Here is a 56,587-nt window from a genome sequence, read left to right as displayed (position 1 = left end):
GGCTCGCTGTACCTCTTCGGGCTGCTGAGCGTGCTCGCGTGCGCGGGGGTGCTCGGCGTGGGCATGCGGGCGACCCGGCGCCGGGCCCGCCCGCAGTGGCAGCTCAACCGCAGCGCGGCGGAGTTCATCAAGTCCCTGGCCTGGCGTTACGCCGTGCACGGGGCGCCGTTCGGCAGCGAGGTCGCCGCTCCCGAGGCGACGTACCGGACCCGGCTGGAGGCGGGTCTGGCCGAGCTGCGGAAGATGGGCTGGGACGATCCGCGGACCGCCGGGACGGTACCGGAGGGCGGGGAGATCACCGGCGCGATGCAGCGGCTGCGCGGCATGGACTACCAGGTGCGGCGGGAGACGTACGTCCGGGACCGGCTGATCGAGCAGCGCAACTGGTACCGGCGGCGGACGGAGGTGTCCCGGCGGGCGACGAACCTGTGGTCGTGGACGATCGTGCTGCTGACCTGCCTGGCCCTGCTGTTCGCGCTGCTGGGGTCGTTCGGGTCGGGGCCGGGGCCGAAGCTGACCGCCCTGCTGAGCGCGGCGGCGGCGGCCGGCATCGCCTGGAACGAGGTGCGCCGCCATCATCCGCTGATCGAGGCGCACACCCTGATCGAGCAGGACCTGGCGGCGATGATGGTCGTGATGCAGACGACCATCACCGAGTCGCAGTGGCCTTCGTCGGTGTACGAGACCGAGCGGTACGTCTCCCCGCAGCACACCGACTGGCTCGCCCGACACAGCAGTTGAGACCCGGCGGGGGCGTGGCTCAGTCCCTGGACACGCCCTCGCGCCAGATGACGGTGACCGGCTTGCCGAGCGCCCGCGCGTAGGCGACGATCTCGCCGGTGCCGCCGTGCCCGCGGGCGGGCTGCCCGTCCCAGACGGCGACGAGGCGGTCGCATGAGTCGGCGATGTAGGTGCCGGCGGCGTAGTAGGCCTCGTCCGTGGAACGGGCGAAGTCCATCCGGACCTCCTGCGTGGCACGGCGCTTGAGCCACCGGTAGCGGGCCAGGGCCTCGGCGCCCTCGAAGCCGTCCTCGTAGTCCCCGCTGGGGATCACCACGGTCAGTCCCGCGCCGCATTCGAGCGCGATGGCGGCGAACATCTGGTCCGCCCCCTCGGCGAGACTGGAGAACGCCTCCAACGGCCCGTCGTGGCCGCCCAGTACGGCACGCAGGCCGTTCTCCACATGGCCGAGCAGCGCATCCGGAATGGACCGGTGCCCGGTCACGCCGATACGTTTCATGCAGAAACCTGCCTCCCCCGCGGACACGCACGCCTGGACATCCTCCCAGAAGGCGGGAGGACGTCCAGGGGTGCGACGGGGGCGCGTGAGGCACCGTCAGTAGACGCTGACTCCATAGGCGTTGAGGGCCTCGACCACGGGCTGGAAGAAGGTCGTACCGCCCGAGGAGCAGTTGCCGCTGCCTCCGGAGGTGAGGCCGACGGCGCGGGTGCCCGAGTAGAGCGGGCCGCCGCTGTCACCGGGTTCGGCGCAGACGTTGGTGCGGATCATGCCGTAGACGACGTCACCGCCGCCGTAGTTCACGGTGGCGTTGAGGCCGGTGACCCGGCCGCTGTGGATGCCGGTGGTGGAGCCGCGCCGGGTCACGGACATGTTGACCGTGGCGTTCACGGCGCTGGTGATGTCCTGGCTGCCGACGGTCCCCGGGGGCACCGGCGTATTGCTCGCGTACTTGATGAGGCCGTAGTCGTTGGTGGGGAAGCTGGAGCCGGTGGTGGTGCCGAGCACGGTGGTGCGGGCGGAGTTGGTCCACCACGTGCCCGCGCCGTCGGTGCAGTGCCCGGCGGTCAGGGCGTAGTAGTTGCTGCCGCTGCGCACGTTGAAGCCGAGGGAGCAGCGCCAGCTGTTGGCGTAGATCGCGTCGCCGCCGGAGACCAGCTTGGTGAGCTTGCCGGGGGTGCGCTCGATGCGCAGCGCCCCCGCGTCCGCTCCGGCCTCGCGCTTGATTCTGTCGATGGCGGCGGCCGAGACGGTGGAGTCGGCGGTGACCACGAGGGTTCCGGTGGCGGGGTCGGTGTGCCAGGCGGTGCCTCCGACGTTGGCGCGCAGCACGGATGCGCTGGCCGACGCGAGCCGGTCGGCGCTGAAGCCGCCGCCGTCCTGGGGGTCCGCGGTCGCCGCCGTGGGGACGGCGAACGCTGCGGCGGCGGCCAGGCCGGTGGCCGCCGCGAGCAGCCTGGTACGGGTCATGCGCTTGATCCTCACTTCTCGTCCTCCTGGAGAGGGTCGGGGGCCCGGCGGATGTGGGGGTGCCTGAGCCCGTGAGGCGCAGCCGGGGGCACGGCGGGCGCATGAACTTTGGCCGTGCCCCTGACAAGCGCTGTCGGGAGTGTCCTGTCGTCAGATACCGGTCGCAAGAGCGGCTTTCAGCCTCCGCTCGCCCGCCGCCACCTCGAAGGGCAGCGTGTTCCCGGGCGGCGGAAACGGACAGATGAAGTGGTCCGCGAAGGCGCAGGGGGGCAGCAGGGACCGGTTGAAATCCACGGTGATCGCCCCGCCCGCGTCCGGTATGCCGGGCCGGAGGAAGCGGAACCGGTAGCTGGAGTGCCCGCCGGTGGTGTCGCCGAAGACGGCCCAGAGGCTGCCGTCTTCGTCGACGGCGACCTGGAGGGTGTGCTCGACGCCCTGGAAGGGGAAGGTCAGTTCCCCGCCGAGGCCGAGTCCGCGGGCCCGCCCGTCGGCGTTCTCCACCTGGACGCTCCGGTCCTCGGTGTACGGCCGGAACCGCCCGCGCGGCGCGAAAGCGGGGTCGTACGGGGTGGTCACGACGCCGGCGAAGGCCCGGCGGGCCTCGGAGGCGGGGTCGAAGACGCGTACCGCCCACTCCCCTTCGCGGCGGATCACCACGATCCGCACCTCCCCGGCGGAGAGCCGGGATCCCGCGGGCGGGGCCTTGTCGGCGGCCAGTACGGCGTCACCCGTGAAGGGCTCGCCGTCGAGGCGGAGGCCGTCCTCGGCGGTGGCGGTGAGTGCCACACCGCCGTCGGTCGTGCGCCAGCGCCCCGGAACGGCCGGAATTCGACCTTCCGGGTAATCGGCGATCCAGTGCGTGGCCGTCAGCGCGAGGGGGCCGTAGGGGGCGGACACGGCCGCGGCCCTGCGCTCGTGCCATGTTCGCCAGGCGGCCTGCGGATCGTCTGCGTCGTCGCTCATCCCGCTCACCCCTTCCACGCGGGTCCGGACGGGAATCCCCTGGTACGCCGTCCGGACCTGTGAAACCTGAAAGAGCCTCAGCAGTCGCAGCCGCAGCAGTCACAGCTGCAGCAACCGTCGCCACCGCCACCGGAGCCGTTCGTACCGTTGCAGCAGTCGCAGCAGTCACAGGCGTCGCACCACGGGTCCCGCTTCTCCCGGGACCACGGGCCTTCGTGCTCGGTGCAGCACATCTGGCAGGTGCAGAACAGCCCGAGGGCGACCGCGCAGCCGGCGAGCAGTCCGCGGCGCGGCCGCTGCGGCGGCGGCGCACCGCCGAATCCGCCCGGGCCCGTGGGCGGCATCCCGGGGCCGCCCGCGCCACCGCCGTACGGAGCCCCGCCGTACGGAGACCCGCCGTACGGAGTCCCGCCGTACGGGTTCTGGCCGTGCGGGTTCCCGCCCTGGCCGCCGTACGGCCCGCCCGCGTACGGGTTGCCGCCCTGCCCGGCGGAGGCGGTCGCCGTGTGGGCGCAACCGCCGGTCCCGAAGGCCCGGTCCACCGAGGTGCGCAGCTCGTGCACGAGCAGCCGGTGGGCGAGCCCCGCGTCCGCGAACTCCACCTCGCCGAGCGCGAGCCGGATCCCGTGCAGGGCGTCGTCGCAGAGCCGGCGGGCTTCGGCGAGCGGGGTCCCGGTGGCGGTGAGCGGGTTCCAGGCGCCCGCCGCGGCGTCGGCGCCCCGGTCCTCCACGGCGTCCAGCAGGTGCGCGAGCCGGCCGAAGTACCGGCCCGCCTCGGCCAGCGCGGGGGCGTTGCCTGGCCGTCCGGCGAGCTGCGCGGTATGGGCGAAGGCGGCGGCCGTCGCGGTCTCCGTCGGCTCGGTCACCACGAGCACGGGCGTGCCGGGGCCCGCCAGCGTCTCGATGCCCGTCTGCCGGTCCACGGCGTCGACGAGCACCGCCGTGTCGAAGCCGAGCGAGGCGCCGGTGCGGGCGCCGGCCCGGTCCCAGCCGCGGGCCACCATGCGCGCGGCCGCGGCTATGGGTGCGCGGGCCAACAGCCCGTCCCGGTCCGCCACGTGGTCGCGCACCTTCGCGGAGGCGAGGACGAGCGAGACGGCGGCGGCGAGCCGCGCGCCCTCGCCCTTGGCGACCGAGGCGGTGCGCATCCCGCGCAGGGGGCAGGGCCCCGCGGTGCGCCGGGCGCCGGGCGCGGGGCCCGACTGAGCCTCCGTCAGAACGGAGACGAGCAAACCGTCGTAGTTGGTGACGATCCGGGCGAACTGCCCGTGGTCTCCCCGAAGTGCCAGACACAGCCCGCACAGATGGGCCGTCCACTCCGCTTTGAACCGCTCCCCCAGCCGGTGCGTGCAAGGTCTGACGATGCCGAACAAGCTGCTTCCCCCGTGTGTCGTACGCGTTCCTGCCGGGCATCGTAGCGAGCCGATTCGTTCACTCGAACGTCCCCATCGCTCACCCGCACGGCGGCAGTGGTCGTATTTTCACTCAGTCAGCAGTGGTAGCCACCAGGATCCTTGACCGTGCAACGGATGTTCTGCACCAGTACCGTCACGAAACCTCTGCGCGGCGGCTATCCACTTGGCGCGTTGTCAGCATCATGGACGAGCATAGGGGCAGCGGAGAGAAGACAGACTGACCGCGGTGAAAGGAGGCAGTCCATGGGTTCGGTGCGCAAGGCGAGTGCCTGGCTGGGTCTCGTGGAGGACAGCGACGACGAGCGCTACTACGACGACGACTACGCGGAGGCCCCCCAGGGTTCGGTGGCCGGCCCCGGCGAGCAGTGGGTCACCGACCCGCGGGTGAGGGTCGCCTCCGAGTCGGCCGTGGAGCACGGGCGTCGGATCGCGACGGTCACCCCGGACGGCTTCCGTGACGCGCGCGGCATCGGAGAGCTGTTCCGCGACGGGGTCCCGGTGATCGTGAACCTGTCGTCGATGGACCCGGGCGACGCGAAGCGCGTGGTCGACTTCGCGGCCGGCCTGACGTTCGGGCTGCGCGGTTCGATCGAGCGGGTGGCGACCAGGGTCTTCCTGCTGACCCCGGCCGACACCCAGATCGTGAGCGGCGAGCCCGGCGGCCGCTCGCGCGACTTCTTCAACCAGAGCTGAGCAGGGCCCTCACCGGAAGGCGTCGAGACCGGTGAGCGCCTTGCCCAGCACCAGCTGGTGCATCTCGACGGTGCCCTCGTAGGTGAGGACCGACTCGAGGTTCGTGGCGTGCCGCATGACGGGGTATTCGAGCGAGATCCCGTTGGCGCCGAGGATGGTCCGCGCGGTACGGCAGATGTCGATGGCCTCGCGGACGTTGTTGAGCTTGCCGAAGCTGATCTGCTCCGGCCGAAGGGTGCCCGCGTCCATCCGCCGGCCCAGGTGGTGGGCGAGCAGGATGCCCTTGTGGAGTTCGAGGGCCATGTCGGCCAGTTTGGCCTGGGTGAGCTGGAAGCCGCCGATCGGCTTGCCGAACTGCTCCCGCGTCCGCGCGTAGTCGAGCGCCGACTCGAAACTGGCGCGCGCCGCGCCCATGGACCCCCAGATGATCCCGTACCGCGCGTGGCTGAGACAGCCGAGCGGTCCCTTGAGCCCGGTGACGAGCGGCAGCACCGCGTCGGCGGGCAGCCTCACGTCGTCCATGACGAGCTCGCTGGTCACGCTGGCCCGCAGGGACCACTTGTGCTTGATCTCCGGCGCGGAGAACCCAGCGGTGTCCGTCGGGACGGCGAACCCTCGGATCCCCTCGTCGGTCTGCGCCCACACCACGGCCACGGCGGCCACCGCCCCGTTGGTGATCCACATCTTGCGGCCGTTCAGCACCCAGTCCGTGCCGTCGCGCTTGGCGTACGTCCGCATCGCGGCCGGGTCCGAACCCACATCGGGCTCGGTCAGCCCGAAGCAGCCGATCAGCTCGCCGGCGGCCATCCCGGGCAGCCAGCGCTGCTTCTGCTCCTCGGAGCCGTACTTCCAGATCGCGTACATGGCGAGTGACCCCTGCACCGACACGAGCGAGCGGATCCCGGAGTCGGCGGCCTCCAGCTCCAGGCAGGCGAGGCCGTACTGCACGGCGCTGGCCCCGGCGCACCCGTAGCCCTGGAGGGACATCCCGAGCGCCCCGATGGCGCCGAGCTCCCGTGCCAGCTCCCGGATCCCGGGCAGCTCGCCGTCCTCGTACCACTGGGCGATGTGCGGCAGCACCCGGTCGGCGGCCCAACTGCGAACGGTGTCCCGGACGGCGAGGTCCTCGGGCCCGAGGAGCTCGTCGAGCCCGAGCGGATCATGGGGCAGGAACGCGGACACTGGGCCTCCCGGCGGCCTGAATACAGAACCTAGCAACGCAAGTTTTTGCGCCCGCCCGACGCTAGCCACCGAAATCCCCACCCGTCCAGCCCCGCAATCCCAGCCTCGCCGGCGTTTGAGCGCTGGGGGTCCCCCCGGACGGACTCTGGGGGAGGGGTCGGGGGCAGCGCCCCCGCAACGGCGATCAGCCCGCGTGCTCCACCGACGCCGGCGCCCCGCACGGCTCACCACTCGCCTGCGCGGGCACCCGCGCGGCGCCGGCCCCGCCCTCGACGGCCCCGCACTCCATGGCCCGCGGCAGCCTCAACGCCATCACGGCCCCCGCGAGCAACAGCCCCGCACTCACCACGAGAGTGACGTGCAGCCCGTGCACGAACGACTGCCGCGCCGCCGCGTACAGCGAGGCCCCCGCCGGCCCGCCGAGGTGCGCGGCGATCTGGTACGCCTGGCCGAGAGAGTTCGCCGCGCCCGCCGAATCCACCGCGGAGACCCCCGGCACCCCCACCAGCCCGGGCCGGTACGCCGCGTTCATCACGCTGCCCAGCAGCGCGATGCCGATGCCCGCGCCCAGCTGGTACGAGGTCTCGCCGATCGAGGCCGCGCCGCCCGCGGTGGCCGCCGGGGCCTCGCTCAGCATCGACTCGTACGCGGCGAACAGCGTGGTCTGCAGCCCGAAGCCCAGCAGGATGAAGCCGACGGTCAGCAGCAGCGGCCGGTCCTGCTGGCCCATCAGCGTCAGCAGCAGCACGGCGAAGGCCGTCAGCAGGAAGCCGAGCGAGACCATCGTGCGCGGCCCGACCCGGCCCAGCGTGTACGAGCCCGTGGCGCCCGCGGCCATGGCGGCGAAGGTCAGCGGCAGCAGCCGCAGTCCCGTCTCCAGCGGGCTGAGCTCCAGCACCAGCTGGAGGTACTGGACGGCGATCAGCTCCAGGCCGACCAGGGCCAGCATGGCGAGCACGATGCAGGCCACCGAGGTGGAGAAGGCGGCGCGGGAGAACATCCGCATGTCGATCAGGGGGTGCGTGCGCCGCTTCTGGCGCCGTACGAACAGCACGAGCAGCACCGCGCCGAGCAGCAGCGGGACCACGGCCTGCGCGTCGAGGAGGTGGCGTTCGGCGCCGAGCCGCTTGATGCCGAGCACCGAGCCGAGTACGCCGGCGGCGGCCATCAGCGCGCCGAGCACGTCCCACGGCCCGTCCGCGGCGCCGCGCGACTCGGGCAGCAGCCAGCGTCCGAGCGGCAGGATCAGTGCCATCAGCGGGATGTTGATGAGGAAGACCGAGCCCCACCAGAAGTGCTGGACGAGGAAGCCGCCGAGCACCGGCCCGCTCGCGGCGCCGACGGCGGCGACGGCGGTCCAGATGCCGATGGCCAGGGCCCGCTCGCGCCGGTCGGGGAAGACCTGGCGCAGGATCGACAGGGTGGCGGGCATGATCATCGCGCCGCCGATGCCGAGCAGGGCGCGCGCGGCGATGAGGACCTGGGCGTTGTCGGCGAGGGCCGCTATCGCGGAGGCGACGCCGAAGAGCCCGTAGCCGAGGAGCAGGATGCGGCGGCGGCCGACCCGGTCACCGAGTGTGCCGAAGAGGATGAGCAGCGAGGCGCAGACCAGCGGGTAGGCGTCGACGATCCAGAGGAGTTCGATCGGGCCGGGGCGCAGGTCCTCGGTGACGGAGGGGACGGCGACGTGCAGGATGGTCGCGTCGAGTGCGACGAGGACCAGGCTGACGCAGAGAACGGCCAGGACGACCCAGCGGTTGGCTCCGCCGGAGGCCGCGCTGAGCCGCTGCCAGGGGGAAGGGGTCCTGGCCCCGGCCGCGTTCGTCCCCGACATGCATGTACCTCCCAGGTGATCCCTCGCGCTCGGCGGACCAGCGTCTTGTGGAGCCACGGGGGGTGGTGCGCTGTGCGGCGTCCAACGGGGTCCGGCATCGACACGCGAGTGAACGGTCAGCGTACGCGAGTTCGTCCGTCCGACACGTGGCCAAGCTCTCATCGCGGCGACGGCCCAGGTGTGGCGTGTGCCACTCGCCCATCCCCCGGCCCTCCCCCGCGTACACGCCCGCTCACGGCCCGTGGTCCTCGGACCCGGGCAGGTCCGGCGCCACCGATAATCATGCCCGTGAAAGATCTTGGATTGCGCCGGGCCGCGCCCGCCCTGGCCGTCTTCGCGGCGGTCCGGCTGCTGGGGCTGACCGTGCTCGCGGTGTGGGGCGCGGCGGCCGGCAGCAGCCCGCACACGCTGCTGTCGGCCCGCTGGGACTCGCTCTGGTACGCCCGCATCGCCGCGGAGGGGTACGGGTACGAGGTGGTCCTCCCGAACGGGGACGTCCACTCGAACCTGGCGTTCTTCCCGCTGCTGCCGTGGCTGGAGCGGCTGGTGTCGGCGGCGACCGGACTGTCGTACGGTTCCGCCGGCCTGGTCGTGTCGGCGCTCGCGGGGTTCGCCGCGGCCTGGGGGATCTTCGCGGTGGCCGATCTGCTGTACGGCCGCCGGGCCGGGGTGTTCGCGGTCGGGGTCTGGGCCGCGCTGCCCGTCGGGATCGTGCAGTCGATGGCGTACAGCGAGTCGCTGTTCACGGCGCTGGCCGCCTGGGCGCTGTACGGGGCCCTGCGCGGCCGGTGGCTGACGGCGGGGCTGCTCGCGGCGGGTGCGGGGCTGACCCGCCCGGTCGGCGCGGCGGTGGTCGCGGCGGTGTGGGTGGCGGCCGTCCTGGCATGGCGGCGCGGGGAGCGGTCGTGGCGGATGGCCGCGGGGGCGGTGCTCGCTCCGGCGGGCGCGGCGGCGTACGTGCTGTGGGTCGGCGCGCGCACCGGGACCGGTCTGCTCGGGTACCTGGACGTGCAGGGCGGCTGGGGCAACGGCTTCGACGGCGGCTGGGCCTTCGCCCGGTTCGTCGGCGCGAAGCTGGCCTCGTCCGCGTTCCCCGCCGGTGTGGGGCTGATCGCGGGGGTGGTGCTGGTGCTGTGGCTGTACGCGACGTGCGTGCGGCAGCGACAGCCGGCGCCGCTGCTCGTGTACTGCGGGATCGTCGTGGCGCTGGCCCTGTGCGCGTCCGGCTACTTCGGTTCCAAGCCCCGCCTGTTGCTGCCCGCCTTCCCGCTGCTGCTGCCGCCGGCGCTGGCCCTGGCGGGGTGGCGGACCCGGCGGGCGGCCCTGGTGCTGGGCGCGGGGGCCCTGGCCTCGGCGCTCTACGGGGCGTTCTGGCTGAACGGCTCGGGACCTCCGTAGAGCCTCCACATAACGGAATGAATCATTCCCATCCATCTTTCAGCAAAAGAAATGACCTGCGGCAATAAAGTTCAGGTAAGCGGCTGAAACAATTGCGGGGGCAGTGGATCACCCGGCTTCCAACCACTGCCGAAATACCGCGAATTAAGCTCCGCGTGAGACCAACTCCACATCACATGGTCATCACAAAGCCCGCGATTCGCCCGGGCCGAGCAGCGGCGCGCGGTAACGTCGATTGAGTGCGTACCGACCAAATCCTGACCCGTCTGGAGCGGGTGTTCGCCCGGCTGGACCGGGAACCAGAGCGACCGGCTCATCTGCAAACCCCGCAGATGAGCCGGCACCGCGTCGTACTCCTGGGATCGACCCTCGTCTTCTATCTCGCAATCGTGGTGGCCGTACTGACCACTTCGTGGCTGGTCCGCCTGGACTGGCAGATCATGTTCTTCCGGCCCTACGAACAGTGGCCGCAGGTACACGCCTTCCTCGACTACCTCGTCGTGCTCGGCCAGCGCGGACCCACCGCCGTCATGGTCGCCGCCTGGCTCGGCTGGCGCTGCTGGCGCCAGCACACGCTCCGGCCGCTGATCACCCTCGGCGTGGCGCTGCTCCTGCTCAACGTCACCGTCGGGTCGGTCAAGCTCGGCCTCGGCCGGCTCGGCCCGCACTACGCCACGGAGATCGGATCCGCCGAACTCTTCGCGGGCGGCGATATATTTCCTTCGGGCCACACCGCCAACGCCGTCGTGACCTGGGGGATCCTGGCCTACCTGGCCTCCACCGTGGTCACCCGGCGGGTGCTGTCCGTGGTGTCCGCGGTCGTCTCGCTGAGCGTCGGCGCCACCACCGTGTACCTCGGCACCCACTGGGTCAGTGACGTCCTGCTCGGCTGGTCCGCGGGGCTGCTGATCCTGCTGGCCCTGCCGTGGTTCGAGCCGCTCATCGCCCGCACCGAGGCCTACGTCTTCGACCTGCGCGAGCTGCTGCGCCGCCGCGCCGAGACCGGACGGATGCCCGCGCCCGTCGTCTCCGCGCTCATTCCGCTGCTCTCCGCGGGCGGCAAGTGGCAGCTGCGGCCCGTCGACGAGACCGTCGAGGAGCCGGTCCCGGTCCCCGCCGCGGCCGCGGCCGGCACGGCGCACTCCCCGGCTCCCCGGCCCGCCGCGCACCCGGCCGCCGGCCGGCCGCACCTGATCCGCTCCGAGCGGACCCCGGTCACCCCGGTCGGCAGCCGCCGCCCGGCGCACACCGAACGGGCCGCCGCCCGGGGGGCCGCGGCCCGTCCGATCGCCGGCGGCTGACGGACCCACCGCGGGGCGGTACGCACCACCTCACCCCGCGACACGGAGGCGGGCCCGGTCTCACCGACCAGGCCCGCCTTCGTCGTTCGTCAGCGTCGCGCCCGGACGTTCGTCCGTCCCGGGTCACGCTTGTGTCACAGAATATCTACAACCGCAAATTCTTATCCGAAGCGCGACACGCCCGGCGTGCAAGGACTTTGGAATTCACGCCGAGCTGCCCGGAATTCCCGTCGGGGATTGCCACGGTCTCATGGACCAGACCAGCTGAATCCCCCTCAGGTCCGCTACATTTCCTTCACTTCTCCGGCCTCCAGGGCCCTCCCCAGGAGATCCCGTGCGGCCCTGATCCGATCCGTCAGCTCCGGCGGCTCGACCACTTCGAACTCACAGCCGAGCAGCATGATGTGAATCACCAGAACGTCGAGGTTCGCCGCCCCGGTGCGCAGCAGACAGCTCTGCCCGTCCACCGGTTCCAGGACCCCGTCGCTCGGCCCGATGATCCGTCCCGCCTCCTGCGCCGAAACCTTCAGCCGCACCACCGCCCGGGCCGCGTACACCCGCTGCGACACGCCCTGGGAGACGTACGCGGCGAGGTCCTCGGCGGGCGGCGGGCGCGGGGTGAACCGCGGTCCGTGCGGCGGTCTGGGCTCGATCCGGTCGGCGCGGAAGGTCCGCCACGCCTCCCGGCCCACGTCCCAGGCGACCAGGTACCAGCGCCGCTCGGTGCACACCAGCCGGTGCGGCTCGACGGTGCGGCGGCTGACGTTGCCCTCGTGATCGCGGTAGTCGAAGCGCAGCCGCTCGCCGTCCCGGCAGACGGAGGCCAGTTCGGTCAGCACCGAGGCGTCCACCGTGGACCGCTCGGCCCCGCGCAGCATCGGCACGGTGAACTCGTTGAGCGCGGACACCCGGCGCCGCAGCCGCGAGGGCAGCACCTGCTCCAGTTTCGCGAGGGCGCGCACGGAGGCCTCGCCGATGCCCTCGACCCCGTTCCCGGCGGCGGTCCGCAGCCCGACGGCCACGGCCACGGCCTCGTCGTCGTCCAGCAGCAGCGGCGGCAGCTCGGCCCCCGCGCCCAGTTGGTAGCCGCCGCCGGTCCCGGGGCTGGCGTTCACCGGGTACCCGAGCTCCCGCAACCGGTCCACGTCGCGGCGGACCGTGCGTGCGGTGACCCCGAGGCGCTCCGCGAGATCGGCCCCGGTCCATTCGCGGTGGGCCTGCAACAGGGACAGCAGGCGCAGCAGTCGTGCGGAGGTGTCGAGCATCCCCCGAGTCTGCCAGCGGAGTCCGGCGGCGCGGAGCCGGGCGGGAGCGGGCCGGGGTGGCCGGGTGGGAGGGGGCCGGGCGGCCGGGTGTCAGCGGGCCGGGCGGCCGGGTGTCAGCAGGGCGGCGCCGGGGCGTCGTGGTCGCTGAGGTCGATCAGCCCGCACAGGCTCTTCAATGACACCTTCCAGACCCCGTCGTCGAGCACCGCGACCCCCTTGCTTTCCTCCAGCGCCGGGACGCCGCTGACCAGCAGGTCGTACGTCACCTTGGCCTCGGTGGGCGAGGTGAAGGTGATGTCCGAGATCTCCACCGCGGTATCGGGGCTGTCGGGATCGGTCCCGAAGAGGCCCAGCAGCATGGCGATCATCTCACCGTGTTGCAGCAGGTCGGCCTTCTCCTTGACCGGGGTCTCCGGGTCGAAGAAGGCGGCCCAGTTCTTCTCGATCTGCTCCTTGGCGGCCGCGGGGTCCGCCGGGCCGTCCGCGGCGGGAACGCCGGGATTGCCGGGAACGGCCGGGGCCACGGCCGCGGGCGGGGCCGGGGCGCCCTGCCCGCCCGGGCCGGCGGCCGCGGACCGTCCCGCCGCGGCCGGTACGGCCAGCAGGACTGCGGCCACCGCGCAGGCCGCCGCACGTGGATGTCTGCTCTGGACCATCTGGCTCACCACCGGAGTCCGAGCGAGCCGTTCGGCTCGTTGCTTCCAGCGTCAGCGCCCGCACGGCATCCCGCAACGCGCGCACGTGCCCGTGGCCGTCAGCGGCGGGGGGACGGAGCGGCAGGAGCCTCGGCGGGCGGCGGCGCCGGCACGGCGGGGGACGAGGGCCCCGGCCCGGCGGGCACCGCCGGAACCACCGGCTCAGGCCTCGGCTCCGGCTCCGGCCTCGGGTGCTGGTCCGGCTTCGGGTGCTGGTCCGGCTGCGGCCGCGGCTCGGGGACCCTCAGCAGCATGCCCACCGCGATCGCCTCCGGCCGCGCCCCGATCAGCTCCCGGTTCGCCTCGTACAGCGCCCGCCATCCGCCCCGCACCCGGTGCTTGCGCGCGATCGACACCAGCGTGTCCCCGGGCCGTACCGCGTGCATCCGCCCCGCCAGCCCGTACCGCTTCGAGCACACCGGCCAGGCGTTCCACCCCTGCGAGCCGAGGAGGTCCTCCGCGACCCGGATCTGCTGTCCGCGGGTCGCGAGGTCGGCCCGCCGGGCGAACGCCAGCCCCCCGTACTCCTCCCAGGTCGGCTGCCAGAACTGCAGCCCCCCGTAGAACCCGTTGCCGGTGTTGACCGCCCACCGGCCGCCGCTCTCGCAGTCGGCCACGCAGTCCCAGGGCCATTCCCCGCCCGGTCCGCAGTCCCCCGGCCCGCTGCCGATCACCCCGGGCGAGCCGGGGTGCGCCGCGCCCGCCGGTCCGGGCGCGGGCGGTGGCGGAGCCGCGGCCGCGGGGCCGCAGGGAAGTACGAGCACCAGCACGGCGGCAGCGGCGACGCCTACGGCGGCGGCCCGGCGGATCCGGAGGTTGGGCATCGGGTCACGCTACGCAGCCCCCCGCGGCCCCCTCCGGCCCGCCACGCGGCGGGTCACCGCACCCCACCCGGTCGGCCGACCCGCCCCCCTGCCCCAAACGGCCATACCCGGCCGCCAACTGAGCACAATCAGAAAACAGTTGGCACGAAAACAACACCCCGGTCAGACGGTTCACTCTTCCGGGGGCCCGGTTCGATTCCGTTCCCTCCAATGGCGTGACCCCGGCCGCCGCTCCCCCGTTGAGCCCGGCGAGCCGGGAGTCCCCCGGCCCCGCACCTATGCCGAGGAGCCACCCCGTGCCGCGCATGCTCGACGTCAGTGATGAGGTACGTGCCGAGATCGGTGACGAAGAAGCCGACAGGCTGCTCGTCGGCGAGGACGCGCCGCGCAGTTACGACTGCACTTCCTGCCGCACCCCCGGCGACCCCGAGAACGACCGCACCAGCACGGTGCTGTTCGTCGGCGAGGAGACCGCCGTCCTCGCCTTCGCCCACGCCACCTGCATCCCCTCGCAGGTCGTCTCCGTCTCCGAGGAGCAGCTCCAGGGCGCCGTCCGCAGCATCACCGGCGACAGCCCGGCGCCCGGCGCCGACGGCAACGCCCCGCAGAACGTGCCCGGCGGCCAGGCCGTCCTCGGCATCACCAGCGGCCTGATCCTCATCGGCGGCGAGCTGCACCCCGCCCTGGTCGTCGAGCCGACCGCGCCGATCGCCCGCCCCGGCAGCGACGGCCCCGGCGACGACTTCCTGCCGCTCCTCATCGAGCAGGGCTTCGTCCCGGTCATCGAGACCTCCGAGCTCCCCACCGACCTGGTCGGCTGGTCGGTCCTGCTCGCCGGCGGCCAGCTGCACGCCGTGCTGCAGCCGGGCACCGAGGGCGGCGGCCAGGTCGCCTGGTGGCAGGCGCACCAGGCGCTGTCGGTCACCGACGGCTGGCGCAACGCCGTCCAGAAGACCCAGCGCGTGCTCATCTACGCCGCCCCGGTGGGCTCCATCGGCCAGCAGCCCCGCGAGGACCTGCTGCGCGACGCGCTCGACAAGGCCGCCGCCTCGGGCAAGCTCGTGGCCGCCCGTATGCCCCTGGCGGGTACGGGCGGGGCCTGATCCAGCGGGTTACCGGAACGGCCGCCAGCCCCCGGCGAGGGGGCCCGGCGGCGTGCGCCGGGGGTGTGCGGTCCGTCCCGCACACCCCCGGCGATCTGCGTTTCCTCCCCCGTCACCCCGCATCCGCAAGCCGTCGGTTTCGTTGGCTGATACGTGCATTCATACGACTCCTCCCGCGCCCCGTCCTATCCGAGCACCGTCCCCGCGATGCGCCCCGCACGCGACCGGGACAGCGCTCCGGCCGTCTCGCACACCCCGATCTACGACACGCTGTACTCCGAGTACCTGCGTGCCTTCCGGGCACTGCCGGGCGACCGTACGGGCGAGGAGGACCTCGGGTTCACGGCCTTCTCGTACGGGGGCGGGTACACCGGCGGCGGCAGCCCGTACGGCAGCGGCTGGAACGGTTCGGCATGGCAGCGGACCGACGACTGGCAGCCCTCGTACGCCCCGCAGCCGCAGCCCCAACCGGCCTACTCGTACGCGGGCAGCCCCGGATACACCGGCGGGCGGCAGCACCAGACCGGGATGACACACGTCCCGGCGGCCCTGCCGCCCGCTCCGCGCCGGGGCTACTGACCCCGTACAGCTCGTCCGCCCACCGCGGCCTCTGCTGCTACTTCTTCTTCTTGTACTGGGCGCCGCGCTTCTCGCGCACCCGCACCGAGATGTGGATCGGGGTGCCCTCGAAGCCGAACTCCTCGCGCAGGCGGCGCTCGATGAAGCGCCGGTAGCCGTGCTCCAGGAAGCCGGAGGCGAAGAGGACGAACCGCGGCGGCTTGCTGCCCGCCTGGGTACCGAACAGGATGCGGGGCTGCTTGCCGCCGCGGATCGGGTGCGGGTGGGCGGCGACGACCTCACCGAGGAAGGCGTTCAGCCGGCCGGTGGGGACGCGCGTCTCCCAGCCCGCGAGGGCGGTCTCGATCGCCGGGACCAGCTTCTCCATGTGGCGGCCGGTGAGCGCCGAGACGTTCACCCGGGGCGCCCAGGCGACCTGCTGCATCTCGGTCTCGATCTCGCGCTCGAGGTAGTAGCGGCGCTCCTCGTCGAGCTCGTCCCACTTGTTGTAGGCGATGACGATCGCGCGGCCGGCCTCGACGGCCATGGTGATGATGCGCTGGTCCTGGACGCTGATGGTCTCGGTGGTGTCGATCAGGATCACCGCGACCTCCGCCTTCTCGACGGCGGCGGCCGTGCGCAGGGAGGCGTAGTAGTCGGCGCCCTGCTGGAGGTGGACCTTCTTGCGGATGCCGGCGGTGTCGACGAACTTCCACGTGATGCCGCCGAGCTCGATCAGCTCGTCGACCGGGTCGCGGGTGGTGCCGGCCAGCTCGTTGACGACGACGCGGTCCTCCTTCGCCACCTTGTTGAGCAGCGAGGACTTGCCGACGTTCGGGCGGCCGATCAGCGCGATGCGGCGCGGGCCGCCGGGGGCGGCGCCGCCGAAGGTCTGCGCGGGGGCCTCGGGCAGGGCCTCCAGGACGGCGTCGAGCATGTCGCCGGTGCCGCGGCCGTGCAGCGAGGAGACCGGGTGCGGCATGCCGAGGCCGAGCGACCACAGCGAGGCCGCGTCGGCCTCGCCGCTCTGGCCGTCGACCTTGTTGGCGCACAGGACGACGGGCTTGCCCGCCTTGCGCAGCAGGCGTACGACGGCCTCGTCGGTGTCGGTGGCGCCGACCTTGGAGTCGACGACGAAGACGACCGCGTCGGCGGCCTCGATGGCGTACTCGGCCTGGGCGGCGACGGAGGCGTCGATGCCGAGGACGTCCTGCTCCCAGCCACCGGTGTCGACGACCTTGAAGCGCCGGCCGGCCCATTCGGCCTCGTACGTGACGCGGTCGCGGGTGACACCGGGCTTGTCCTCGACGACGGCCTCGCGGCGGCCGATGATCCGGTTCACCAGGGTCGACTTGCCGACGTTCGGGCGTCCCACGACGGCGAGGACGGGCAGCGGGCCGTGGCCCGCCTCCTCGATGGCGCCTTCGACGTCCTCGATGTCGAAGCCTTCTTCCGCGGCGAGCTCCATGAACTCCGCGTACTCGGCGTCGCCAAGTGCTCCGTGGTCGTGCTGGTCGTTCATGAAGTCCGTTCCTCGTCGTTCGTGGTGGTCGGTGGCACCCGCGCAGCGCGGTTCCACTACTAGGTCAAGTCTCGCTCAGCGCCCGGTGAGGCGCTTGGCGTCGGCCAGGTGGGCGGTCAGCCGGTCCTGGATGCGTGTGGTGGCCTCGTCCAGCGCGGTACGGGTACGTCGACCCGTGCCGTCGCCGGCGTCGAAGGCGGAGCCGAAGACGACGTCGACCCGGCTCTTGAAGGGCGGCAGCCCCGGGATCAGCTTTCCGCGGCTCTCGCCGCTGCCCAGGACGGCCACGGGCACGATGGGCGCTCCGCTGCGGACCGAGAAGTACGCGAGACCCGCGCGCAGCGAGGCGAAGTCCCCCTCGCCTCGGGTGCCCTCGGGGAAGATCCCCAGGGCCCCTCCGTTGTCGAGCACCTTCAGGGCGCGCCCTATCGCCGTCCGGTCGGTGCCTGTGCGGTCGACCTTGACCTGCCCGATCCCGTCGAGGAAGGGGCCGAGCGGGCCGACGTACGCTTCCTTCTTGATCAGGAAGTGCAGGGGTCGCGGTGCGGTGCCCATGACCATCGGGCCGTCTATGTTGTGCGAGTGGTTCACGGCGAGGATCACGGGACCGGAGGCGGGCACCTTCCAGGCGCCCAGCACGCGCGGCTTCCACAGCCCGTACATGAGCCCGATGCCGATGCGCCTGCCGACCGCCGCACCCGTGAGGGAGGGCGATTCGCTCACTTGCGGCCCGCCCGCTTCTCTTCCACCAGGGTCACGACGCATTCGATCACCTGGTCGAGCGTGAGCTCGGTGGTGTCCACCTCGACGGCGTCGTCGGCCTTGGCCAGCGGGGAGGCCTTGCGGCCGGAGTCGGCCGCGTCGCGCTTGATCAGCGCCTCCTTGGTGGCCGCCAGGTCGGTGGCCTCCTTGCCGCGGAGCTCGCCGCTGCGCCGGGCGGCGCGCGCCTCGGCGGAGGCGGTCAGGAAGATCTTGAGGTCGGCGTCGGGCAGCACGGTGGTGCCGATGTCCCGGCCCTCGACGACGATCCCCTCGGCCTCCAGGGCCGCCTCGGCGGCGATGGAGCGCTGGAGCTCGGTGATCAGGGTGCGCACCTCGGGGACGGCGCTGACGGCGCTGACCTTGGAGGTGACCTCCTGGGTGCGGACGGGGCCGGCGGCGTCCAGGCCGTCCACCGTGATGGTGGGGGCGGCCGGGTCGGTGCCGGAGACGATGGCGGGCTTGCCCGCGGCGACGGCGATGGCCTGCGGGTCGTCGGTGTCGACGCCGTTGCTGATCATCCACCAGGTGATGGCCCGGTACTGGGCACCGGTGTCCAGGTAGCGCAGCCCGAGCTTGGCGGCCACGGCCTTGGAGGTGCTGGACTTGCCCGTGCCGGAGGGACCGTCGATGGCGACGATCACGGCGGACGGAGCTGCGGTTTCCACGGTGCGGGCACCTTCCTGGTTGCGCGTACGTGTCCGGGCGCGGCAAAACGCCCCTCCCCAAGGTTACCGGCCCCCGACGGCTCCCGGCCCCGCCTTGTTTTCCGGCCGGGAACACCCCCGGCCGGCCGTGTGCGTCCGGCCCCGTCCGGGGGTCCGGGGCGGAGCCCCCGGACCCCACGGCGGCGCTACTGCTGGCGCAGCGCCCAGCCCCGTTCCCGCAGCTCGGCCGTGAGGCCGGCCACCGCCCGCGGCTCCACCATCAGCTGCACGAGGCCGGCCTGCTGGCCCGTCGCGTGCTCGATCCGCACGTCCTCGATGTTGACCCCGGCCCGGCCCGCGTCGGCGAAGATGCGCGCGAGCTCGCCCGGCTGGTCGCTGATGAGCACGGCCACCGTCTCGTAGACCGTCGGCGCCGCGCCGTGCTTGCCCGGTACCCGCACCCGGCCCGCGTTCCCGCGCCGCAGCACGTCCTCGATGCCCGCCGCGCCGCCGCGCCGCTTCTCCACGTCGGCGGACTGGAGGCCCCGCAGCGCCTCCACGGTCTCCTCCAGGTCGGCCGCGATCCCGGCGAGGACGTCGGCCACCGGCCCCGGGTTCGCCGACAGGATCTCCACCCACATCCGCGGGTCGGAGGCCGCGATCCGGGTCACGTCCCTTATGCCCTGCCCGCACAGCCGGACCGCCGTCTCGTCCGCCTCCTCCAGCCGGGCCGCGACCATGCTGGAGACCAGCTGCGGGGTGTGCGAGACGAGCGCCACCGCCCGGTCGTGCGCGTCCGCGTCCATCACCACGGGGACGGCACGGCACAGGGCCACCAGTTCCAGCGCGAGGTTCAGCACCTCGTGTTCGGTGTCCCGGGTCGGGGTCAGCACCCACGGGCGGCCCTCGAAGAGGTCCGCGGTGGCCGCGAGCGGCCCCGACTGCTCCTTGCCCGCCATCGGGTGCGTGCCGATGTAGGCGGTGACGTCCACGCCGAGCGCCGCCAGCTCCCGCCGCGGCCCGCCCTTGACGCTGGCCACGTCCACGTAGGCCCGCGCCGCCTTGCGTCCGATCAGGTCGGCCAGCGTCGCCGCCACGTGGGCCGGCGGTACGGCGACGATCGCGAGGTCGACCTGACCCTCGGGGGCCTCGTCGGTGCCGGCCCCGAGGGCGGCTGCCGTCCGGGCCCGGTCCGGATCGTGGTCGGCGAGGTGCACGGTGATCCCGCGCGCCGCCAGGGCGAGCGCCGCGGAGGTGCCGATCAGTCCGGTTCCGATGACGACGGCGGTTCTCACGGGCGCTCCAGGGTTGCGTACGGCTACTGCACGGTGACGGGACTTGCCCGGCCAGGGTAGCCAGAGCGGACGCACCAAGGCCCGGCGGTCCGTCCGGTGGGACGGTCCGCCGGGCCCGGGTTGTCGTCGCCTGGGGTCAGAGCGCCTGCGCCTTGATGATGTCCTCCAGCGAACCGGACGGCACCTGCCCCTGCGGGGTCAGCTTGTCGACCGCCTGCGGCAGCGCCTGCGCGATCTCGTCGGCGGCCTGCTCCGGGGAGACGCCGGCCTGTTCGGCGGCCTGCCGGAGGGCTCCGGCCGGCAGCGCCTCCTTGATCTGGTCGGCGCTGACGGGCTTGTTCTCACCGGTGCCGATCCAGGACTGCGCCTGGTCGGCGAGGCCGGACTTGGTCAGCATGTCCAGCAGGCCGCCGAGCGGATTGTTCGCGCCGTTGCTGCCGGCCGCATGGCCGCCGCCCGCGCCGCCGGCGCCGCCGAGCGCGCCGATCAGCGCGCCGAGGATGTTGCCGCCGCCGCTCCCGCCCTGCCCGCCGCCGCCGCCGAGGAGACCGCCGAGAAGAGAGCCGAGGTCGTTACCCGCCATGGTCCTGCCTTTCGAAGAGGGACCGGGCCGCGCGGACAGCGCCGTACCCGGCTCCAAGACACGGACAATGTCACCCATACCGCCTCATGCCGCCACCCGATGCGCGGGCCCCGGGCCGCTGCGGTAGAACGATCCGCATGATCTTCCACATCGTCCCGCTCGCCGCCTGGGCCGCCGCGCCCGAGCTCCCGTACGCCCCGCCCTCTCTGGACTCGGAGGGGTTCGTGCACTGTTCGGCCGATCGCCCGACGGCGCTCGCGATCGCCGACGCGCACTACCGCGAGGTGCCGGGTACGTTGCTCGCGGTGGAGCTCGACGAGGACGCCCTGACCGCGGAGGTCCGCCGCGAGGGTGAATCGGGCGTCCGCTACCCACATGTCCACGGTCCGTTGAACCGGGAGGCCGTGACCCACGTGTGGGAGGTCGTACGCACACCCGGCACCCCTGCCTCACTGGCCCCATGGGAACCGGGCCGATGAAACGGCGCGGCAAGCTTCACCTGAAGCTCGCCGCAGGCCAGGATGCTGCACGCCCTTCCCGGCCACAACGCGAGGAGAGACTCATGAGCGACCCCACGCACACCGCCCGGCGCACGGTACTGGCGGCGGGCGCGGCCGCCCTGGCCGGCGGTGCGCTGACCGCCTGCGGCAGTGACGGCGAGAAGACCCCCAAGGGGGAGGCGAACGTCTCGGCGTCCGTACCCGCCGCCTCCGACGCCGCCACCCCGGAATCCGGTTCGGCGGCCAAGGACGTCCTCGTCAAGACCGCGGACGTGCCCAAGGGCGGCGGCACGATCCTCAAGGAGCAGAAGCTCGTCGTCACCCAGCCCACGGCCGGGTCCTTCCGCTGCTTCACGGCGGTCTGCCCGCACCAGGGCTGCCTGGTGAACAAGGTGGACAACGGCACCATCGACTGCCCCTGCCACGGCAGCACGTTCGCCATCGCGGACGGCGCGGTGACCAAGGGGCCCGCCACCAAGGGACTGGCGGAGAAGAAGATCAAGGTCGCGGCGGACGGCAATATCTCGCTCGCATAGCGGCAGGTCAGGCGCCTACGCTCGCCCCATGGACGATCTGACACTGGTACGGGACCACACGGTCTACCGGTGCGTGATGGGGTCCCGGGCGTTCGGGCTGGCGACGGAGGCGAGCGACACCGACCGGCGCGGTGTCTACCTCGCCCCGGCTCCGCTGTTCTGGCGGTTCGAGAAACCCCCCACGCACGTGGAGGGCCCGCGGGACGAGGAGTTCTCGTGGGAGCTGGAGCGCTTCTGCGAACTCGCGCTGCGGGCCAACCCGAACGTCCTGGAGTGTCTGCACTCGCCCCTGGTGGACGAGCTCACCCCGGTGGGCGAGGAACTGCTCTCGCTGCGCGAGGCCTTCCTCTCCCGCCGGGCCCACACCAGCTTCAGCCGGTACGCGGTCTCCCAGCGCGGCAAACTCCTCGCCGACGTCCGCGTCCACGGCGCCCCGCGCTGGAAGCACGCCATGCACCTGCTGCGCCTGCTGCTGTCCTGCCGCGACCTCCTGCGCACGGGCCGCCTGACCATCGACGCGGGCCCGTACCGCGACCGTCTCCTCGCCGTCCGCCGCGGGGAGCTCACCTGGGACGAGGTCGACGCCTGGATGGCCCGCCTCCAGGAGGAGACGGAGACCGCCCTGGCCACCACGTCCCTGCCCGCGGAACCGGACCGGGCCCGCGTCGAGGACTTCCTGGTCCGCGCCCGCCGCGCGTCAGTCGCGTAGCGTCCGACGCCGTACGACGAACGCGTCGAGGGCCTCGTACGCCGACCCGTGCTCGGGCAGCGCGGAGGCGGACTGCGCCGCGTCCAGTACCGCGTGCAGCGCCTCGAAGTCCGCGCGCACCCCGCCGACGGCCGGCCCCTCGTAGCCCCCGTGTTCGGCGGCCACCTTGGCCTCGATCAGGGCGGCGAGGTACGGGGGCGCCTCGGGCACCTCGGCCAGCAGGGTCGGCAGGTGCGCCTGCACCGTGCCCGACCGCATCAGGTGGATGCCGGTGAGCAGCGCCCGGAACGCGTAGAGCAGCGGCTTGAGTTCGGCGGCCTTCTCGAAGAGCCGCCACTGCGTGTTGGCGAACCCCCGGTAGTGGTGGGCGTGGTGGGAGGTCAGCACGCCGGGGGCCAGCGCGATCAGCTCCTCGTGCGCCGGTGTCGTGTGGACCACGAGCGGGGAGAGCAGCTGCTCCAGGACGTAGCCGTTGCGGTTCAGCATCAGGCGGACGAACTTGCGCAGGTCGTGCGTGACGAGGTCCATCTCCACGTCGTCCCGGTCCCACATGCGGGTGCGGGTCTCCTCCGGTTCGCGCAGGCCGAGGAGGGCCCGCGCCGGCAGGAGGTGGGCGCCGCGCAGGTCGATGTCGGAGTCCCGGGACGGGAAGCCGTACAGGTGCGCGCCCGAGACCGTGGCGAAGAGCAGCGGGTCGGGCTGCTCCGCCACGACGGGGGTCAGGTCGATACTCAGTGCGTCCAGCATGGATCAAGCATCCCAGAGGGCTCCGAAGGCCAGGAGTTCGTCCCGGTACTCGATGCGGCCCTCCCAGTCCCGGGGCCAGACGTCGGCCCCGAGGCGGGCTCCGGCGAAGGCGCCGGCGAGGCAGGCGATGGAGTCCGAGTCGCCCCGCGTGCAGGCCGCGCGGCGCAGCGCCAGGAGGGGCTCGTCGGGAAAGAGGAGGAAGCACTGGAGGGCGGTGGCGAGGGCCTCCTCCGCGATCCAGCCGTCGCCGGTGGTCAGGCAGGGGTCCGTCTCCGGGGACGGGGAGCGCAGGGCGGCCGCCAGCCGTTCCAGGACCGCCAGGCACTCGTCCCAGCCGCGCGCCATGAAGGACTCGGGCGAGGCGTCGGAGGAGGTCCGCGTCCAGAGGTCGCCGAGCCAGCGCTCGTGGTAACGGGTGCGGTTCTCCAGGGCGTACGAGCGCAGCCGTCCGACCAGGCCCGTCACCTCGGTGCCGGTGGCGAGCAGGTGCACGGCCCGTGCCGTCAGGTCGGAGGCGGCGAGCGCCGTCGGGTGCCCGTGGGTGAGGGCCGACTGGAGCTGGGCCGCGCCCGCCCGTTCCTCTTCCGTCCAGCCGGGCACCAGCCCGACGGGGACCACGCGCATGTTCGCGCCGCAGCCCTTGGAGCCGAGCTGGCTGGCGTCCCGCCAGTCCCGTTCGGGCAGGTTCAGGAGGCTGCAGGCCTTGAGGCAGGTGTTCCCCGGCGCCCGGTTGTTCTCCGGGGAGTGGTACCAGTCGACGAACTCCTCGCGGACCGGCCGGGCCAGGCGCAGCGGGCCGATCGGGCCGCGCTCCATGGCGGTGCGCATCCCGCGGGCGAGGGCGAGGGTCATCTGGGTGTCGTCCGTGACGATCGCCGGGCGGGGGAGCTGCATCTCCCGCCACGGGCCGGTCTTGGCCAGGATCGAGGGCACGTCGTTGAACTCGGTCGGGAAGCCGAGGGCGTCGCCCAGGGCCAGGCCGATCAGGGCGCCCGTCGCGGCTCGCTTCGTCATCGAGTGGGTCCTTCCGGTCGGAGCAGAGGGGGATGCAGGGCGGTCGCCGGGCCGGGCCGGTAGAGGGCGGCCGGTTTGCCGCGGCCGCCGGTGAGCCGGGCGCCGCCGGGCACGGCCTCGACGAACCCCGGTGTCGTGAGGACCTTGCGGCGGAAGTTGGGGCGGTCGAGGGCGGTGTCCCAGACGGTCTCGTAGACGGCCCGGAGCTCGCCCAGGGTGAACTCGGGCGGGCAGAAGGCGGTGGCCAGGCAGGTGTACTCCAGCTTCGAGCCGATCCGCTCCCGCGCGTCCGCCAGGATCGCGGCGTGGTCGAAGGCCAGCTCCGAGGCCTCCCCCAACGCCAGCCAGCGGGCGTGCGCGGCGTCCCCGCCGCCCTCCGCCGCCGGTTCGGGCATGTCCGGGACGAGGGCCGTGAAGGCCACCGAGACCACCCGCATCCGCGGATCCCGGTCCGGTTCGCTGTAGGTGCGCAGCTGCTCCAGGTGGAGCGCCGCCACCACGTCCTCGGGCAGGCCGGTTTCCTCGGCCAGTTCGCGCCGGGCGGCCGTCTCGGCGGACTCCCGCGGCAGGACGAACCCCCCGGGCAGCGCCCAGGCCCCCGCGTACGGCTCCTGTCCGCGCCGGATCAGCAGCACGTGCAGGGCTCCGGCGCGGACGGTGAACACGGCCAGGTCGACCGTCACCGCGAACGGCTCGAAGGCGTGCGGGTCGTATCCGGCGGCGGTCACCGGGCCTGCGCCCGGACGTTCTCCGGCAACGGGTCGGCGAAGTACCAGCCCTCGCCGAGCAGCTCGTCGACGGCGGCGACGGCCTGGGAGAGGCGGGCCTCCCGGTCCCCGTCCACGGTCAGGAAACGTCTCCCGGTGCGCTCCAGTTCCGCCCGGAACCGGCCGGTCATCCAGGGCCGCAGCTGTGGCCCGTCCCGCAGCCCGTCGTCCTCGAAGGGCACGTCGGCGTGGTCGGTCAGCAGGTACAGGTCCCGGCGGGTCCGGGCGGCGATCCGCTCGACCTCGGGGTTTCGGTCGCCCATGTACCGCTCGTGCCAGATCCCGGTGGCGAAGGAGTCGGTGTCGCAGAACAGCACCGGGGAGCCGAGCCGGGCGGCCCGTTCCTCGTCCGCGTCCTGGTGGCGCGCGATGACCGGGAACTCCTGCGAGGTGAAGGACACGTCCGCCCAGGACGCCGCCGGGTCGGCCGCGCGGGCCGCCGCCAGCTTCTCCTCGCTGTACCGGCGGCCGTACTCGGCGACCCAGCCGGTCTTGGCCCAGACGCCGCCGCGCCGGCGGTAGTGGTCGGCCAGGGCCCGCGACAGCGTGGTGGTCCCGGTGGACTCCGCGCCCAGGACGACGACGCGCCGGGTCAGCGCGGCGCGCACGGCCGGCCCCAGGAACTCCCAGGAGCCGACCGGGTCCCTGCGCACCGCCGTCCCGGACACCGGGAACAGCGTCCGCTCCCGGTCCACGAGGACCTCCTCGGCGCCGAACCGCCGGGCGAGCTCGCTCCCGTACTCCTCCGAGGTGAACACGGCGTCCACCCGCCCGGGGACCGCGCTGCGGAAGACCGCCATGTGCGCCTCCCAGATGGCCGGGTCGTGCAGGTCGACCGGGATGTCGTCGACGGCGCCGACGACCTCGGCCCCGGGGTGCGCCTCGCGCATCCAGGCGACCCGGTCGGCGAGCGGGACCGACTCGACGGAGGCGGCGCACACCAGCACGGTCAGCCGCTCGCACTGGTCCTGGGCGGTGCGGACGAGGTGGTGGTGGCCGGCGTGCGGCGGGTAGAACTTGCCGAGGACCAGCCCGTGCCCGTGGCGCCTCATGCCGTCGCCTCCGCCGCCGTACGGGCGTCCCGCGCGGGCAGCGTGCGCCGCCAGCCGAGGAGTCCGACCACGCACAGGGCGAGGAAGCCCACGTAGAGCGCGGAGGTCAGGTAGAGCCCCTTGTAGGCGTAGAGCGGGATGTAGACGAGGTCGGCGGCGATCCACAGCCACCAGGACTCGACGAGCTTGCGGCACTGCCCGTAGGTGGCCGCGAGCGACAGCGCGGTGGTCAGCGCGTCCCAGAAGGGGACGGTGGAGTCGGTGGCCCGGCTCAGCAGCAGCGTGAGCCCGAGCACCGCCACCGCCCCAGCCGCGGCGAGCCCGGCCCATTCGGTGCGCGTGGTACGGCGCACCGGCAGGGCCTCGGCGGATCCTGGTCCACCCCCGTGGGTCCAGGACCACCAGCCGTAGGCGGCGAGGGCGATGAAGACGATCTGGAGCCCGGCGTCGGCGTAGAGGCCGGCCTGGGCGAAGAGCACGATGAAGAAGATGTTGTTGGCGATGCCGATCGGCCAGTTGGCGACGTGCTGCCGGGCGACCAGCCAGACGCACAGGGCGCCGGTGGCGAAGCCGAGCACCTCGGTCCAGTTCATGGTCCAGCTCATGCCGACCCCCCTCACTCCGGATTAATAGTCATGTTGACTATAAACCCTGGATCGGGTGCCGGACAAGCGAAAAGCCCGCAGCGCCGGGGGCACTGCGGGCTTCCACCGCTCAGGAGCGGACGTACTGACGTACCGACTACAGACCGACCTCGCGCATCAGCATGCCGACCTCGGTGTTGGTCAGGCGGCGCAGCCAGCCGGACTTCTGGTCGCCGAGCTCGATCGGGCCGAAGGAGGTCCGGACGAGCTTCTCGACCGGGAAGCCGGCCTCCGCCATCATGCGGCGGACGATGTGCTTGCGGCCCTCGTGGAGGGTGACCTCGACCAGGTAGTTCTTGCCGACCTGGTCGACGACGCGGAAGTGGTCGGCGCGGGCGTACCCGTCCTCCAGCTCGATGCCGTCCTTGAGGCGCTTGCCGATCTCACGCGGCAGCGGGCCGGTGATGGCGGCGACGTAGGTCTTCTTCACACCGTACTTCGGGTGCGTGAGGCGGTGGGCCAGCTCGCCGTGGTTGGTGAGCAGGATGATGCCCTCGGTCTCGGTGTCGAGCCGGCCGACGTGGAAGAGACGCGTCTCACGGTTGGTGACGTAGTCGCCGAGGCACTGGCGGCCGTCGGGGTCCTCCATCGTGGAGACGACGCCGGCGGGCTTGTTCAGCGCGAAGAAGAGGTACGACTGGGTGGCGACGGTCAGACCGTCCACCTTGATCTCGTCCTTCGGCTGGACGCGCTTGCCCTGCTCCAGCACGATCTCGCCGTTGACCTCGACGCGGGCCTGCTCGATGAGCTCCTCGCAGGCGCGGCGCGAGCCCATGCCGGCGCGGGCGAGCACCTTCTGCAGACGCTCCCCCTCCTCCTCGGCGCCCGGGAAGGTCTTCGGGGTCTTGATCACGGGCTTGTCCGCGTACCGGTCGCGCACGCGCTCCTCGATGCGCGCGTCCAGCTCGCGGGGGCGGGACTGGCCGCTGCGGCTGCCGGGGCCGCGGCGCGGGCCGCCGGCCCCGCCGATGCCGGGGGTCTTGGAGGTCTTGGGGCCGCCCTTGGCGCCACCGCGCGCGGCCGCGCCACGGGCACCGCCGCCGCCGGCCTTGGGACCGCTGCGGCCGCTGCGCTCACCCTCGGGGCCCACGTCGTAGCGGCGCTCCTCGGGGCGCGGGTTGCGGATCCGCGGCGGCGGAGCCTGGTCGCGGTCGCGGGAGTCCGAGCCACCGCCCTGGTAACCGCCGCCCTGGTAGCCGCCACCGCCCTGGTAGCCGCCGCCGGAGCTGCCGCCGCGGTAACCGCCGCCGCCTCCGGTGGAGCCGCCGCGGGAGGACCCACCGCGGGAGCCGCCACCGCCGGAGGAGCCACCGCGGGAGCTGCCACCGCCGGAGGGGCCGCCGCCGCGGTAGTTGCCGCCGGAGGAGGAGCCGCCGCGGGAGTTACCACCGCGTCCGCCACCACCGCCGCCGCCGCTGTTCCTGTTGCCGCCGCCGTTGCCGTTGCCGCTGCTTCGCATCAAATGTCCGTCGTCTTGTCGTCTACATCGGTATCCGGAGCATCCGGATCGAACGACGGCACACCTTCTTGCGTCTCGGCTTCGATCGCGTCCGCCTCGGGGAGGAAGGGCGCGAGCTCCGGGAGCTCGTCCAGGCCTCGCAGGCCCATCCGCTCCAGAAAGTAGTTCGTCGTCCTGTATAGGATCGCACCTGTTTCGGGTTCCGTCCCCGCCTCCTCCACCAGACCCCGCTGGAGGAGGGTCCGCATGACCCCGTCGCAGTTGACTCCGCGGACCGCCGAGACCCGCGAGCGGCTCACCGGCTGGCGGTACGCGACGACGGCGAGGGTCTCCAGGGCCGCCTGGGTGAGCCGGGCCTGCTGGCCGTCCAGTACGAAGCCCTCGACGGCCGGGGCGTACTCGGCCCGGGTGTAGAACCGCCAGCCGCCCGCGACCAGCCGCAGCTCGAATCCCCTGCGCGCGGCCGTGTACTCGTCGGCGAGCTCGCGCAGCGCGTCCGCGACCTCGCGCGGGGTCCGCTCCAGCACCTTGGCGAGGTGCGCCTCGGTCGCGGGCTCGTCCACGACCATGAGCACGGCTTCCAGCGCCGGCTTCAGCTCCAGCGCGGCCACCGCGCTCGTCCCTTCGCTGCTCAATCCTTCGCCTCCACGATCTGATCGAACTCGTCGGTCACGGTCGGCATGCCGTCGCCGTCGCCGCCGCTCCAGCGCACGGTGAGCGTCCGCAGGGCCTCCTCCTGGTCGAGGACCACCGCCTTCTCCCGGTAGAGCTCCAGGAGGGCCAGGAAGCGCGCGACGACGGTGAGGGTGTCCCCGGCGTCCTCGGTGAGCTCCTGGAAGGTGGCCTCCCCGCGCGCCTTCAGCATCCGCACCACGAGCCCGGCCTGCTCGCGCACGCTGACGAGGGGCGCGTGGATGTGGTCCACGTACACCTGCGGCTTGGCCTTGGGCTGCATGGCCTTGACGGCGAGGCGGGCGAACCCTTCGGGCCCGATGCTGATGACGACCTCGGGCAGCAGGTCCGCGTGGTGCGGCTCCAGCCCGACGGTCCTCGGGTACCGCTTGCCCTCGGCCTCGGCCCGCGCCTCGAAGATCTCGGCGATCTGCTTGTACGCGCGGTACTGGAGCAGGCGCGCGAAGAGCAGGTCCCGGGCCTCCAGGAGGGCGAGGTCCGCCTCGTCCTCGACCTCGGCGGCCGGCAGCAGCCGGGCGGCCTTGAGGTCGAGGAGGGTGGCGGCGACGACGAGGAACTCGGTGGTCTGGTCGAGGTCCCAGTCCGGACCCATGGCCCGGATGTGGGCCATGAACTCGTCGGTGACCTTGGACAGCGCGACCTCGGTGACGTCGAGCTTGTGCCGCGAGATCAGCTGGAGCAGCAGGTCGAAGGGCCCCTCGAAGTTGGCGAGCCGCAAGGTGAACCGCCCGTCGCCTCCGGCGGGGCCCGCCCCGCCCTCGGCCGGGCCGGCTTCGGCGGGGGCCGCGGGGGTTTCCGCGCCCCCGGTCCCGACGTGGTCGCCCTCGGCGGGTACCTCGGCCGGGTCGGCCGGATGGTCCTGCTGCGCGTCTGGGGGGCCGTCCGGGGGGCCGGGGGTGTCCTGGGGCTCCGCCCCGCCCTCCGCCGGCGCGGGCCGCTCAGCGGGCGCGTCAGGGGTTTCGGGCCCCGCGCCCGCGTCCGCCGCCCCGGGTGTGCCGGGGCCGCGCCCCAGCGGTCGCCGGGGCGGTCGGCCGGATTCGGCGGGGAGGGGCATCGCGGTCCAAGTGGTGCGCAGGGGCGGCGGGGGCGGGCCGGGCGGAGCGACACGGCCACGAGCAGCCTAGGTCCTGTCCGGGCGATCTTCGTGGATCAGGCCGCGGCGTCCTCGGCCGTACTGGCGCGCTCCGAACAACGCGGCGAGGGTGTCCGGCTGCCGGGCATCGCGGGGGCGGAGGAGCGCCGGCGGCGTACCTGACGTGCTCGGGCTCCCCGGCAACGCCGCGCGGTGCGGGCGACGCTTCGGCGGGGGCGTGCGGATCCGCCCCCGGGGGTCTCGTACGGGAAGGTCCTCGGGCGGGGCCCCGGACCCGGCGGGAGCCGCCGGCGCGGGCCGCTCAGCGGGCGGGCCCTGGACCGGCGGGTCCGGCGGGGCTCGGCGGAGCCGGCCGCAGGCCGGTCAGCGGCCGCGCAGGCGGCGTACCAGGATGCTGGCGTCCCCGCGGGACTCCAGGTCGGCGAGGACCACCGCCACCGCCTCACGGACGATGCGGCCCCGGTCGACGGCCAGCCCGTGCTCCCCGCGCAGCACCAGCCGCGCGTGTTCCAGGTCCATGAGCTCCTCGGCGGAGACGTAGACCGTGATCTTCTCGTCGTGCCGTTCGCGGCCGCTGGGCCGCCGGTTCGCACCGCGGCCCTGCCCCTTGCCCCGGCGGGTCGCGCCTGTCGGGGCGGCGACCGCCCCGCCGGCCGGGCCGGCGGGGCTGACAGAACCTTCCTGCGGTCGTCGCGGCTGCCCCACGACGGGCCCGCCGGACGCCGTACCGGCCTCAGCCTCCCGGCTGCGGCCCTCCCCCGCCGCGCCCTCGGCCGAACTCGCCGAGTGCTCCGCGACGGGTGCCTCGTCGACCCCGCGCCGCGGCGAGGACGACTGGAGCGCCATCCCCCCGGTCGTACGGAACAGTTCGTCGGCTCCGGGCAGACTCACTCGGCGTGACACCGGGCGAGCACCTCCCTGGCCAGCTGGCGGTAGGCGGCGGCGCCGACGGAGTTGGACGCGTACGTCGTGATCGGCTCACCGGCGACCGTGGTCTCCGGGAAGCGCACCGTGCGGCCGATGACCGTGTGGTAGACGTGGTCGTCGAAGGCCTCGACGACGCGCGCCAGCACCTCACGGCTGTGCACCGTACGGGAGTCGTACATCGTGGCGAGGATGCCGTCGAGCTCCAGCTCGGGGTTGAGCCGCTCCTGCACCTTCTCGATGGTCTCGGTCAGCAGCGCCACGCCGCGCAGCGCGAAGAACTCGCACTCCAGCGGGACGATGACCTTGTGAGCCGCCGTCAGGGCGTTCACGGTCAGCAGACCGAGCGAGGGCTGACAGTCGATCACGATGTAGTCGTAGTCGGCCATCAGGGGCTTCAGGGCCCGCTGCAGGGTGGACTCGCGCGCGACCTCACTGACCAACTGCACTTCCGCAGCGGACAGGTCGATGTTGCTCGGCAGCAGGTCCATGTTGGGGACCGCCGTCTTGAGCAGCACCTCGTCGGCCGACATGCCCCGCTCCATGAGCAGGTTGTAGACCGTCAGGTCGAGTTCCATCGGGTTCACGCCGAGACCCACGGACAGTGCGCCCTGCGGGTCGAAGTCGACGAGCAGCACGCGGCGCCCGTACTCGGCGAGCGCGGCACCCAGGTTGATGGTCGACGTGGTCTTCCCCACGCCGCCCTTCTGGTTGCACATCGCGATGATCTTCGCCGGACCGTGGTCGGTCAGCGGACCCGGGATCGGGAAGTACGGGAGCGGGCGTCCGGTCGGGCCGATCCGCTCACGGCGCTGGCGTGCAGCGTCGGGGGCGAGGGTGGCCGCGTACTCGGGGTCCGGTTCGTACTCCGCGTCGGGGTCGTAGAAGTGCCCTTCGGGCACATTGTCGTAGTCGGCGAAACCAGTGGGCTTTTCGCCGCTCAGGTCGCCGGCCCTGGAGTTCACGTCTAGGCCGTCCATGCTCTTTTGGGGCGTCGTCATGTGCTGGTGGTTTGCGAAGGTGCGTACCGCGACGGAGCCGACGGCTTCGAGCCCGGTAGGGCCTTGGCCCCGCTCGGGCATCCCTGCTCGACCACCCCCAGGAGCAAATGTCGACTCATTCACAAGTCGTCTTACCTCCTCGGACGTGACCAGGACACTTATCGATAGGTCAGCGTGGCACCATGCCGACGGTTGGCGACTCTATGGCGTGTCACCACTCAGCGGCAACACAATCCGCCGGACCCGGCACGATGTGTCGGCAACCGAACACCACTCTGTCAAGGGCGTGCGAGCTGTCGCTGCGAAGTTTCGCGGGTGCGCGAAAGGGTTAAAGGGTTACGTTCGAGGCGAGTTGAGCGGGGTCTCGGGGCATGCCGCAAACGCGTCCGGCCGGACCTTGCGGGCAAGGTCCGGCCGGATACGTGAGATTGACGTCAGTCGTTGACGCGTCAGCCGAGGAGCGTGCTCAGCTCGAGGGTCTCGAGGCCGTGGGCCTCGGCGACCGGACCGTAAACGACCTGGCCGTCATGGGTGTTGAGGCCCAGGCCGAGCGCGGGGTCACGGCGCAGCGCCTCGACCCAGCCGAGGTTCGCGAGCTGCACGATGTAGGGCAGCGTGGCGTTCGTCAGCGCGTAGGTGGAGGTGTTCGGAACCGCGCCCGGCATGTTGGCGACGCAGTAGAAGACCGAGTTGTGGACCTGGAAGGTCGGCTCGGCGTGGGTGGTCGGACGGGAGTCCTCGAAGCAGCCGCCCTGGTCGATCGCAATGTCGACAAGTACACTTCCGGGCTTCATCTTGGCGACGAGCTCGTTGGTGACCAGCTTCGGGGCCTTCGCACCCGGGATCAGCACCGCGCCGATGACGAGGTCGGCCTCGACGACGGCCTTCTCGAGCTCGTAGGCGTTGGAGACGATCGTCTTGATCTTCGTACCGAAGATCTTGTCGGCCTCGCGGAGCTTGTTGATGTCGCGGTCGAGCAGGGTCACGTGGAAGCCCATGCCGATGGCGATCTGCGCGGCGTTCCAGCCGGAGACGCCGCCGCCGATGACCACGCACTCGCCGGCGTGGGTGCCGGGGACACCGCCCGGGAGGACGCCGCGGCCGCCGGCCGAGCGCATCAGGTGGTAGGCGCCGACCTGCGGGGCCAGCCGGCCCGCGACCTCGGACATCGGGGCGAGCAGCGGCAGCGCGCGGTTGGCGAGCTCGACCGTCTCGTACGCGATGGCGGTGGTGCCGGACTCCAGGAGGGCGTCCGTGCACTCGCGGGAGGCCGCCAGGTGCAGGTAGGTGAAGAGGGTCTGGTCCTTGCGGAGGCGGTGGTACTCCTCCGCGATCGGCTCCTTGACCTTCAGCAGCAGGTCGGCGGTGGCCCAGACCTCGTCGGCGGTGCCGAGGATCTCCGCACCGGCCGAGACGTACTCGGCGTCCGTGATCGAGGAGCCGACACCGGCGTTCTGCTCGATGAAGACCTGGTGGCCGTTGCGGACCAGCTCATGCACGCCGGCGGGCGTGATGGCGACCCGGAACTCGTTGTTCTTGACCTCGCGGGGGATGCCGACCTTCATCGTCGATCACGGTCCTTGGCTCAGGGGATTTTTCGGGGCACTTCCATACATACCCGCCCACAAGAACGCGCAACGGGATGCACCACGGGATGTCGTGGTGAAGCCAGTCTAATGAAGGACGACGCGCTGTCTAGCCTTGCAAACAAATAATCTCAGTCGATATCACTGCGGATTTCGCAGGCTGCGGGGTCGTCTCCCAGCAATCTGTCGGCTGCGGAGCGGTGCAGCCTGGCAGCCGCGGGGTCGCCCAGCCTGTCGAGCGTGTCGGCCAGCCGGACCTGCAGCGCGGCCTGAAGCCGCTGGTCGCCGGCCCTGCGCGCGAGCTCCACGGCCTCACGGCAGGTGTGCAGCGATTCCTCGGGCCGTCCCGCGTACTCCTGGACCCGCGCCATCTCGCTCAACGCCTTTGCCTGCCCCGGCACATCGGCCAGTTTCCGGTAGCCCGCGGCGGCCGCCCGCCAGCTGCGCAGCGCGTCCCCGTACCGGCCCGCGTACGTGTGCACGTTCCCCAGCCGCCCGTACAGCCGGGCCTCGTCCGCGCGCTCCCCCCGCGCGAGGGCCTGGGAGAGCGCCCGGCCGAACCAGTCGGCGGCCCGGTGCCAGTCCGCCAGCTCCTGGTACGCGCCGCCTACGGATTCCATCGCGCGGCCGGTCGCGTACGGGTCCCCGGCGGCCTTTCCCGCGACCAGCGCGGCCCGGTAGCGCTCCAGGGCCTCGTGGGTCCGGCCGGTCTCGGCGTCCAGGTCGGCCAGGTTCAGCAGCGCGGCGGCCTGCTCCCGGTGCAGGTCCCGGCGCTCCGCCACGTCCAGGACCAGCCGGTGCAGCCCGTACAGCTCGGGAGCGGCCCCGGCGGTGCCCCGGTGCTCCGCGAGGGCCCGTACGAGGGCGGCGACCAGCCGGCGCGCCAGGGTGTCCAGCTCCCCGTCGGCCACGGCCAGCGAGGCGGCCGCGGCGAGCGCGGGCAGCCGGGTGTCCAGCCAGGTGGCGGCGGCCCGCCGGTCCGGGAACCGCAGGGCGCGCGGCAGGCCGTCCAGCACCTCCCGTACGTCCTCCTCGTCCGCCGCGGCCATCGCCCCGCAGGAGTGCAGCAGCCGGACCGTGCGCTCCAGCATCCGGGCCCGGGCCAGCTGGACCTCGGCGGGCCGCTCCTTGGCCTCCAGCAGGGCCTGGAGCAGGGGTGCGAGGCAGCCGGGCAGCAGGAACAGCCCGTCGTGCGCCCCCTGTACGAGTCCCAGCCCGGCGAAATCGTCCAGCGTGGCCTGGGCGGCGGCCACGGAGCAGCCGGCGAGGGCGGAGGCGGTGTGCGAGTCGACGAGGCCCGCGGGGGCCAGCGGCAGCAGCCGCAGGGTCCGCTGCGCGGGCTGCGGCAGGGACTCGTAGACGAGCCGGAAACACCGGGCGAGCGGGCCTCCGGTGAGGGCCGGCATCTCGTGCAGCTGCTTGGCCACATCGGCGACGGAGGCCTTGGGCCGGGCGGCGAGCCACCCGCCGACGAGGCCGAGCGCGGCGGGCTGGCCCCCGCACTCCTCGGCGAGGGCGTCGGCGGCCCGCGGATCGGCGGTGACGCGGGTGTCGCCGATGTGCTGGGCGAGCAGCTCGACGGCGGAGGGCGTGTCGAGCCCGCCGAGGGTGCAGGGCCGCACGTCCGGAATCCCCGTGAGGGGCCCCTCGGAGGTGACCACGACCAGGCACTCGGGGGTGTCCGGCAGCAGGGCGTCGACCTGATGCGGATCGGCGGCGTCGTCGACCAGGATGATCACCCGCCGGCCGTCGAGCGCGGTGCGGAGGGCCGAGCTCAGCTCGTCCTCGCCGGCTCCGGGCGGGGTGGGCCGCCCGAGCCCTTCCAGCAGGCCCCTGACGGCGCGCTCGGTGGCCACCGTCTCCCCTCCGGGGAGGACGAGCCGGGTCCGGAGCACTCCGTCGGGGTACTCGTCCGCCACCTCGCGCACGAACTCCTCGGCGAGGGCCGTCCGCCCGGAGCCCGGCCGCCCGGCGACGAGCAGCACCCTCGCCCGGGGCGCCTTGGCCTTCCGGCCGGAGAGGGTGTCGAGCCCGGTCCGCGCGATGTCCTCGCGCAGCTCCTTGAGCTCACGCCGCCGCCCGACGAAATCCGTCACGGATCCGCTCCTCTCCCTGCCTTCGGATGGCGAGCGTAGTTCACGCAGAGCGACGACCCGTGTGGAGCGCGGCGGGCAAATCCCCCAATCGGATCAGCGGATGGTCCCATTTTTCGACGCAGCGCTCGCACGGCTCGGCCCCGGGGGGCCTCCTCGGCTTCGCGCCGTTCCTCCGGGCGGGGCTTCGGGGCATGCGCGGGCCGTCGCCGGCTGCGGGCCCGCCGCTGCGCGGAGCCCTCCCCCACCCGCCCTTCCACCGTTCCCCGGGCTCCGCCCGGACCCGCGCCTCAAACGCCGGCGGGGCTGGAGATTCAGCCCGTCCGGCGTTTGAGGACCGGGGTCCGGGGCGGAGCCCCGGCAACGGCGCCGCGCCCGGCGGCTACGCCTGGTACGGGCGGGCCGGCCAAGGGGCCAGGGCCGGGCGGAGGGCTTCGATGCCGCCCTCGGAGGCCAGCGCGGCGGACAGGGCCAGGACCCCCGTCACCAGCCCGGGATTGCCCAGCTCACCGGCGAGGATCCCGCGTACCAGGTCCCCGAGGGGAACACGGGCGATCTCCATGTCCGCCTCCTCGTCCGAGACCACGTACCGCTCCCCCTCCGCCTCCGCGAGGTCCCGCGCCAGGAAGACCCGTACCGCCTCGTCCGAGCCTCCCGGGGAGGTGAAGAAGTCGGCCAGCACCCGCCAGTCCTCCGCCTTGACGTGCGCCTCCTCGTACAGCTCCCGCTGCGCCGCGTGCAGCGGGTTCTCCCCCGCGACGTCCAGCAGTCCCGCCGGCAGCTCCCACAGCCGGTGCCGTACCGGGTGCCGGAACTGCCGCAGGACCAGCACCCGCTGCTGCTCGTCGAGGGCCAGCACGCACACCGAGCCGGGGTGCACCTGGTAGTCGCGGCGCACCACCGAACGGTCGGGCATCCGGACCTGGTCCGATTTGACGGACGTCTTCGCGCCCTCGAACGGGGTGCGCGAGGCGACGACCTCCCACGACTCCGGTGTGTCCACGATGTCGTTGCCGATGTCGTTGCCCATGGCCATGGCCGATACCTTCCCGAGAACGCGACAGCCGGGGCACGATCCGTGCCCCGGCTGTCTACGTTATGCGGTCAGGCGCTCACTTCGCGGACTGCTGCCGCTCCACGGCCGCCTTGACCAGGCCCGCGAACAGCGGGTGCGGGCGCGTGGGGCGCGAACGCAGCTCCGGGTGGGCCTGTGTGGCCACCAGGTAGGGGTGCACCTCGCGCGGGTACTCGACGTACTCGACGAGCTTGTTGTCCGGGGAGGTGCCGGAGAAGACCAGACCGGCCTTCTTCTCCAGCTCGCCGCGGTAGGCGTTGTTGACCTCGTAGCGGTGGCGGTGGCGCTCGTCCACGTACGCCTGGTCGCCGTAGACCTCACGGACGATGGAGCCCTCGGCGAGCTTCGCCGGGTACATGCCCAGGCGCATGGTGCCGCCCAGGTCGCCCGCGCCCTCGACGAAGGCCAGCTGCTCCTCCATCGTGGAGATCACCGGGTGCGGGGTGGAGGCGTCGAACTCGGTGGAGTTGGCGTCCTCGATGCCCGCCAGGTTCCGCGCGGCCTCGATGACCACGCACTGCAGGCCCAGGCACAGGCCGAGCAGCGGGATCTTGTTCTCGCGGGCGTAGGTGATCGCACCGACCTTGCCGTTGACACCGCGGTCGCCGAAGCCGCCGGGCACGCAGATCGCGTCCACGTCGCCGAGCACCGCCGCGGCGCCGGCCGGGGTCTTGCAGTCGTCGGAGGTGACCCACTTGATCTGGACCCGGGCCTTGTTGGCGAAACCGCCGGCGCGCAGCGCCTCGGTCACCGACAGGTAGGCGTCGGGCAGGTCGATGTACTTGCCGACGAGCGCGACCTTGACCTCGTGGTCGGGGTTGTGGACGCGGTCCAGCAGGTCCTCCCACACCGTCCAGTCGACGTCGCGGAAGGGCAGGTCGAGCTTGCGCACGACGTACGCGTCCAGGCCCTCGGTGTGCAGCACCTTCGGGATGTCGTAGATCGACTTGGCGTCGATGGCCGCGACCACGGCCGCCTCGTCCACGTCGCACATCAGCGAGATCTTGCGCTTGATGGAGGTCGGGACCTCGCGGTCGGCGCGCAGCACGATCGCGTCGGGCTGGATGCCGATGTTGCGCAGGGCCGCGACCGAGTGCTGGGTCGGCTTGGTCTTGAGCTCGCCGGAGGGGCCGATGTAGGGCAGCAGCGAGATGTGCACGACGAAGACGTTGTCGCGGCCGACCTCGTGGCGGACCTGGCGGACGGTCTCCAGGAACGGCAGCGACTCGATGTCGCCGACGGTGCCGCCGACCTCGGTGATGACGACGTCGACGTCCTCGGTCGCCATGCGGCGGATGCGGTGCTTGATCTCGTTGGTGATGTGCGGGATGACCTGCACGGTGTCACCGAGGTACTCGCCGCGCCGCTCCTTGGCGATGACCTGCGAGTAGACCTGGCCGGTGGTGACGTTGGCCGAGCCGTCGAGGTCGACGTCGAGGAAGCGCTCGTAGTGGCCGATGTCCAGGTCGGTCTCGGCGCCGTCGTTGGTGACGAACACCTCGCCGTGCTGGAACGGGTTCATCGTGCCGGGGTCGACGTTCAGGTACGGGTCGAGCTTCTGCATCGTGACCCGAAGACCGCGCGCCTTCAGCAGCGCACCCAGGCTGGAGGCCGTCAGGCCCTTGCCGAGGGAGGAAGCGACACCCCCGGTGACGAAGATGTGCTTGGTCGTCATGGATTTGGGCGGCATCGCCAAGAGGGGGCTCCCGTGGTCGCGAGGTGAGGTGCGTCCGGCGCCGGCCACCGTCGATCCGGAAGGGTCTCAGGGGGCGCCGAAGCTGCGGTTTCGGGGCTCCTGATTCGCACAGGCAGACCACCGGTCCACGGGGTACCAGCCTATCAGCGCCCGGGCCGGTCCGCCTCCGGCCACGCGGCGTCAGCGGCCGGTAGCAGCGCGCCGAAGTGCGCCGGGGCGGCGTGGCGCCTGCTCACCCGTTCGGCCCAACGCCATTCTTCCGCGGCTTAAGGAGATCACTAGGGTGCCGTCATATCCTGCTCGGATATTGCGAACATCACCGCCGGGCAGTCCGTCAGACGGCCTAACCGAGCCGATATGCGGAATCATGGGCTCAACGCGGAGATCCCCACCCACAGGTGACCGCGCATACGCGCAATGCAAGCGCCCTTCGGGGCGGACGTGGCCGTTCGACTGGAGATGCAACGTGTCCGGGCGCATCGAGGATTACGCACTGATCGGGGACATGCAGACCGCGGCGCTGGTCTGCCGGGACGGGGCGGTGGACTGGCTGTGCCTGCCACGCTTCGACTCGCATGCCGTGTTCGCGAGCATTCTCGGCACCGAGGATCACGGGTTCTGGCGGATCGGCCCGGCGTACCCGGCCGGCTCCGAGGCCCCGCGTGCCGACCGCCGCCGCTACCGCGGTGATTCGCTGGTGCTGGAGTCGGAGTGGGACACGCCCCGCGGGAAGGTCCGCGTGATCGACTTCATGCCGCCCCGCGAGGACCACGCGCCGCAGCTGATCCGCATCGTGGAGGGCGTCAGCGGGCGCGTCCCGATGCGCTCGGCGCTGCGGATGCGCTTCAGCTACGGGCGGGTCGTGCCCTGGGTCCACAAGGTCGACGGGCGCACGGTCGCCGTCGCCGGCCCCGACTCGGTCTGGCTGGACACCGAGGCCCAGACGTACGGCAAGGACCTGACGACGTACTCCGACTTCACGGTCGGACCCGGCGACCGGATGGCCTTCAGCATCAGCTGGCAGCCCTCGCACAAGGGCGCGCCGGAGCTCCCCGACGCCGGGGCCGCCCTGGAGTCGACCACCGACTTCTGGCGCGAGTGGGTCGACCAGTGCACCTACCACGGGCCCTACCGGGAGGCCGTGGTCCGCTCCCTGATCACGCTCAAGGCCCTCACGTACGGCCCCACGGGCGGGATCGTCGCCGCGCCGACCACCTCCCTGCCGGAGGAGATCGGCGGGGTCCGCAACTGGGACTACCGCTACACCTGGCTGCGCGACGCGGCGATCACCCTGTCCTCGCTGCTGCGCACCGGCTACCGCGAGGAGGCCCGCGCCTGGCGCGAGTGGCTGCTGCGCGCGGTGGCCGGCGACCCGGAGAACCTGCAGATCATGTACGGGATCGCGGGCGAACGGGAGCTCGGCGAGACCGAGCTGGACTGGCTGCCCGGCTACGAGAACTCCCGCCCGGTGCGCGTCGGCAACGGCGCCGCCGGCCAGCTCCAGCTCGACGTCTACGGCGAGGTCACCGAGGCCCTGCACCTGGGCCACATGACGGGCCTCGCCCGCAGCGACTACGCCTCGCTGCTCCAGCTCAAGCTGATCCGCTACCTGGAGACCCACTGGGACCAGCCGGACGAGGGCATCTGGGAGGTGCGCGGCCCGCGCCGCCACTTCGTGCACTCGAAGGTGATGGCCTGGGTGGCCGTGGACCGCACGATCAAGCTGATCGAGAGCGGGGACGCGGACGGCCCGCTGGAGCGGTGGCGCGAGCTGCGCGACGAGATCCACCAGGACGTGTGCGAGAAGGGCTACGACAAGGAGCGCAACACCTTCACCCAGTCGTACGGGTCGCAGGAGCTGGACGCCTCCCTGCTGCTGATCCCGCAGATGGGCTTCCTGCCGCCGGACGACAAGCGGGTCATCGGCACCATCGAGGCGATCCAGCGCGAGCTGTCCACGCCCGACGGGTTCATCCTGCGCTACCCGACGGCGGGCGTGGAGGCCGGCGTGGACGGCCTGGAGGGCGACGAGGGGGCCTTCCTGGCCTGCTCGTTCTGGATGGCCGACGACCTGGCGATGATCGGCCGGGTGGACGAGGCGCGGCGGCTGTTCGAGCGGCTGCTGTCGCTGCGCAACGACCTGGGTCTGCTGGCGGAGGAGTGGGATCCGCGGCTCCAGCGGCAGGTGGGGAACTTCCCGCAGGCCTTCAGCCACGTTCCGCTGATCGACACGGCGCTGCGGCTGACGGCGAGCGGGGCGTACGGGGGGTAGCGCGCTCCCGGGCGTACGCGGGCGGGGCTCGGCTCGGGTCCTCTCGGGTCACGCTCGGGTCCTCTCGGGCGTACGGGGCGCGGGCTGCTCGCCGCGCCCCGCCGAACCCCGCCCCCTACGCTGGAAGGGTCCTTTGCCCTCCGGTGGAAGGGGTGGCCATGGCTCCCCTCTCGAAGGCGGGCGCGGCGCTGACCGCGCTCCGCGAGGACCTGTCCGGCGAGGTGTTCACCCCGGAGGATCCGGGTTACGACGGGGCCCGGACGGTCTTCAACGCGATGATCGACCGCAGGCCCGCCGTCATCGCCCAGTGCGAGAGCTCGGCGGACGTGGTGACCGCGGTGCGTTTCGCGAGGGACCTCGATCTGAAGGTCGCCGTGCGCGGCGGCGGGCACAGCGTGGCCGGGATGTCCCTCAACGACGGCGGCCTCGTCGTGGACCTGCGGCGGATGCACGAGGTGACGGTCCACCCGGCGGCCAGGGCCGCGCACATCGAGGGCGGGGCCACGATGAGCCACCTGGACCGGGCCTGCCAGCCCTACGACCTGGCCACCACCGGCGGCCGGGCCTCCACCACGGGCGTCGGCGGCTTCGTGCTGGGCGGCGGGACCGGCTGGCTGGACCGGAAGTTCGGCCTGGCGGTGGACAACCTGCTGGGCGTGGACCTGGTCACGGCGGACGCCGAGCTGCTGCACGTGACCGCCGAGGACCACCCCGAGCTGTTCTGGGGGTTGCACGGCGGCGGCGGGAACTTCGGCATCGCCACCTCGCTGACCCTGCGGCTGCACGAACTGCCCGCCATGTCGATCGCGTTCCTGCTGTACCTGCCCGAGCGCGGGCCCGAGGTGGTCCGCGCGTTCCGGGACCTCATCGAGGCCGGACCGCCGGAGGCCTCCGGCGCCGCCCTCTACGTGACCGGCCCGCCCGAGGACTTCGTACCGCCGCACCTGGTCGGGCTGCTGCTGGCCGGTGCGCTGCTGACGTACGCGGGCCCCGAGGAGGAGATGCGCGAGCTGGCGCGGCCGCTGCTGGCGATCCCCCACGAGTCCGAGATCGTCACGGCCATCCCGTACGCCGACCTCCAGTGCATGATCGACGACCCGCCGGGCCTGCGGAACTACTGGTCGGCGGAGTACCTCACCGGTATCCCGGACGAGTTCGTGAACGCCTTCTGCGCCCGCGCCGCGTCCATGCCGGTGCCGACCGGCACCCAGCACCTGGTCTTCCCGCAGGGCGGCGCCATCGCCTCCGGCCCGGCCGACTACCCGGTGCCGTACCGCGACGCGCCCTGGGCGGTGCACCCGTTCGGGATCTGGGAGGACGAAGCCGACGACGAGAGGTGCCGGCAGTGGGTCAAGGACGTCCGGGCCGACGCCGAGCCGTGGAGCACCGGCGCGGTGTACCTGAACTTCCTCGGCGACGAGGGCGGGGACCGGGTGGTCTCGGGTCTCGGCAGCGAGAACATGCGGCGGCTGGGCGCGCTGAAGCGGCAGTACGATCCGGACAACATCTTCCGCTTCAACCACAACATCCGGCCGACCTGACCCCCTGATAGCGTCCCGCGATATGGACAACCAGGGCGGGATCACGGTTCAGCGGGCACTTGAGCTGCCGGGACTGCGCAGCGGCCTGCCCGAGGTGGTGGCCTGCGCGGACCGCCTCGGCCGGACCGTCCGCTGGGTGCACGCCGGCGAGGTCCCGAACATCGCCTCCCTGCTCAAGGGCGGCGAGCTGCTGCTGACCACGGGGCTCGGCCTGGGCACCCGGCCCGCCGAGCAGCGTGCCTTCGTACGCCGCCTCGCGGACCGCGGGATCGCCGCGCTGGTGGTCGAGCTGGGACCGCGCTTCACCCGGCTGCCCGCCACGATCGTGGAGACCGCGCGCACGGCGGGACTGCCGCTGGTCCAGCTCCACCGGGAGGTCCCCTTCGTCGCCGTCACGGAGGAGGTCCACACCGAGATCGTCAACCACCACTACGCGCTGCTCCAGCGGGCCGAGGAGGTCCACCGGCGCTGCACGGAGGCCCTGTTGGGCGGCGGGGGCATCCCGCAGGTGCTGCGGATCCTGGCCGACTTCACGGGGAACCCGGTCTTCCTGGAGACCCCCGACGGTCAGCTGCTGTACGCGGCCGGCAGCGCGGCCGGGGACGCGGGCGCGGACCCGCTGCAGGTGTGGGAGGGCCTACGGGGCCAGCGCGAGGCCGAGCCGTCGGCGAACACGGTGGTGGTCGACGTACCGGGCGGCGGCCACGGCACGGGCTCGGTCCGGGCCCGCGTCGTCCTGGTCGGCGTCTCGGCGCCGCTGCTGCCGGTGCACCGGATGGCGGCGGAGCGCACGGCCGGCGTGCTGGCCGTCGTGCTGATGCAGGCGCGGCAGGAGGAGGAGCTGGCGGCGCGCGGCCGCGGCGACTTCCTGACGGACCTGGCGGAGGGCCGCATCTCGGCGGAGGACGCCCCGGCGCAGGCCCGCGTGCTGGGCTTCAAGCCGGGGGCGGGGCCGCTGCTGCCGGTGGTCATGCGGCTCTCCACGGACCTCGGCCCGTCCGGGAACTGGGCCGTCCTGGCCCGCGCGGTCCTGGAGGAGCTGTCGTCCGTCGGGGTGCCGGTCCTGCTGGGCGTCCGCCCGGTCGAGGGCCGTGTGCCCCTTCTGGTGTCCCTGCGGGCCGAATCGGAACGCACGGCGGTGGCGGACCGGGTGTCGGCCGCGCTGCGGGCCGGCGTCGAACGTGCGGGCCTGGACCGTGCCGCCGCCCCGCCGGCCGTGGTCGTCGGCGTCGCGGGCGGCTGGGCGGCCGCGTCGGCGGGTCTGCGGCACGCCGCGGAGACCGCCACGGCGGCCCACGGCCTGCCGGCCCGGCCCTGGTACGACGCGCGACGGCTGGACATCGACCTGCTGCTGTGGCGGCTGCGCGAACACCCCGACCTGGCGGCTTTCGTGGACCGGGCGATCGGCCCGCTGCGCACCCACGACACCACGTCCCGCCCGCCGCTCCTGCCCACGCTGGAGACGTACCTGGCCCATGCGGGCCGCAAGGCGGAGACGGCCCGCGAGCTCCACCTGAACCGCCAGACCCTCTACAACCGCCTGGCCCGCATCTCGGAACTCTTGGGCACGGACCTGGACGACCCCGAAACGGTCCTCTCCCTGAGCCTGGCCCTCCGCGCCCGCCGCCACACCCTTTCCTGACGCGCTCCTCGCGCCGGGCAGATCCAGCCCCGCCGGCGTTTGAGGCGCGGGGTCCGGGGCGGAGCACCGGTCTTCAGCCTCGGCGGCGTTCCATCAGTTCGTCGTAGACGGACAGGACCTGCGCGACGGTGTCGTCCTCGGACGGCCACGTCGCCGCCTGCGCCCGCCCCGCCACCGCCAGCGCAGCCCTCCGCTCCGGGTCCGCCAGCAGGCCGGTCACGGCCGAGGCGAGCGCCGCCGCATCCCCCGGCGGGACCAGCACCGCGCCCTCCCCCACCAGCTCCGGCACGCCCCCCACCGCCGTGGCCACCAGCGGCACCCCCACCCGCAGTGCCTCCTGCGCCAGCAGGGCCCGCGCCACGCGCCGACTCGGCAGCACCGCCAGGTCCGCCGCCGCCAGCAGCTGCGCGGCGTCCCGGCGGCGCCCGAGCAGCCGTACCGGGAGCCCCTCGGCCTGGATCCGCCGCGTCAGTTCGGCCCGGAGCGGGCCCTCACCGGCGATCACCAGCAGCGGGGCCGGCTCCAGCGCCCGCCACTCGCGCGCCGCGTCGAGCAGCAGGGAGTACCCGCGGTACGGCACCAGGCTGCCGACGGTGATGAGCAACGGCCTTTCGACCGCCCCGAGTTCCGCCCGCACCTTGCCCGGATCCGCCGCCTCGGTTCCGGCGGGACCAGCCGGTACCGCCACCGGTGCCAGCCGTGCGTCCCGGGCGCCCCGCAGCCGCGCGAGGTCCACCAGGTCCGAGGAGGCCCCGAGGACCACCGCCGCGGCCCGTGCCACGTGCCGTTCCAGCATCCGGCCCAGCCGCCCCAGCGCGCCCGCGGCCGTGGGCCCGTCGCCGTGCCAGCTCACCACCAGCGGCACCCGGCGCCCCCGCATGGCCAGCGCGGCGCGCAGCCCGGCGCGCACCCCGTGCGCGTGCACGACGTCCGCCCCGGAGCACGCGGCCCGCAGGACGCTCACCGCGTCGGGCGCGAACTCCGCCCCGGCGCCGGTGAAGTCGTACTCCCCCTCCGCCTGGACGGGCGCGCACACGGTGACCCGTACGCCGCGTGCGGCGAGCCCGGTCGCGAGCGACCGTACGTGGGCGCAGCTGCCCGCGCCCGCGCCGTCGCCGAGGACCTGGACGGTGCGGAGCGGCGGGCGCCCGTAGGGCTGTGCCGGGAGGGAGGTGGAGACCGGGGAGCTGCTCACGGGCCGAAGCTCCAGGGTGAGGGAGTCAGAGACGTCGCCAAGGATGCCAGTCCGCACGCGCGTTCCGGGACCATACGGGTGCGGATCCCGTACGAGATACCGTCGGACACCCCCCAGCCTCACCCACACGGCCTAGTGTCGCGTCACCCTGGCGCGCTCCCCCACGGGCTGCCCGCGGCCCCCGCGCCCGGCCTCCGACACGGCATCCGACACGGCGAAGGGCCCGTCGCGCCGTGCGCACCGGGCCCTCCTGCGACCGTGTCACCCCTCGCGGCTCACGCGTCCGCGCGCGCCGCCGCCAGCAGTTCCTCGGCGTGGGCCCGCGCGGAGACCGAGTCCTCGTGGCCCGCCAGCATGCGCGACAGCTCGCGGATCCGGGCCTCGCCCTCCAGGACGGTCACCCCGCTCCTGGTGACGGACCCGTCGTTGGTCTTCTCTACGAGCAGCTGGCGGTCGGCGAAGGCCGCCACCTGTGGCAGGTGCGTGACGACCACGACCTGCGCCGACTTGGCGAGCTTCGCGAGGCGCCGGCCCACCTCGACCGCCGCCTTGCCGCCGACCCCCGCGTCGACCTCGTCGAAGAGGTAGGTCGGCACCGGGTCGGAGCCGGCGAAGACGACCTCGACGGCGAGCATCACCCGGGACAGTTCACCGCCCGAGGCGCCCTTGGCGATCGGCCGCGGCTGGGCGCCGGGGTGCGGGGCCAGCAGCAGTTCGACCTCGTCCGCGCCCGAAGGTCCGTAGGCGACCGGACGGCCGCCCACCTCCACTCCGTCCTCGTCCTCGGCCTGCCGGACGTCGATGGTCACCCGGGCGTGCGGCATCGCCAGCGAGGCCAGCTCCTCCGTCACGGCGGAGGCGAAGCGGGTCGCCGCCTCCACTCGGGCGTCCGTCAACGCCTGCGCCAGCAGCGACAGTTCGGAGCGCAGCCCGTCCCGCTCGACGGTCAGCTCGGTGATCCGCTCGTCGTCGCCGTCCAGTTCCAGCAGTCGCGCCGCCCCCTGCTCGGCCCACTCCAGTACGGAGTCCACGGTGCCGTCGGATCCGTACTTGCGGGTCAGCTGGGTCAGGGCCGCCCGCCGCTCCTCCACGGCGGCCAGCCGCAGCGGATCGGCGTCCAGGTCGTCGGCGTAGCCCGCCAGCTCCCCGGCCACGTCGGACAGCAGGATGCCCAGCTCCCCGATCCGCTCGGCGAGCGCGCCGAGCGCCGGGTCGTGCGACCGTACGGATTCCAGGGCGCGGTGGGCGCCCGCGACGAGCATGTTCGCGTCGATGGCCTCGGGGTCCTCGGGATTGCCCGCGAGCGCGCCGTGCGCCAGCTGCGCCGCCGAGGCCAGCGATTCGGCGTGACCGAGCCGTTCGGCCTCGGCCGCCAGCTCGGTGTCCTCGCCGGCCACGGGTTCCACGGCCGCGATCTCGTCCAGCCCGAAGCGCAGCAGGTCCGCCTCCTGGGCCCGTTCCCGGGCCCGGGTGGTGATCTCCTCCAGCTCGACGGCGACGGAGCGGAGCCTGCGGTAGGCGGACCCGTACTTCTCCAGCGGGACGGCGACGGCGTCCCCGGCGTAGCGGTCGAGCGCCTGCCGCTGCCGGGCCGGGCGCAGCAGCCCCTGCTGGTCGGTCTGGCCGTGTACGGCGACCAGGTCGTCCGCGAGCTCGCCGAGCAGGCCGACGGGCACGGACCGGCCGCCGACGTGGGCGCGCGAGCGGCCCTCGGCGGACACGGTCCGGCTGATCAGCAGGGCGCCGTCGTCGAGTTCCGCCCCGGCCTCCTCGGCGCGTACGGCGGCGGGCGCGCCGGGGCGCATGACGATGCGGCCCTCGACGACCGCGGCCTTGGCCCCGATCCGCACCAGGGCCGGGTCGGCGCGACCGCCGAGCAGCAGCCCGAGGCTGGTGACGACCATCGTCTTGCCCGCGCCGGTCTCGCCGGTCACCGCGGTGAAACCGGGCGACAGCTCGACCACCGCGTCGTCGATGACCCCGAGCGACCGTATCCGCATCTCCTCAAGCACGGGACGACGATACCGAGGTTTCACCGGTGCCATGTGACGTCACCCGTCCCGAGTTCTCCGAACGAATGTGCTATTAAGCACGATGGGCGACACGCCGGGACACCCGCTAGTGGGGCGCCCCACGCCAACCCGACACCGGCAGCGCGAACTTCGCGACGAGCCGGTCCGTGAAGGACGCGTGGTGCAGCCGGGCGAGCCGCACGGGCACCGCCCCGCGCCGGACCTCCACACGGGCCCCGGACGGCAGCTCCAGCATCCGCCGGCCGTCACACCACAGCACGCCGTGCGGGGTGCCGGCCTGTACCTCCACCGCCAGCACGGAGGTGGGCGAGGTCACCAGCGGCTTCGCGAACAGCGCGTGCGCACTGATCGGCACCATCAGCAGCGCCTCCACCTCCGGCCAGACCACCGGCCCGCCCGCGGAGAAGGCGTAGGCCGTCGAGCCCGTCGGCGTCGCGCAGACGATCCCGTCACAGCCGAAGCCGGTCACCGGGCGCCCGTCGATCTCCAGGACCACTTCCAGCATCCGCTCCGGGGACACCTTCTGGACCGCGGCCTCGTTCAGCGCCCAGTCCCGGTGGACCACGTCGCCGTTCGTGCGCACGACCACGTCGAGGGTCATCCGCTCCTCGACCTCGTACGAGCGCGACACCACCCGGTCCACGACCTTGTCCAGGTCGTCGCGCTCGGCCTCGGCGAGGAACCCCACCCGGCCCAGGTTGACGCCCAGCATCGGCACCCCCGAGGCGCGCGCCAGCTCCGCGCCCCGCAGCAGGGTCCCGTCCCCGCCCAGCACGACCAGCAGCTCACACGCGTCGAGCACCCCCGGCGTGGACTCGGTGACGAGCTCCACCTCGGGCGGCAGCGGCAGGTCCACCGCCTCGTGCGCGAAGACCCGTACGCCCAGCCCGCAGCGCAGGAGTCCCTTGACGACCAGCTCCGCGCTGCGGATGGCCGCCGGCCGCCCGGTGTGCGCGAGCAGGAATACGGTGCGTTCCCCCGTTGAATCTGTCACTGCGGCCCCTCCGCCACTGCACGGTCAACATCCGCCGGGTCGAGTGCCGGTGCCCCCGCCCGCAGCCACAGAAAGTACTCGACGTTGCCCGACGGTCCCGGCAGCGGACTCGCCGTGACCCCGAGAACGCCCAGACCGAGCTTCGCCGCCTGCGCCGCGACCTCGCGCACGGCCTCCGCCCGGAGCTCCGGGCTGCGCACCACCCCGCCGCTGCCCAGCCGGTCCTTGCCGACCTCGAACTGCGGCTTGACCATCAGCACCAGGTCGGCTTCCGGCGCGCAGCACCGTACGAGCGCGGGCAGCACCAGCCCGATGGAAATGAAGGACAGGTCGCCGACGACGAGGTCCACCGCGATCCCGTCGATCTGCTCGACCGTCAGCTCGCGCACGTTCGTCCGGTCCTTGACCGTCACCCGGTCGTCGCTCTGCAGCGACCAGGCGAGCTGCCCGTAGCCGACGTCGACGGCCACCACGTGGGCGACGCCCGAGCGCAGCAGCACGTCGGTGAACCCGCCCGTGGAGGCCCCGGCGTCCAGCGCGCGGCGGCCCTCCACGCGCAGCCCCTGCGGCCGGAAGGCCGCCAGCGCGCCCGCGAGCTTGTGGCCGCCCCGCGAGACGTAGTCGGGATCGCTGTCGTCCTTGAGGACGACCAGAGCCGCGCTCGTCTCGACCTGGGTGGCGGCCTTGGTCGCGGTGGTGCCGCCCACGGTCACCCGGCCCGCGGCGATCAGCTGCGCGGCGTGCTCGCGCGAGCGGGCCATGCTGCGGCGTACCAGTTCGGCGTCCAGGCGGCGGCGTGCCACTCCTGCCACGTTCGGTTCAGCTCCTGTTTTCGTACGGACCAGGGACGGGCGGTGCGTCCAGCGCGGTCAGCGCCTCGCGCAGCCCCCTGTGGACATCCTCGTACACCTCGACGTGTCCGTCCGCCGCGAGGTGGTCCGCGTCCGCCAGCCGCGCCAGGTGCGCGTCCACGCCGGCGTGTCCGGTGGGCGTGCGTACGACGCCCAGCGCCACGGGCCCCGCGGGTCCGGCGCAGGCTTCGCCGTCGGCTTCTGCTGCGCCCTGGGCTTCGTCGGTCATGCCCCGACGCTACCCCGAAGCGCCCCGCGACCACGCACGGCTCTGCGGTACGGTCGTGATCACGATGGCTACGATCCAGGAGTGCCGCGCAGCACTCGACACCCTCTCCGACAATCTCGCCCGGGCCGACGGCGGCGTACGCGGCGCGGCCGCGCTCGACCGCTCCCTGAGCTGCCACATCACGGACCTGGACGAGACGTTCACGGGCCGCCTCGACGCGGGCCGCATCCGCGTGGACGCGGTCGCCCCCGGCCCGCCGGCCGCCAAGGCCGAGATCCGCCTCGCGATGACGGGCGACGACCTCCTCGCCCTGGTCGCGGGCGACCTCAAGTTCGCCAAGGCCTGGGCCTCCGGCCGAGTCAAACTCGAAGCCGGCTTCCGCGACCTCCTCCGCCTCAAGAGCCTGCTCTGACCCTCAGCCCCGCCGGCGTTTGAGGCGCGGGGGCCCGGGGGCAGCGCCCCCGGCAACGGCGCCGCACCCGCTACGCCACCGCGTGAGCCCCCGCACGGGACCGGCGCGCCGCGGGAATCACCAGCGGCGTCCCCGTCTCCGGGTCGTCGATGATCTGGCACTTCAGGCCGAACACCTTCTCCACCAGCTCCGCCGTCACCACCTCCGCCGGCGCCCCCTCCGCCACGACCTTCCCGCCCCGCATCGCGATCAGTTGCGTCGCGTAACGGGCCGCGTGGTTCAGGTCGTGCAGCACGGCGACCAGCGTCCGCCCCTGGTTCTCGTGCAGCTCCGCGCACAGGTCCAGCACGTCGATCTGGTGCTGGATGTCCAGGTAGGTCGTCGGCTCGTCGAGCAGCAGCAGCGGCGTCTGCTGCGCCAGCGCCATCGCGATCCACACCCGCTGCCGCTGCCCGCCCGACAGCTCGTCCACGGCCCGGTCGGCGAGTTCGGCGACCCCGGTCGAGGCCATGGACTCGTTCACGACCCGCTCGTCCTCGGCCGACCACTGCCGCAGCAGCCCCTGGTGCGGGTACCGGCCGCGTGCGACCAGGTCGGCCACCGTGATGCCGTCCGGCGCGATCGAGGACTGCGGGAGCAGGCCCAGGGTCTTGGCCACCTTCTTCGCCGGCATCGACCCGATGGCCTGCCCGTCCAGCAAAACCCGCCCGGCGGACGGCTTCAGCATCCGCGACAGGGCCCGCAGCAGCGTGGACTTGCCGCAGGCGTTGGGGCCGACGATCACCGTGAAGGAGTTGTCGGGGATCTCCACCGACAGGTCCTCGGCGATGACCCGCTGGTCGTAGCCGAGCGTCACGTTCTCCGCGGTCAGCCGCTGCACTTGCGTACTCCTCATCAGGTTCATATACGTCCTGCCTTGCGCTCGGCGACGAGCAGCCAGAGCAGGTAGACACCGCCGACCAGCCCGGTCACCACGCCCACCGGCAACTGGTCGGCGCCGAAGGCCCGCTGCGAGGCCCAGTCGGACACCATCAGCAGCACCGAGCCCATCAGCGCGGCCGTCAGCAGGTTCCCGCCGGGCGAGCGGGTGAGCCGCCGGGCCAGCTGCGGCGCGGCCAGCGCGACGAAGCTGATGGGCCCGGCCGCCGCGCTCGCCGCGGTGGTGAGCAGGATCGCCGCGACCATCAGCAGCAGCCGCGTCCGCTCCACCGGCACCCCGAGGGCGTACGCGGCGTCGTCGCCCATCTCCATCATCCGCACGGCCCGGCCCTGTCCGAGGATCAGGGGGAAGAGCACCGCGCAGACCGCGAGCAGCGGCCACACCTGCGCCCAGTCGCGGCCGGCCAGCGAGCCGGTCAGCCAGACCGTGGCGCGGGTGGCCTCGATCATCTGGGCCTTCGTGATCAGGTACTGGATCACGGCGACGAGCATGGCGGAGGCGCCGATGCCGACCAGCACGAGCCGGTAGCCCTGGATGCCCTGCTTGTACGCGAGCAGGTAGACGGCGGCTCCGGCCAGCAGGCCGCCGATCACCGCGCCGACCGCCACCTCGTTGGCATCGCCCTTGAACAGGATGATGACGACGAGCGCGCCGACCACCGAGCCGTATCCGAAGCCCAGCAGGTCGGGGGAGCCGAGCGGATTGCGGGAGACCGACTGGAAGACCGCGCCGGCCATCCCGAGGGCGGCCCCGACGAGCAGGGCGACCAGGACCCGCGGCAGCCGCAGGTCGTTGACGATGAAGTCGTTGGCGGGGGTGCCGTTGCCCAGCAGGGTCTGGACGACGTCCCACGGTGCGATCTCGAAGTCGCCGGTGCCGATGAGCAGGACGGCCAGCGCGAGCGTCGCGGCGGCGAGCAGCAGCCCGACGGCCAGCGCACGTCCCTCGACGCGCAGCGCGATCCCGCCGGGCAGGTGCAGCGGGCGGGGCCCGGACCGGCCCTTGCGCGGTGTGTCGTTCACGGTCGCGGTCACGGTCACAGCTGGGCCATCCTCTTGCGCCGAACCAGGTAGATGAAGACGGGGCCGCCGATGAGCGCGGTCACGACGCCGACCTGCAGTTCGGCGGGCCGGGTGACGACACGGCCGACGACGTCGGCGCCGAGCAGCAGGACGGGTGACAGGACGGCCGAGTACGCGAGCACCCAGCGCATGTCGGGACCGGTGAACGCCCGGACGAGGTGCGGGATCATCAGGCCGATGAAGACGATGGGCCCGCACGCGGCGGTCGCCGCACCGCACAGCAGGGTGATGGCGACCATCGCGGCGATCCGGGTCCGCGTCAGGTGCGCGCCGAGCGCCCGCGCCGTGTCGTCGCCCATCGCCATCGCGTTCAGCGGCCGGCCGAGCGACAGCGCGAGCACCGCGCCGACGATCAGGAAGGGGGCCACCTGGCGGACGGTGTCCATGTTGGCCGAGGCCAGCGAACCCACCGTCCAGAAGCGGAGCTTGTCCAGCGCCTTGCTGTCCATCAGCTGCACGGCGTTGATGTAGCCGATCAGGGCCGCGCTGGCCGCCGTACCGGCGAGCGCGAGGCGCACCGGGGTCGCGCTGCGGCTGCCGCCGAGCACGTACACGACGACCGAGACGACGGCGGCGCCGAGGAAGGCCCACCACACGAACTCGCGGATCGACGTCGCGCCGAAGAAGCTGATCGCGGAGACCACGGCGGCCGCGGCGCCGGCGTTGACGCCGAGGATGCCGGGCTCGGCCAGCGGGTTGCGGGTCAGCGCCTGCATCACGGCACCGGACAGGCCGAGGCCCAGTCCGACCATCAGCCCGAGGAGCGTGCGCGGGACCCGCAGGTCCCGTACCACCACGTCGGAGGGCGTCCCCGCGTAGGCGAACAGGCCGTGCCAGACCTCGTCCAGGGGTATCTGCTTGGCGCCCACGGCGATGCTCACGACCGCGATCAGCGCGAGCACCGCGAGGGCGGCCAGCAGACCGGCGACGCGCGCGGCATGGCGCGGGCGGGCGACGGCGGCCTGTTCGGGCGCCGCGCTCGGTTCGGATTCAGGGGGGCTCTCGACCAACACGCGAGTTAGGTTAGCCTACCCTGCGCCTTGCGCGGATCACCCGTCCGGCCCTAAAGACCCAGCCTGGCCAGCGCCTTCGCCGCGTCCAGCGTGCAGACCCCGTCCCCGGCCGCCGTCCAGGCCGCCGCGCACAGCGCCCGCAGCCCGTCGACCGGATCCCCGCCCTCCCCGCGCAGCTCCAGCATTCCGCGGTTCAGCGCGACCGCGGTCCAACCACCGCAGCGGAACCCCTCCTCGGCCGGCTCCACCTCCGGCTGCCCCGTCAACAGCCCGCGCAGGTCCCGGTCCACGTACGTCGGCCGGTGCCTCGGCTCGGCCCGCACCAACTGCTCCGCGTCCGTCACCCCGGTCAGCACCAGCAGCGAGTCCACCTCACCGTTGAAGGCACCCTCGATGTCGGTGTCGAGCCGGTCCCCGACCACCAGCGGCCGCTCCGCCCCCGTCCGCAGCACCGTCTCCCGGTGCATCGGGGGCAGCGGCTTGCCCGCCACCTGCGGCTCCGCGCCCGTGGCGATCCGTACGACCTCCACCGCAGCCCCGTTGCCCGGCCCGATTCCCCGCGCCCCCGGGATCGTCAGGTCGGTGTTCGACGCGTACCACGGCACCCCGCGGTTGATCGCGTACGAGGCCTCCGCGAAGCGCCCCCAGGGCAGTTCGGGACCCCCGTACCCCTGCACCACCGCCGCCAGGCCCTCCTCCTCGGCCGACTCCACCGGCACCAGCCCGCGCTCGCGCAGTGCGACCCACAGCCCCTCCCCGCCGATCACCAGCACCTTCGACCCCGGCTCCACCTGCTCCGAGATCAGCCGGGCCACCGCCTGCGCCGAGGTGATCACCTCGGCCGCCTCCGTCGGGATGCCCAGCTCGCCCAGGTGCTCCGCCACCGCGTCCGGGGTCCGCAGCGCGTTGTTGGTGACGTAGGCGAGGTGCATGCCGTCGGCCCGGGCCGCGGCGAGGGACTCCACGGCGTACGCGATGGCCTCGCCGCCCGCGTACACCACCCCGTCGAGGTCCAGCAGGGCGGTGTCGTACGCCTGGTGCAGACTCTGCTCACTCGCCGCGGGACTGGTCCTGCTCTGCCGGGTCATCGCGTTCGCTCCTCTGACGGCCCTCCCGGCGGTAGCCGGGGGGAGAACGATCTTGTCCGATTCTGCACTGCCCCGATCATCCCGCATGGCGAGACGCGACTTACCATGCACCAATGACCACACCTGGCACCGCGGACCAAGGGCTGCGACTGATCCCGTTCCATGGCCTGCGCTACGTCCCGGAGCGCGTCGGCAGTCTCGCCGCCGTCACCTCCCCGCCGTACGACGTGGTCGTGCGCCCCGACGGAGTCGACCACCTCGAATCCGCGGACCCGCACAACATCGTCCGCCTGATCCTCCCGCAGGCCGGCACCCCGGCCGCACGCAACGAACAGGCCGCCCGCACCCTGCACGACTGGCTCGCCGAGGGCATCCTCAGCGCCGATCCCGAGCCCGCGCTGTACGTGTACGAGCAGCGCAAGGCCGGCCTGCTCCAGCGCGGCGTCATCGGCGCCCTCGCCCTGTCCACCGCGGACGCGGGCATCGTCCTCCCCCACGAGGACGTCATGCCGGACGTGGTCACCGACCGGGCCGGCCTGATGCGGGCCACCTCCGCCAATCTCGAACCCCTGCTCCTCACCTACCGGGGCGACGACCCCGGCACGGGAGCGGCCGCGGTCGTCGAGCGGACCGCCCAGCGCGCGCCCCTGCTGTCGACGACCACCGAGGACGGCTTCCAGCACCGCCTGTGGGCCATCACGGACCCGGACGAGCTCGCCACCGTCACGGCGGATCTCAGCCACCGCCAGGCCCTCATCGCCGACGGCCACCACCGCTGGGCCACGTACCTGCGCCTCCAGGAGGAGCACGGCTCCCCCACGGCGTGGGACTTCGGGCTGGTGCTCCTCGTGGACACCGCGCGGTACCCGCTCCAGGTCCGCGCGATCCACCGGATGCTGCGCCGGCTCCCGGTCTCCGACGCCCTGGCCGCCCTCGGCGGCCACTTCCGCGTCACCCCGGTCGACGGACCGCTCCCGCTGGCCCTGGACGCCCTCGCGGACGCCTCGGAACGCGGCAACGCCTTCCTGCTCACCGGCGACGGCACCTTCCACCTGGTCACCGATCCCGACCTGGCGCTCCTCGACCGCACGGTCCGCCACGACCGCCCGGAGGCCTGGCGCCGGCTGGACGCCACCGTCCTGCACGCGACGCTGCTCGACGCCCTCTGGCACGTTCCGGACGCCCCCGAGGAGATCACGTACATCCACGACGCCGCGTCCACGGTGGCCATGGCCGAACGCCACGGGGGCACCGCCGTCCTGCTGCACCCCGTACGGGAGGAAGTCGTACGGGACCTGGCCCGCCAGGGCGTCACCATGCCCCGGAAGTCCACCTCCTTCGGACCGAAACCGGCCACCGGCCTGGTCCTGCGCGGCCTGGGCTGAACCACTCCGGACATGGAAAAGGGCGGTACCCCACCGGGGGTACCGCCCTTTCTCATGCGTTCACCGTGCTTCAGGCCTTGTCGCGGCCCGAGTCCTGCCGGGCGTCCTCGACGTCGGCGTCGGCCGCGGACTGCTCCAGCGGCTCGTACTCCTCGTCGTCCTCGTCGTAGTACTCGGCGACGTCGGAGGCGCGCTCGGCCGCGGCGATCTCCGCCGCGTCCTCGTCGTCCTCATCGTCGTCGTCCTCGTCATCGATGACGTCCTCGACGTCGAGGTCGCCCTCGGCATCGACGTCGGCCAGGTCGACGGAGGCGTCGACGAACTCGACACCGTCGAGCTCGGCGAGACGGTCCGAGGCGTCGGTGGCCCCGTCCTTGTCCGCTTCGAGGGTCTTGCCGAACCACTCGCGCGCCTCGTCCTCACGGCCGGCCGCCAGCAGGGCGTCGGCGTAGGCGTAGCGCAGTCGCGCGGTCCAGGGCTGGACGGAGCTGGAGGCCAGCTCCGGGCTCTGCAGGGTCACGATGGCCGCTTCGAGCTGCCCCTGGTCCCGCCGGGCACCGGCCGCGACCAGACGCATCTCGACCTGGCCGGCCTTGTCCAGCTTCTGCACCTCGGGCTCGCCGGCCATGGCCAGCGCCCGCTCCGGACGGCCGAGGCCGCGCTCGCAGTCGGCCATGACGGGCCACAGCTCGACCGAGCCGGTCATGCGCTTGGCGGCACGGAACTCCGCGAGGGCCTCGCTGTACTTCTGCGTGGCGTACGCGGCGAAGCCGGCCGCCTCACGGACAGCGGCGACGCGGGAGGCCAGGCGCAGGGCGATGCGCGAGTACGCGTACGCCTGCTCGGGGTCCTCGTCGATCAGCCGCGCGACCATGACCAGGTTCTTGGAGACCTCTTCGGCCAGGCCCTTGGGCAGGCTCAGCAGCTCCTGGCGCACATCGGCGTCGATCTCGAGACCGGTGACGTCCTCGTCGATCGGAAGGCGCTTGACCGGGTCCCGGTCGGAGCGGAAGTCGCGGTCGCCGCCACGGTCATCGCGACCACGGTAGCCACCACGGTCACCGCCGCGATCGTCACGGCCACCACGGAACCCGCCACGGTCGCCACCGCGGTCGTCACGGCGCGGGTAGGACGGGCGGTCGCCACCACGGTCGTCACGGCGGAAGCCGCCGCCACCACCGGTGGGACGGTCACCACGGTCGTCACGACGCGGGTACGAGGGACGCTCGCCACCACGGTCGTCACGACGGGGGTAGGACGGGCGGTCGCCACCGCGGTCGTCACGGCCACCACGGAAACCACCACGGTCGTCATCACGACGCGGGTACGAGGGACGCTCGCCCCGGTCGTCGCGGCGCGGGTAGGACGGGCGGTCGCCGCCACGGTCATCGCGGCGGAAGCCGCCGCCACCACCGGTGGGACGGTCACCACGGTCGTCACGACGCGGGTACGAGGGACGCTCGCCCCGGTCGTCACGGCGCGGGTAGGACGGGCGGTCGCCACCGCGGTCGTCACGGCCACCACGGAAACCACCACGGTCGTCATCACGACGCGGGTACGAGGGACGCTCGCCACCACGGTCGTCACGGCGCGGGTAGGACGGGCGGTCGCCGCCACGGTCGTCACGGCGGAAGCCGCCGCCACCACCGGTGGGACGGTCACCACGGTCATCGCGACGCGGGTACGAGGGACGCTCGCCACCACGGTCGTCGCGACGCGGGTAGGACGGGCGGTCGCCGCCACGGTCGTCACGGCGGAAGCCGCCGCCACCACCGGTGGGACGGTCACCACGGTCGTCACGACGCGGGTACGAGGGACGCTCGCCACCACGGTCGTCGCGACGGGGGTAGGACGGGCGGTCGCCACCGCGGTCGTCACGGCCGCCACGGAAACCACCACGGTCGTCATCACGACGCGGGTACGAGGGACGGTCCCCACCACGGTCATCGCGACGCGGGTACGACGGACGGTCGCCGCCACGGTCGTCACGGCCGCCACGGAAACCACCACGGTCGTCATCACGACGCGGGTACGAGGGACGGTCCCCACCACGGTCATCGCGACGCGGGTACGAC

52 protein-coding genes and 1 pseudogene (1 of these 53 cut by a window edge) are annotated in these 56,587 nt (G+C 73.0%); 14 read left to right on the top strand and 39 right to left on the bottom strand.

Annotation, left to right across the window (positions count from 1 at the left end; translation table 11 throughout):
* On the top strand, positions 1-741 hold the 3' portion of the coding sequence (locus AB0D29_RS30650; RefSeq protein WP_362858677.1) for a DUF4231 domain-containing protein. 156 nt of this gene lie to the left of the window's left edge; 741 of the gene's 897 nt are visible here — the last part of the coding sequence; the start codon falls outside the window, past its left edge; the stop codon is at positions 739-741.
* A 19-nt stretch (positions 742-760) separates the two neighbouring features.
* On the opposite strand, the gene AB0D29_RS30645 is transcribed toward AB0D29_RS30650, so the two are convergent.
* The 4 genes from AB0D29_RS30645 to AB0D29_RS30630 form a co-directional block, all read right to left on the bottom strand.
* On the bottom strand, positions 761-1,240 hold the full coding sequence (locus AB0D29_RS30645; RefSeq protein WP_362858676.1) for a hypothetical protein: 480 nt from the start codon (positions 1,238-1,240) through the stop codon (positions 761-763).
* Between the two features lie 96 nt (positions 1,241-1,336).
* Positions 1,337-2,209 (bottom strand): S1 family peptidase, encoded by an 873-nt coding sequence (locus AB0D29_RS30640; RefSeq protein ID WP_362858675.1) that lies wholly within the window; start codon positions 2,207-2,209, stop codon positions 1,337-1,339.
* A 150-nt stretch (positions 2,210-2,359) separates the two neighbouring features.
* The gene (locus tag AB0D29_RS30635; RefSeq protein ID WP_362858674.1) at positions 2,360-3,172 is read right to left on the bottom strand and encodes a DUF1684 domain-containing protein; all 813 of its coding nucleotides are present in this window, start codon (positions 3,170-3,172) and stop codon (positions 2,360-2,362) included.
* 77 nt (positions 3,173-3,249) lie between these two features.
* Positions 3,250-4,545, bottom strand: a complete 1,296-nt coding sequence (locus tag AB0D29_RS30630; protein ID WP_362858673.1) for a DUF5685 family protein — start codon at positions 4,543-4,545, stop codon at positions 3,250-3,252.
* A gap of 285 nt (positions 4,546-4,830) precedes the next feature.
* Between AB0D29_RS30630 and sepF the strand changes: the two genes are divergently transcribed.
* Positions 4,831-5,280 carry a cell division protein SepF gene (gene sepF, locus AB0D29_RS30625; RefSeq protein ID WP_351294569.1) on the top strand — a complete coding sequence of 150 codons (450 nt, stop codon included), beginning with the start codon at positions 4,831-4,833 and terminating at the stop codon, positions 5,278-5,280.
* A 9-nt stretch (positions 5,281-5,289) separates the two neighbouring features.
* Here the strand turns inward: sepF and AB0D29_RS30620 are convergent, their stop codons facing one another.
* Positions 5,290-6,462, bottom strand: a complete 1,173-nt coding sequence (locus tag AB0D29_RS30620; RefSeq protein ID WP_362858671.1) for an acyl-CoA dehydrogenase family protein — start codon at positions 6,460-6,462, stop codon at positions 5,290-5,292.
* Between the two features lie 184 nt (positions 6,463-6,646).
* Positions 6,647-8,296, bottom strand: coding sequence for an MFS transporter (locus AB0D29_RS30615; RefSeq protein ID WP_362858669.1), 1,650 nt, complete (start codon positions 8,294-8,296; stop codon positions 6,647-6,649).
* A gap of 288 nt (positions 8,297-8,584) precedes the next feature.
* Between AB0D29_RS30615 and AB0D29_RS30610 the strand changes: the two genes are divergently transcribed.
* Positions 8,585-9,694: a glycosyltransferase family 39 protein gene (locus AB0D29_RS30610; RefSeq protein ID WP_362858667.1), complete on the top strand. Its 1,110-nt coding sequence runs from the start codon at positions 8,585-8,587 to the stop codon at positions 9,692-9,694.
* A gap of 239 nt (positions 9,695-9,933) precedes the next feature.
* Positions 9,934-10,995, top strand: coding sequence for a phosphatase PAP2 family protein (locus tag AB0D29_RS30605; RefSeq protein ID WP_362858666.1), 1,062 nt, complete (start codon positions 9,934-9,936; stop codon positions 10,993-10,995).
* Between the two features lie 284 nt (positions 10,996-11,279).
* On the opposite strand, the gene AB0D29_RS30600 is transcribed toward AB0D29_RS30605, so the two are convergent.
* The 3 genes from AB0D29_RS30600 to AB0D29_RS30590 all read right to left on the bottom strand — a co-directional run bounded on the left by AB0D29_RS30600 (position 11,280) and on the right by AB0D29_RS30590 (position 13,779).
* Entirely contained in the window at positions 11,280-12,260 is a 981-nt protein-coding gene (locus AB0D29_RS30600) for a YafY family protein (protein WP_362858665.1), read from the bottom strand.
* Between the two features lie 113 nt (positions 12,261-12,373).
* Positions 12,374-12,916 (bottom strand): hypothetical protein, encoded by a 543-nt coding sequence (locus AB0D29_RS30595; RefSeq protein WP_362858726.1) that lies wholly within the window; start codon positions 12,914-12,916, stop codon positions 12,374-12,376.
* 98 nt (positions 12,917-13,014) lie between these two features.
* Positions 13,015-13,779, bottom strand: coding sequence for a transglycosylase family protein (locus tag AB0D29_RS30590; protein ID WP_362858663.1), 765 nt, complete (start codon positions 13,777-13,779; stop codon positions 13,015-13,017).
* Between the two features lie 296 nt (positions 13,780-14,075).
* Between AB0D29_RS30590 and AB0D29_RS30585 the strand changes: the two genes are divergently transcribed.
* Complete coding sequence (locus AB0D29_RS30585) at positions 14,076-14,882, top strand: hypothetical protein (protein ID WP_362858662.1); 807 nt, start codon at positions 14,076-14,078, stop codon at positions 14,880-14,882.
* 207 nt (positions 14,883-15,089) lie between these two features.
* Positions 15,090-15,461, top strand: a complete 372-nt coding sequence (locus AB0D29_RS30580; RefSeq protein WP_362858661.1) for a hypothetical protein — start codon at positions 15,090-15,092, stop codon at positions 15,459-15,461.
* Positions 15,462-15,498: 37 nt separating this feature from the next.
* Here the strand turns inward: AB0D29_RS30580 and der are convergent, their stop codons facing one another.
* The 5 genes from der to AB0D29_RS30555 all read right to left on the bottom strand — a co-directional run bounded on the left by der (position 15,499) and on the right by AB0D29_RS30555 (position 20,246).
* Positions 15,499-16,962 (bottom strand): ribosome biogenesis GTPase Der, encoded by a 1,464-nt coding sequence (gene der, locus AB0D29_RS30575; protein ID WP_362858660.1) that lies wholly within the window; start codon positions 16,960-16,962, stop codon positions 15,499-15,501.
* A 75-nt stretch (positions 16,963-17,037) separates the two neighbouring features.
* Positions 17,038-17,727 (bottom strand): lysophospholipid acyltransferase family protein, encoded by a 690-nt coding sequence (locus tag AB0D29_RS30570; protein ID WP_362858659.1) that lies wholly within the window; start codon positions 17,725-17,727, stop codon positions 17,038-17,040.
* Positions 17,682-18,389 carry a (d)CMP kinase gene (gene cmk, locus AB0D29_RS30565; protein WP_362858657.1) on the bottom strand — a complete coding sequence of 236 codons (708 nt, stop codon included), beginning with the start codon at positions 18,387-18,389 and terminating at the stop codon, positions 17,682-17,684. Before cmk ends, AB0D29_RS30570 begins: the two co-directional genes overlap by 46 nt.
* Positions 18,390-18,574: 185 nt before the next feature.
* A complete protein-coding gene (locus tag AB0D29_RS30560) occupies positions 18,575-19,663 on the bottom strand; it encodes a prephenate dehydrogenase (protein WP_351588261.1) in 1,089 nt (362 codons plus the stop codon).
* 136 nt (positions 19,664-19,799) lie between these two features.
* On the bottom strand, positions 19,800-20,246 hold the full coding sequence (locus tag AB0D29_RS30555) for a YidB family protein (RefSeq protein WP_362858656.1): 447 nt from the start codon (positions 20,244-20,246) through the stop codon (positions 19,800-19,802).
* 137 nt (positions 20,247-20,383) lie between these two features.
* Between AB0D29_RS30555 and AB0D29_RS30550 the strand changes: the two genes are divergently transcribed.
* The 3 genes from AB0D29_RS30550 (at position 20,384) to AB0D29_RS30540 (ending at position 21,991) form a co-directional block, all read left to right on the top strand.
* On the top strand, positions 20,384-20,725 hold the full coding sequence (locus AB0D29_RS30550) for a DUF952 domain-containing protein (protein WP_362858655.1): 342 nt from the start codon (positions 20,384-20,386) through the stop codon (positions 20,723-20,725).
* A gap of 83 nt (positions 20,726-20,808) precedes the next feature.
* A complete protein-coding gene (locus AB0D29_RS30545; RefSeq protein ID WP_362858654.1) occupies positions 20,809-21,282 on the top strand; it encodes a Rieske (2Fe-2S) protein in 474 nt (157 codons plus the stop codon).
* Positions 21,283-21,310: 28 nt separating this feature from the next.
* The gene (locus AB0D29_RS30540; protein ID WP_362858653.1) at positions 21,311-21,991 is read left to right on the top strand and encodes a nucleotidyltransferase domain-containing protein; all 681 of its coding nucleotides are present in this window, start codon (positions 21,311-21,313) and stop codon (positions 21,989-21,991) included.
* Here the strand turns inward: AB0D29_RS30540 and AB0D29_RS30535 are convergent.
* The 14 genes from AB0D29_RS30535 to AB0D29_RS30470 all read right to left on the bottom strand — a co-directional run bounded on the left by AB0D29_RS30535 (position 21,980) and on the right by AB0D29_RS30470 (position 37,829).
* Positions 21,980-22,738, bottom strand: a complete 759-nt coding sequence (locus AB0D29_RS30535) for a nucleotidyltransferase domain-containing protein (RefSeq protein ID WP_362858651.1) — start codon at positions 22,736-22,738, stop codon at positions 21,980-21,982. The genes AB0D29_RS30540 and AB0D29_RS30535 overlap by 12 nt on opposite strands.
* Positions 22,739-22,741: 3 nt before the next feature.
* Positions 22,742-23,752: an ADP-ribosylglycohydrolase family protein gene (locus AB0D29_RS30530; protein ID WP_362858649.1), complete on the bottom strand. Its 1,011-nt coding sequence runs from the start codon at positions 23,750-23,752 to the stop codon at positions 22,742-22,744.
* The gene (locus AB0D29_RS30525; protein ID WP_362858647.1) at positions 23,749-24,480 is read right to left on the bottom strand and encodes an NUDIX domain-containing protein; all 732 of its coding nucleotides are present in this window, start codon (positions 24,478-24,480) and stop codon (positions 23,749-23,751) included. The genes AB0D29_RS30530 and AB0D29_RS30525 overlap by 4 nt, the downstream gene beginning before the upstream one ends.
* Positions 24,477-25,571 carry an AAA family ATPase gene (locus AB0D29_RS30520; protein WP_362858644.1) on the bottom strand — a complete coding sequence of 365 codons (1,095 nt, stop codon included), beginning with the start codon at positions 25,569-25,571 and terminating at the stop codon, positions 24,477-24,479. The genes AB0D29_RS30525 and AB0D29_RS30520 overlap by 4 nt, the downstream gene beginning before the upstream one ends.
* Positions 25,568-26,176: a nicotinamide riboside transporter PnuC gene (pnuC, locus tag AB0D29_RS30515; protein WP_362858643.1), complete on the bottom strand. Its 609-nt coding sequence runs from the start codon at positions 26,174-26,176 to the stop codon at positions 25,568-25,570. Before pnuC ends, AB0D29_RS30520 begins: the two co-directional genes overlap by 4 nt.
* A 136-nt stretch (positions 26,177-26,312) precedes the next feature.
* A complete protein-coding gene (locus tag AB0D29_RS30510) occupies positions 26,313-27,674 on the bottom strand; it encodes a pseudouridine synthase (RefSeq protein ID WP_362858642.1) in 1,362 nt (453 codons plus the stop codon).
* Positions 27,674-28,309, bottom strand: coding sequence for an SMC-Scp complex subunit ScpB (gene scpB / locus AB0D29_RS30505; RefSeq protein WP_362858641.1), 636 nt, complete (start codon positions 28,307-28,309; stop codon positions 27,674-27,676). The genes AB0D29_RS30510 and scpB overlap by 1 nt, the downstream gene beginning before the upstream one ends.
* The gene (locus AB0D29_RS30500; RefSeq protein ID WP_362858640.1) at positions 28,306-29,421 is read right to left on the bottom strand and encodes a segregation/condensation protein A; all 1,116 of its coding nucleotides are present in this window, start codon (positions 29,419-29,421) and stop codon (positions 28,306-28,308) included. Before AB0D29_RS30500 ends, scpB begins: the two co-directional genes overlap by 4 nt.
* 402 nt (positions 29,422-29,823) lie before the next feature.
* On the bottom strand, positions 29,824-30,363 hold the full coding sequence (locus tag AB0D29_RS30495) for a hypothetical protein (RefSeq protein ID WP_362858638.1): 540 nt from the start codon (positions 30,361-30,363) through the stop codon (positions 29,824-29,826).
* Entirely contained in the window at positions 30,348-31,466 is a 1,119-nt protein-coding gene (locus AB0D29_RS30490; protein ID WP_319726258.1) for a ParA family protein, read from the bottom strand. The genes AB0D29_RS30495 and AB0D29_RS30490 overlap by 16 nt, the downstream gene beginning before the upstream one ends.
* A 368-nt stretch (positions 31,467-31,834) precedes the next feature.
* Complete coding sequence (gene ald / locus AB0D29_RS30485) at positions 31,835-32,950, bottom strand: alanine dehydrogenase (RefSeq protein WP_327386192.1); 1,116 nt, start codon at positions 32,948-32,950, stop codon at positions 31,835-31,837.
* Positions 32,951-33,102: 152 nt separating this feature from the next.
* A complete protein-coding gene (locus tag AB0D29_RS30480; protein WP_362858636.1) occupies positions 33,103-35,067 on the bottom strand; it encodes a tetratricopeptide repeat protein in 1,965 nt (654 codons plus the stop codon).
* Between the two features lie 379 nt (positions 35,068-35,446).
* The gene (locus AB0D29_RS30475; RefSeq protein ID WP_362858635.1) at positions 35,447-36,100 is read right to left on the bottom strand and encodes an NUDIX hydrolase; all 654 of its coding nucleotides are present in this window, start codon (positions 36,098-36,100) and stop codon (positions 35,447-35,449) included.
* 76 nt (positions 36,101-36,176) lie between these two features.
* Positions 36,177-37,829: a CTP synthase gene (locus AB0D29_RS30470; protein WP_362858634.1), complete on the bottom strand. Its 1,653-nt coding sequence runs from the start codon at positions 37,827-37,829 to the stop codon at positions 36,177-36,179.
* A gap of 472 nt (positions 37,830-38,301) precedes the next feature.
* Here AB0D29_RS30470 and AB0D29_RS30465 point away from each other — a divergent pair, with 472 nt between their 5' ends.
* The 3 genes from AB0D29_RS30465 (at position 38,302) to AB0D29_RS30455 (ending at position 43,290) form a co-directional block, all read left to right on the top strand.
* Positions 38,302-40,107: a glycoside hydrolase family 15 protein gene (locus tag AB0D29_RS30465; RefSeq protein ID WP_362858633.1), complete on the top strand. Its 1,806-nt coding sequence runs from the start codon at positions 38,302-38,304 to the stop codon at positions 40,105-40,107.
* A gap of 158 nt (positions 40,108-40,265) precedes the next feature.
* On the top strand, positions 40,266-41,648 hold the full coding sequence (locus AB0D29_RS30460) for an FAD-binding oxidoreductase (RefSeq protein WP_362858631.1): 1,383 nt from the start codon (positions 40,266-40,268) through the stop codon (positions 41,646-41,648).
* Between the two features lie 22 nt (positions 41,649-41,670).
* Positions 41,671-43,290 carry a PucR family transcriptional regulator gene (locus AB0D29_RS30455; RefSeq protein ID WP_362858630.1) on the top strand — a complete coding sequence of 540 codons (1,620 nt, stop codon included), beginning with the start codon at positions 41,671-41,673 and terminating at the stop codon, positions 43,288-43,290.
* A gap of 73 nt (positions 43,291-43,363) precedes the next feature.
* On the opposite strand, the gene AB0D29_RS30450 is transcribed toward AB0D29_RS30455, so the two are convergent.
* The 5 genes from AB0D29_RS30450 to AB0D29_RS30430 all read right to left on the bottom strand — a co-directional run bounded on the left by AB0D29_RS30450 (position 43,364) and on the right by AB0D29_RS30430 (position 48,592).
* On the bottom strand, positions 43,364-44,485 hold the full coding sequence (locus tag AB0D29_RS30450) for a glycosyltransferase family 4 protein (RefSeq protein WP_362858628.1): 1,122 nt from the start codon (positions 44,483-44,485) through the stop codon (positions 43,364-43,366).
* A gap of 275 nt (positions 44,486-44,760) precedes the next feature.
* Complete coding sequence (gene recN / locus AB0D29_RS30445; RefSeq protein WP_362858724.1) at positions 44,761-46,485, bottom strand: DNA repair protein RecN; 1,725 nt, start codon at positions 46,483-46,485, stop codon at positions 44,761-44,763.
* A gap of 118 nt (positions 46,486-46,603) precedes the next feature.
* Entirely contained in the window at positions 46,604-47,512 is a 909-nt protein-coding gene (locus tag AB0D29_RS30440; protein WP_362858626.1) for an NAD kinase, read from the bottom strand.
* Positions 47,509-48,324, bottom strand: a complete 816-nt coding sequence (locus AB0D29_RS30435; protein ID WP_362858624.1) for a TlyA family RNA methyltransferase — start codon at positions 48,322-48,324, stop codon at positions 47,509-47,511. Before AB0D29_RS30435 ends, AB0D29_RS30440 begins: the two co-directional genes overlap by 4 nt.
* Positions 48,325-48,331: 7 nt before the next feature.
* A complete protein-coding gene (locus AB0D29_RS30430; RefSeq protein WP_362858623.1) occupies positions 48,332-48,592 on the bottom strand; it encodes a hypothetical protein in 261 nt (86 codons plus the stop codon).
* A 64-nt stretch (positions 48,593-48,656) separates the two neighbouring features.
* On the opposite strand from AB0D29_RS30430, the gene AB0D29_RS30425 reads away from it, so the two are divergent.
* Positions 48,657-49,004: an alkyl sulfatase C-terminal domain-containing protein gene (locus AB0D29_RS30425; protein WP_362858622.1), complete on the top strand. Its 348-nt coding sequence runs from the start codon at positions 48,657-48,659 to the stop codon at positions 49,002-49,004.
* 70 nt (positions 49,005-49,074) lie between these two features.
* Here AB0D29_RS30425 and AB0D29_RS30420 read toward each other — a convergent pair whose 3' ends face one another.
* The 4 genes from AB0D29_RS30420 to AB0D29_RS30405 are packed head-to-tail and all read right to left on the bottom strand — an operon-like array spanning position 49,075 to position 53,127.
* Entirely contained in the window at positions 49,075-49,899 is an 825-nt protein-coding gene (locus tag AB0D29_RS30420) for an ABC transporter ATP-binding protein (protein ID WP_362858621.1), read from the bottom strand.
* 5 nt (positions 49,900-49,904) lie between these two features.
* Complete coding sequence (locus AB0D29_RS30415) at positions 49,905-50,966, bottom strand: iron chelate uptake ABC transporter family permease subunit (RefSeq protein ID WP_362858723.1); 1,062 nt, start codon at positions 50,964-50,966, stop codon at positions 49,905-49,907.
* A 14-nt stretch (positions 50,967-50,980) separates the two neighbouring features.
* Positions 50,981-52,039, bottom strand: a complete 1,059-nt coding sequence (locus AB0D29_RS30410) for an iron chelate uptake ABC transporter family permease subunit (protein WP_362858619.1) — start codon at positions 52,037-52,039, stop codon at positions 50,981-50,983.
* Between the two features lie 50 nt (positions 52,040-52,089).
* Positions 52,090-53,127, bottom strand: a complete 1,038-nt coding sequence (locus AB0D29_RS30405) for an HAD hydrolase-like protein (RefSeq protein WP_362858617.1) — start codon at positions 53,125-53,127, stop codon at positions 52,090-52,092.
* A gap of 113 nt (positions 53,128-53,240) precedes the next feature.
* On the opposite strand from AB0D29_RS30405, the gene AB0D29_RS30400 reads away from it, so the two are divergent.
* The gene (locus AB0D29_RS30400) at positions 53,241-54,512 is read left to right on the top strand and encodes a DUF1015 domain-containing protein (RefSeq protein ID WP_362858616.1); all 1,272 of its coding nucleotides are present in this window, start codon (positions 53,241-53,243) and stop codon (positions 54,510-54,512) included.
* A gap of 70 nt (positions 54,513-54,582) precedes the next feature.
* Here the strand turns inward: AB0D29_RS30400 and AB0D29_RS30395 are convergent, their stop codons facing one another.
* The gene (locus tag AB0D29_RS30395; RefSeq protein ID WP_362858721.1) at positions 54,583-55,449 is read right to left on the bottom strand and encodes a tetratricopeptide repeat protein; all 867 of its coding nucleotides are present in this window, start codon (positions 55,447-55,449) and stop codon (positions 54,583-54,585) included.
* A gap of 171 nt (positions 55,450-55,620) precedes the next feature.
* Positions 55,621-56,587 (bottom strand): annotated as a pseudogene (locus AB0D29_RS30390) (hypothetical protein); the annotation flags it as partial.

This window comes from Streptomyces sp. NPDC048424, from assembly GCF_040651555.1.
GTDB lineage: Bacteria > Actinomycetota > Actinomycetes > Streptomycetales > Streptomycetaceae > Streptomyces.
This window is presented reverse-complemented; position numbering and strand designations above follow the sequence as displayed.

Excerpts from the sequence above, each read along its gene's own strand:
- AB0D29_RS30530 (WP_362858649.1), bottom strand. The coding sequence starts at position 23,752 with ATGACGAAGCGAGCCGCGACGGGCGCCCTGATCGGCCTGGCCCTGGGC.
- AB0D29_RS30510 (WP_362858642.1), bottom strand. The coding sequence starts at position 27,674 with ATGCGAAGCAGCGGCAACGGCAACGGCGGCGGCAACAGGAACAGCGGC.
- AB0D29_RS30595 (WP_362858726.1), bottom strand. The coding sequence starts at position 12,916 with ATGGTCCAGAGCAGACATCCACGTGCGGCGGCCTGCGCGGTGGCCGCA.
- AB0D29_RS30615 (WP_362858669.1), bottom strand. The coding sequence starts at position 8,296 with ATGTCGGGGACGAACGCGGCCGGGGCCAGGACCCCTTCCCCCTGGCAG.
- AB0D29_RS30535 (WP_362858651.1), bottom strand. The coding sequence starts at position 22,738 with ATGCTGGACGCACTGAGTATCGACCTGACCCCCGTCGTGGCGGAGCAG.
- AB0D29_RS30490 (WP_319726258.1), bottom strand. The coding sequence starts at position 31,466 with ATGCCCGAGCGGGGCCAAGGCCCTACCGGGCTCGAAGCCGTCGGCTCC.
- AB0D29_RS30460 (WP_362858631.1), top strand. The coding sequence starts at position 40,266 with ATGGCTCCCCTCTCGAAGGCGGGCGCGGCGCTGACCGCGCTCCGCGAG.
- AB0D29_RS30635 (WP_362858674.1), bottom strand. The coding sequence starts at position 3,172 with ATGAGCGACGACGCAGACGATCCGCAGGCCGCCTGGCGAACATGGCAC.
- AB0D29_RS30570 (WP_362858659.1), bottom strand. The coding sequence starts at position 17,727 with ATGCGTCGTGACCCTGGTGGAAGAGAAGCGGGCGGGCCGCAAGTGAGC.
- AB0D29_RS30405 (WP_362858617.1), bottom strand. The coding sequence starts at position 53,127 with ATGACCCGGCAGAGCAGGACCAGTCCCGCGGCGAGTGAGCAGAGTCTG.
- AB0D29_RS30550 (WP_362858655.1), top strand. The coding sequence starts at position 20,384 with ATGATCTTCCACATCGTCCCGCTCGCCGCCTGGGCCGCCGCGCCCGAG.
- AB0D29_RS30430 (WP_362858623.1), bottom strand. The coding sequence starts at position 48,592 with ATGACCGACGAAGCCCAGGGCGCAGCAGAAGCCGACGGCGAAGCCTGC.
- AB0D29_RS30500 (WP_362858640.1), bottom strand. The coding sequence starts at position 29,421 with ATGCCCCTCCCCGCCGAATCCGGCCGACCGCCCCGGCGACCGCTGGGG.
- AB0D29_RS30400 (WP_362858616.1), top strand. The coding sequence starts at position 53,241 with ATGACCACACCTGGCACCGCGGACCAAGGGCTGCGACTGATCCCGTTC.
- pnuC (WP_362858643.1), bottom strand. The coding sequence starts at position 26,176 with ATGAGCTGGACCATGAACTGGACCGAGGTGCTCGGCTTCGCCACCGGC.
- AB0D29_RS30580 (WP_362858661.1), top strand. The coding sequence starts at position 15,090 with ATGCGCCCCGCACGCGACCGGGACAGCGCTCCGGCCGTCTCGCACACC.
- sepF (WP_351294569.1), top strand. The coding sequence starts at position 4,831 with ATGGGTTCGGTGCGCAAGGCGAGTGCCTGGCTGGGTCTCGTGGAGGAC.
- AB0D29_RS30420 (WP_362858621.1), bottom strand. The coding sequence starts at position 49,899 with ATGAGGAGTACGCAAGTGCAGCGGCTGACCGCGGAGAACGTGACGCTC.
- AB0D29_RS30470 (WP_362858634.1), bottom strand. The coding sequence starts at position 37,829 with ATGCCGCCCAAATCCATGACGACCAAGCACATCTTCGTCACCGGGGGT.
- AB0D29_RS30520 (WP_362858644.1), bottom strand. The coding sequence starts at position 25,571 with ATGAGGCGCCACGGGCACGGGCTGGTCCTCGGCAAGTTCTACCCGCCG.
- AB0D29_RS30600 (WP_362858665.1), bottom strand. The coding sequence starts at position 12,260 with ATGCTCGACACCTCCGCACGACTGCTGCGCCTGCTGTCCCTGTTGCAG.
- AB0D29_RS30455 (WP_362858630.1), top strand. The coding sequence starts at position 41,671 with ATGGACAACCAGGGCGGGATCACGGTTCAGCGGGCACTTGAGCTGCCG.
- AB0D29_RS30425 (WP_362858622.1), top strand. The coding sequence starts at position 48,657 with ATGGCTACGATCCAGGAGTGCCGCGCAGCACTCGACACCCTCTCCGAC.
- AB0D29_RS30640 (WP_362858675.1), bottom strand. The coding sequence starts at position 2,209 with ATGACCCGTACCAGGCTGCTCGCGGCGGCCACCGGCCTGGCCGCCGCC.
- AB0D29_RS30475 (WP_362858635.1), bottom strand. The coding sequence starts at position 36,100 with ATGGCCATGGGCAACGACATCGGCAACGACATCGTGGACACACCGGAG.
- ald (WP_327386192.1), bottom strand. The coding sequence starts at position 32,950 with ATGAAGGTCGGCATCCCCCGCGAGGTCAAGAACAACGAGTTCCGGGTC.
- der (WP_362858660.1), bottom strand. The coding sequence starts at position 16,962 with ATGAACGACCAGCACGACCACGGAGCACTTGGCGACGCCGAGTACGCG.
- recN (WP_362858724.1), bottom strand. The coding sequence starts at position 46,485 with ATGCGGATACGGTCGCTCGGGGTCATCGACGACGCGGTGGTCGAGCTG.
- AB0D29_RS30545 (WP_362858654.1), top strand. The coding sequence starts at position 20,809 with ATGAGCGACCCCACGCACACCGCCCGGCGCACGGTACTGGCGGCGGGC.
- AB0D29_RS30540 (WP_362858653.1), top strand. The coding sequence starts at position 21,311 with ATGGACGATCTGACACTGGTACGGGACCACACGGTCTACCGGTGCGTG.
- AB0D29_RS30555 (WP_362858656.1), bottom strand. The coding sequence starts at position 20,246 with ATGGCGGGTAACGACCTCGGCTCTCTTCTCGGCGGTCTCCTCGGCGGC.
- AB0D29_RS30645 (WP_362858676.1), bottom strand. The coding sequence starts at position 1,240 with ATGAAACGTATCGGCGTGACCGGGCACCGGTCCATTCCGGATGCGCTG.
- AB0D29_RS30590 (WP_362858663.1), bottom strand. The coding sequence starts at position 13,779 with ATGCCCAACCTCCGGATCCGCCGGGCCGCCGCCGTAGGCGTCGCCGCT.